This window comes from Novosphingobium sp. B1 (genome assembly GCF_900176395.1).
Lineage (GTDB): Bacteria > Pseudomonadota > Alphaproteobacteria > Sphingomonadales > Sphingomonadaceae > Novosphingobium.
The window spans coordinates 225,608-281,034 of record NZ_FWXL01000006.1 but is presented as its reverse complement, the minus strand read 5'-3'; the positions used below and the strand labels follow the sequence as shown (position 1 = coordinate 281,034).

Annotated in this window: 56 protein-coding genes (2 of these 56 running past the window's edge); 29 read left to right on the top strand and 27 right to left on the bottom strand. The window is 64.0% G+C overall.

The window, feature by feature from the left end; translation table 11 throughout:
* On the bottom strand, positions 1–424 hold the start of the coding sequence (gene sucC, locus B9A23_RS13065) for an ADP-forming succinate--CoA ligase subunit beta (RefSeq protein WP_084279489.1). Its footprint begins 776 nt before the window's first position; the window shows 424 of its 1,200 coding nt (coding positions 1–424); its start codon is at positions 422–424; its stop codon lies beyond the left edge, outside the window.
* A 223-nt stretch (positions 425–647) separates the two neighbouring features.
* Here sucC and B9A23_RS13060 point away from each other — a divergent pair, with 223 nt between their 5' ends.
* Positions 648–1,424, top strand: a complete 777-nt coding sequence (locus B9A23_RS13060) for a 3'(2'),5'-bisphosphate nucleotidase CysQ (protein WP_084279488.1) — start codon at positions 648–650, stop codon at positions 1,422–1,424.
* Here B9A23_RS13060 and B9A23_RS13055 read toward each other — a convergent pair.
* A complete protein-coding gene (locus B9A23_RS13055) occupies positions 1,421–2,416 on the bottom strand; it encodes an aldo/keto reductase (RefSeq protein ID WP_084279487.1) in 996 nt (331 codons plus the stop codon). The genes B9A23_RS13060 and B9A23_RS13055 overlap by 4 nt on opposite strands.
* A 130-nt stretch (positions 2,417–2,546) precedes the next feature.
* The gene (locus B9A23_RS13050) at positions 2,547–3,239 is read right to left on the bottom strand and encodes a YiaD family glycine zipper/OmpA-like lipoprotein (RefSeq protein ID WP_084279486.1); all 693 of its coding nucleotides are present in this window, start codon (positions 3,237–3,239) and stop codon (positions 2,547–2,549) included.
* Between the two features lie 155 nt (positions 3,240–3,394).
* On the opposite strand from B9A23_RS13050, the gene B9A23_RS13045 reads away from it, so the two are divergent.
* A complete protein-coding gene (locus B9A23_RS13045) occupies positions 3,395–4,723 on the top strand; it encodes a hemolysin family protein (protein ID WP_084279485.1) in 1,329 nt (442 codons plus the stop codon).
* A gap of 61 nt (positions 4,724–4,784) precedes the next feature.
* On the opposite strand, the gene B9A23_RS13040 is transcribed toward B9A23_RS13045, so the two are convergent.
* Positions 4,785–6,218 (bottom strand): glutamate synthase subunit beta, encoded by a 1,434-nt coding sequence (locus B9A23_RS13040; protein ID WP_084279484.1) that lies wholly within the window; start codon positions 6,216–6,218, stop codon positions 4,785–4,787.
* A 14-nt stretch (positions 6,219–6,232) separates the two neighbouring features.
* Complete coding sequence (gene gltB, locus B9A23_RS13035) at positions 6,233–10,813, bottom strand: glutamate synthase large subunit (RefSeq protein ID WP_254895111.1); 4,581 nt, start codon at positions 10,811–10,813, stop codon at positions 6,233–6,235.
* Here gltB and B9A23_RS23300 point away from each other — a divergent pair.
* The gene (locus tag B9A23_RS23300; protein ID WP_254895114.1) at positions 10,775–10,963 is read left to right on the top strand and encodes a hypothetical protein; all 189 of its coding nucleotides are present in this window, start codon (positions 10,775–10,777) and stop codon (positions 10,961–10,963) included. The two genes, gltB and B9A23_RS23300, sit on opposite strands and share 39 nt — an antisense overlap.
* A 148-nt stretch (positions 10,964–11,111) precedes the next feature.
* On the opposite strand, the gene B9A23_RS22810 is transcribed toward B9A23_RS23300, so the two are convergent.
* Together B9A23_RS22810 and B9A23_RS13025 are read right to left on the bottom strand one after the other, a co-directional pair.
* Entirely contained in the window at positions 11,112–13,187 is a 2,076-nt protein-coding gene (locus B9A23_RS22810; RefSeq protein ID WP_084279482.1) for a hypothetical protein, read from the bottom strand.
* Between the two features lie 57 nt (positions 13,188–13,244).
* Positions 13,245–14,468, bottom strand: a complete 1,224-nt coding sequence (locus B9A23_RS13025; RefSeq protein ID WP_084279481.1) for a TIGR04063 family PEP-CTERM/XrtA system glycosyltransferase — start codon at positions 14,466–14,468, stop codon at positions 13,245–13,247.
* Positions 14,469–14,535: 67 nt separating this feature from the next.
* Between B9A23_RS13025 and B9A23_RS22805 the strand changes: the two genes are divergently transcribed.
* The 3 genes from B9A23_RS22805 to B9A23_RS13015 all read left to right on the top strand — a co-directional run bounded on the left by B9A23_RS22805 (position 14,536) and on the right by B9A23_RS13015 (position 16,603).
* A complete protein-coding gene (locus tag B9A23_RS22805; protein WP_176217982.1) occupies positions 14,536–14,706 on the top strand; it encodes a hypothetical protein in 171 nt (56 codons plus the stop codon).
* Positions 14,684–16,063, top strand: a complete 1,380-nt coding sequence (locus tag B9A23_RS13020; RefSeq protein ID WP_254895102.1) for a putative O-glycosylation ligase, exosortase A system-associated — start codon at positions 14,684–14,686, stop codon at positions 16,061–16,063. Before B9A23_RS22805 ends, B9A23_RS13020 begins: the two co-directional genes overlap by 23 nt.
* Before the next feature lie 114 nt (positions 16,064–16,177).
* On the top strand, positions 16,178–16,603 hold the full coding sequence (locus tag B9A23_RS13015; RefSeq protein WP_084279583.1) for a MaoC family dehydratase: 426 nt from the start codon (positions 16,178–16,180) through the stop codon (positions 16,601–16,603).
* 57 nt (positions 16,604–16,660) lie between these two features.
* On the opposite strand, the gene B9A23_RS13010 is transcribed toward B9A23_RS13015, so the two are convergent.
* Positions 16,661–17,917 (bottom strand): polyhydroxyalkanoate depolymerase, encoded by a 1,257-nt coding sequence (locus B9A23_RS13010; protein WP_084279582.1) that lies wholly within the window; start codon positions 17,915–17,917, stop codon positions 16,661–16,663.
* 177 nt (positions 17,918–18,094) lie between these two features.
* Here B9A23_RS13010 and B9A23_RS13005 point away from each other — a divergent pair, with 177 nt between their 5' ends.
* The 5 genes from B9A23_RS13005 (at position 18,095) to B9A23_RS12985 (ending at position 23,771) form a co-directional block, all read left to right on the top strand.
* Positions 18,095–19,906: an ABC transporter transmembrane domain-containing protein gene (locus B9A23_RS13005; protein ID WP_084279480.1), complete on the top strand. Its 1,812-nt coding sequence runs from the start codon at positions 18,095–18,097 to the stop codon at positions 19,904–19,906.
* Positions 19,907–20,010: 104 nt separating this feature from the next.
* Complete coding sequence (locus tag B9A23_RS13000; protein WP_084279479.1) at positions 20,011–22,149, top strand: M13 family metallopeptidase; 2,139 nt, start codon at positions 20,011–20,013, stop codon at positions 22,147–22,149.
* Between the two features lie 77 nt (positions 22,150–22,226).
* Entirely contained in the window at positions 22,227–23,039 is an 813-nt protein-coding gene (locus tag B9A23_RS12995; RefSeq protein WP_084279478.1) for an undecaprenyl-diphosphate phosphatase, read from the top strand.
* A 107-nt stretch (positions 23,040–23,146) separates the two neighbouring features.
* Positions 23,147–23,413 carry a GlsB/YeaQ/YmgE family stress response membrane protein gene (locus tag B9A23_RS12990; protein ID WP_084279477.1) on the top strand — a complete coding sequence of 89 codons (267 nt, stop codon included), beginning with the start codon at positions 23,147–23,149 and terminating at the stop codon, positions 23,411–23,413.
* A gap of 73 nt (positions 23,414–23,486) precedes the next feature.
* Entirely contained in the window at positions 23,487–23,771 is a 285-nt protein-coding gene (locus B9A23_RS12985) for a hypothetical protein (RefSeq protein WP_084279476.1), read from the top strand.
* 187 nt (positions 23,772–23,958) lie between these two features.
* Here B9A23_RS12985 and phhA read toward each other — a convergent pair whose 3' ends face one another.
* On the bottom strand, positions 23,959–24,897 hold the full coding sequence (phhA, locus tag B9A23_RS12980; protein ID WP_254895101.1) for a phenylalanine 4-monooxygenase: 939 nt from the start codon (positions 24,895–24,897) through the stop codon (positions 23,959–23,961).
* Between the two features lie 188 nt (positions 24,898–25,085).
* Here phhA and rpmG point away from each other — a divergent pair, with 188 nt between their 5' ends.
* Positions 25,086–25,253: a 50S ribosomal protein L33 gene (rpmG, locus tag B9A23_RS12975; RefSeq protein WP_011446825.1), complete on the top strand. Its 168-nt coding sequence runs from the start codon at positions 25,086–25,088 to the stop codon at positions 25,251–25,253.
* 112 nt (positions 25,254–25,365) lie between these two features.
* Complete coding sequence (locus tag B9A23_RS12970; protein ID WP_084279475.1) at positions 25,366–26,025, top strand: LolA family protein; 660 nt, start codon at positions 25,366–25,368, stop codon at positions 26,023–26,025.
* 367 nt (positions 26,026–26,392) lie between these two features.
* Here the strand turns inward: B9A23_RS12970 and B9A23_RS22275 are convergent, their stop codons facing one another.
* A complete protein-coding gene (locus B9A23_RS22275) occupies positions 26,393–26,710 on the bottom strand; it encodes a hypothetical protein (protein ID WP_139797452.1) in 318 nt (105 codons plus the stop codon).
* 383 nt (positions 26,711–27,093) lie between these two features.
* Between B9A23_RS22275 and B9A23_RS12965 the strand changes: the two genes are divergently transcribed.
* From B9A23_RS12965 to B9A23_RS12955, 3 genes are all read left to right on the top strand, one after another.
* Positions 27,094–27,885: an exodeoxyribonuclease III gene (locus B9A23_RS12965; RefSeq protein WP_084279474.1), complete on the top strand. Its 792-nt coding sequence runs from the start codon at positions 27,094–27,096 to the stop codon at positions 27,883–27,885.
* Complete coding sequence (ribA, locus tag B9A23_RS12960; RefSeq protein ID WP_084279473.1) at positions 27,882–28,946, top strand: GTP cyclohydrolase II; 1,065 nt, start codon at positions 27,882–27,884, stop codon at positions 28,944–28,946. Before B9A23_RS12965 ends, ribA begins: the two co-directional genes overlap by 4 nt.
* A gap of 87 nt (positions 28,947–29,033) precedes the next feature.
* Entirely contained in the window at positions 29,034–29,876 is an 843-nt protein-coding gene (locus B9A23_RS12955; RefSeq protein WP_254895110.1) for an AraC family transcriptional regulator, read from the top strand.
* Positions 29,877–29,880: 4 nt separating this feature from the next.
* On the opposite strand, the gene B9A23_RS12950 is transcribed toward B9A23_RS12955, so the two are convergent.
* The 6 genes from B9A23_RS12950 to B9A23_RS12925 form a co-directional block, all read right to left on the bottom strand.
* Positions 29,881–30,183 (bottom strand): hypothetical protein, encoded by a 303-nt coding sequence (locus B9A23_RS12950; RefSeq protein WP_084279471.1) that lies wholly within the window; start codon positions 30,181–30,183, stop codon positions 29,881–29,883.
* A gap of 52 nt (positions 30,184–30,235) precedes the next feature.
* Positions 30,236–30,565, bottom strand: coding sequence for a hypothetical protein (locus B9A23_RS12945; protein ID WP_139797451.1), 330 nt, complete (start codon positions 30,563–30,565; stop codon positions 30,236–30,238).
* Positions 30,566–30,615: 50 nt separating this feature from the next.
* Positions 30,616–31,611, bottom strand: coding sequence for a right-handed parallel beta-helix repeat-containing protein (locus tag B9A23_RS12940; RefSeq protein WP_084279469.1), 996 nt, complete (start codon positions 31,609–31,611; stop codon positions 30,616–30,618).
* Positions 31,612–31,710: 99 nt separating this feature from the next.
* The gene (locus B9A23_RS12935; RefSeq protein WP_084279468.1) at positions 31,711–32,013 is read right to left on the bottom strand and encodes a hypothetical protein; all 303 of its coding nucleotides are present in this window, start codon (positions 32,011–32,013) and stop codon (positions 31,711–31,713) included.
* Positions 32,006–32,218 carry a type II toxin-antitoxin system antitoxin gene (locus B9A23_RS12930; RefSeq protein ID WP_084279467.1) on the bottom strand — a complete coding sequence of 71 codons (213 nt, stop codon included), beginning with the start codon at positions 32,216–32,218 and terminating at the stop codon, positions 32,006–32,008. The genes B9A23_RS12935 and B9A23_RS12930 overlap by 8 nt, the downstream gene beginning before the upstream one ends.
* An 11-nt stretch (positions 32,219–32,229) precedes the next feature.
* Positions 32,230–33,138 carry an SPFH domain-containing protein gene (locus B9A23_RS12925; protein ID WP_084279466.1) on the bottom strand — a complete coding sequence of 303 codons (909 nt, stop codon included), beginning with the start codon at positions 33,136–33,138 and terminating at the stop codon, positions 32,230–32,232.
* Positions 33,139–33,427: 289 nt separating this feature from the next.
* Here B9A23_RS12925 and B9A23_RS12920 point away from each other — a divergent pair, with 289 nt between their 5' ends.
* On the top strand, positions 33,428–33,601 hold the full coding sequence (locus B9A23_RS12920; protein WP_084279465.1) for a DUF465 domain-containing protein: 174 nt from the start codon (positions 33,428–33,430) through the stop codon (positions 33,599–33,601).
* Between the two features lie 74 nt (positions 33,602–33,675).
* A complete protein-coding gene (locus tag B9A23_RS12915) occupies positions 33,676–34,689 on the top strand; it encodes a TerC family protein (protein ID WP_084279464.1) in 1,014 nt (337 codons plus the stop codon).
* A gap of 42 nt (positions 34,690–34,731) precedes the next feature.
* On the opposite strand, the gene recQ is transcribed toward B9A23_RS12915, so the two are convergent.
* From recQ to B9A23_RS12900, 3 genes are read right to left on the bottom strand one after another with little or no spacing between them, the layout of a single operon-like run.
* On the bottom strand, positions 34,732–36,531 hold the full coding sequence (recQ, locus tag B9A23_RS12910) for a DNA helicase RecQ (RefSeq protein WP_176217981.1): 1,800 nt from the start codon (positions 36,529–36,531) through the stop codon (positions 34,732–34,734).
* A 53-nt stretch (positions 36,532–36,584) separates the two neighbouring features.
* A complete protein-coding gene (locus B9A23_RS12905; RefSeq protein ID WP_084279463.1) occupies positions 36,585–37,106 on the bottom strand; it encodes a DUF3592 domain-containing protein in 522 nt (173 codons plus the stop codon).
* A gap of 25 nt (positions 37,107–37,131) precedes the next feature.
* Complete coding sequence (locus tag B9A23_RS12900) at positions 37,132–38,325, bottom strand: cation:proton antiporter (protein WP_084279579.1); 1,194 nt, start codon at positions 38,323–38,325, stop codon at positions 37,132–37,134.
* A gap of 116 nt (positions 38,326–38,441) precedes the next feature.
* Between B9A23_RS12900 and B9A23_RS12895 the strand changes: the two genes are divergently transcribed.
* Complete coding sequence (locus B9A23_RS12895; protein WP_084279462.1) at positions 38,442–38,738, top strand: hypothetical protein; 297 nt, start codon at positions 38,442–38,444, stop codon at positions 38,736–38,738.
* 129 nt (positions 38,739–38,867) lie between these two features.
* The gene (locus tag B9A23_RS12890) at positions 38,868–39,140 is read left to right on the top strand and encodes a hypothetical protein (RefSeq protein WP_084279461.1); all 273 of its coding nucleotides are present in this window, start codon (positions 38,868–38,870) and stop codon (positions 39,138–39,140) included.
* A 62-nt stretch (positions 39,141–39,202) separates the two neighbouring features.
* Here B9A23_RS12890 and metH read toward each other — a convergent pair whose 3' ends face one another.
* Genes metH through B9A23_RS12870 form a run of 4 tightly spaced genes read right to left on the bottom strand, consistent with a single transcriptional unit; the run spans position 39,203 to position 44,890 of the window.
* Positions 39,203–41,854, bottom strand: coding sequence for a methionine synthase (metH, locus tag B9A23_RS12885; RefSeq protein ID WP_084279460.1), 2,652 nt, complete (start codon positions 41,852–41,854; stop codon positions 39,203–39,205).
* A gap of 5 nt (positions 41,855–41,859) precedes the next feature.
* Positions 41,860–42,921 (bottom strand): homocysteine S-methyltransferase family protein, encoded by a 1,062-nt coding sequence (locus B9A23_RS12880; RefSeq protein ID WP_084279459.1) that lies wholly within the window; start codon positions 42,919–42,921, stop codon positions 41,860–41,862.
* The gene (gene metF, locus B9A23_RS12875) at positions 42,918–43,859 is read right to left on the bottom strand and encodes a methylenetetrahydrofolate reductase [NAD(P)H] (RefSeq protein ID WP_084279458.1); all 942 of its coding nucleotides are present in this window, start codon (positions 43,857–43,859) and stop codon (positions 42,918–42,920) included. Before metF ends, B9A23_RS12880 begins: the two co-directional genes overlap by 4 nt.
* Entirely contained in the window at positions 43,856–44,890 is a 1,035-nt protein-coding gene (locus B9A23_RS12870; RefSeq protein WP_084279457.1) for an ArsR/SmtB family transcription factor, read from the bottom strand. The genes metF and B9A23_RS12870 overlap by 4 nt, the downstream gene beginning before the upstream one ends.
* Before the next feature lie 186 nt (positions 44,891–45,076).
* On the opposite strand from B9A23_RS12870, the gene B9A23_RS12865 reads away from it, so the two are divergent.
* Positions 45,077–45,373: a hypothetical protein gene (locus B9A23_RS12865; RefSeq protein WP_084279456.1), complete on the top strand. Its 297-nt coding sequence runs from the start codon at positions 45,077–45,079 to the stop codon at positions 45,371–45,373.
* 20 nt (positions 45,374–45,393) lie between these two features.
* Entirely contained in the window at positions 45,394–45,612 is a 219-nt protein-coding gene (locus tag B9A23_RS12860; RefSeq protein ID WP_084279455.1) for a hypothetical protein, read from the top strand.
* Here the strand turns inward: B9A23_RS12860 and B9A23_RS12855 are convergent.
* The 3 genes from B9A23_RS12855 to B9A23_RS12845 all read right to left on the bottom strand — a co-directional run bounded on the left by B9A23_RS12855 (position 45,582) and on the right by B9A23_RS12845 (position 47,616).
* Positions 45,582–45,839, bottom strand: a complete 258-nt coding sequence (locus B9A23_RS12855) for a ribbon-helix-helix domain-containing protein (protein WP_084279454.1) — start codon at positions 45,837–45,839, stop codon at positions 45,582–45,584. The genes B9A23_RS12860 and B9A23_RS12855 overlap by 31 nt on opposite strands.
* A 121-nt stretch (positions 45,840–45,960) precedes the next feature.
* Positions 45,961–46,683, bottom strand: a complete 723-nt coding sequence (gene phbB / locus B9A23_RS12850) for an acetoacetyl-CoA reductase (RefSeq protein ID WP_084279453.1) — start codon at positions 46,681–46,683, stop codon at positions 45,961–45,963.
* A gap of 150 nt (positions 46,684–46,833) precedes the next feature.
* Positions 46,834–47,616 (bottom strand): hypothetical protein, encoded by a 783-nt coding sequence (locus B9A23_RS12845; RefSeq protein WP_254895100.1) that lies wholly within the window; start codon positions 47,614–47,616, stop codon positions 46,834–46,836.
* A gap of 476 nt (positions 47,617–48,092) precedes the next feature.
* Between B9A23_RS12845 and B9A23_RS12840 the strand changes: the two genes are divergently transcribed.
* The 4 genes from B9A23_RS12840 to holA are packed head-to-tail and all read left to right on the top strand — an operon-like array spanning position 48,093 to position 52,583.
* Positions 48,093–48,488: a DUF3576 domain-containing protein gene (locus B9A23_RS12840; RefSeq protein ID WP_084279577.1), complete on the top strand. Its 396-nt coding sequence runs from the start codon at positions 48,093–48,095 to the stop codon at positions 48,486–48,488.
* Between the two features lie 54 nt (positions 48,489–48,542).
* Positions 48,543–51,077 (top strand): leucine--tRNA ligase, encoded by a 2,535-nt coding sequence (leuS, locus tag B9A23_RS12835; RefSeq protein ID WP_084279452.1) that lies wholly within the window; start codon positions 48,543–48,545, stop codon positions 51,075–51,077.
* Between the two features lie 55 nt (positions 51,078–51,132).
* Positions 51,133–51,564: an LPS assembly lipoprotein LptE gene (gene lptE / locus B9A23_RS12830; RefSeq protein ID WP_084279451.1), complete on the top strand. Its 432-nt coding sequence runs from the start codon at positions 51,133–51,135 to the stop codon at positions 51,562–51,564.
* Positions 51,561–52,583 carry a DNA polymerase III subunit delta gene (gene holA / locus B9A23_RS12825; protein ID WP_084279450.1) on the top strand — a complete coding sequence of 341 codons (1,023 nt, stop codon included), beginning with the start codon at positions 51,561–51,563 and terminating at the stop codon, positions 52,581–52,583. Before lptE ends, holA begins: the two co-directional genes overlap by 4 nt.
* A 3-nt stretch (positions 52,584–52,586) precedes the next feature.
* On the opposite strand, the gene B9A23_RS12820 is transcribed toward holA, so the two are convergent.
* Positions 52,587–53,456: a LysR family transcriptional regulator gene (locus B9A23_RS12820; RefSeq protein ID WP_084279449.1), complete on the bottom strand. Its 870-nt coding sequence runs from the start codon at positions 53,454–53,456 to the stop codon at positions 52,587–52,589.
* A gap of 95 nt (positions 53,457–53,551) precedes the next feature.
* Between B9A23_RS12820 and B9A23_RS12815 the strand changes: the two genes are divergently transcribed.
* The 3 genes in view from B9A23_RS12815 to B9A23_RS12805 are tightly spaced (at most 43 nt apart) and all read left to right on the top strand, a layout consistent with a single transcriptional unit that may run on beyond the window.
* A complete protein-coding gene (locus B9A23_RS12815; protein ID WP_084279448.1) occupies positions 53,552–54,262 on the top strand; it encodes a CoA transferase subunit A in 711 nt (236 codons plus the stop codon).
* Positions 54,259–55,119, top strand: a complete 861-nt coding sequence (locus tag B9A23_RS12810) for a hypothetical protein (protein WP_084279447.1) — start codon at positions 54,259–54,261, stop codon at positions 55,117–55,119. The genes B9A23_RS12815 and B9A23_RS12810 overlap by 4 nt, the downstream gene beginning before the upstream one ends.
* Before the next feature lie 43 nt (positions 55,120–55,162).
* Positions 55,163–55,427: the 5' portion of a CoA transferase subunit B gene (locus tag B9A23_RS12805; RefSeq protein WP_084279446.1), read on the top strand. Its footprint extends 395 nt past the window's final position; the window shows 265 of its 660 coding nt (coding positions 1–265); the start codon lies at positions 55,163–55,165; the stop codon falls past the right edge of the window.

The following is a 55,427-nucleotide window of genomic DNA, read 5'->3' as shown; positions in this document are numbered from 1 at the left end:
CCATGCCGCCTTCGGTCGAGACGATCATGGCGACGCGGCTGGTGGCGCGATCGACGACCATCGACAGGTAGTATTCCTTGGCGATGTCGACACCATCGGTCACGTAAAGGCGGTTCACCTGCTTGCCGGCTTCACCGGTCTGCACGGTAACCAGCGTGTTGCCGAGCATTTCCTTGGCGAAAGCTTCGACTTCCTCGATGCTCTTGGCGAGGCGCACGCCGCCCTTGGCATCGGGGCCGAGTTCCTTGAACTTGCCCTTCCCGCGGCCACCGGCGTGGATCTGTGCCTTCACGACATAGAGCGGCCCGGGCAGTTGCTTGGCAGCGGCGACAGCTTCTTCCACGGTGAGCGCGGCAATGCCGGCCGGAATGCCGACGCCAAACTTCGCGAGCAGTTCCTTGGCCTGATATTCATGGACGTTCATGCGTGATCCCCGACTTGAATGGCCGCCCGGAAGGCACCGGTTGACCGACAGGCGCGCCACAAGGGCGCAAAGGTATGCGCCGCCGTTGGCGCTTTGAGTCGGAATGCCTTAAGCACAGCCGGGTAGGCTTGAAAAGGGGCGTAAATGCGAGGTCTCAAGCAATCTTTGATAACAACTCGCAATTGCACTCTATGACGATACTTCTTACCTTCAGGGCTGCATAATGATCGACCACGACCGCCTCGACCAGATTGTACGCGCTGCAGGAGACATGGCGCTCGGGCTATGGCCCGGCCACGGCCACGCCCCCCAGGTGTGGGAGAAGACGCCGGGCAGCCCGGTGTGCGATGCCGACCTTGCCGTCGACTCGTTCCTCAAGCGCGAACTTGGCGCCCTGCTGCCCTCGGCTGGCTGGCTGTCCGAGGAGACGGTCGATCATCCAGAACGGCTCGAGCGCGGCCTTTGCTGGCTGGTCGACCCGGTCGACGGCACGCGCGATTTCGTGCGCGGCAGACCGGGCTGGGCCGTATCGGTGGCGCTGGTAAGCGAAGGGCGCCCACTGATCGGGCTACTCAGCGCCCCTGCCCGCAATGAATACTGGTCTGCCATCGCCGGGAAAGGCGCAACCCGGAACGGCATCGCGCTCACAGCCAGCACCCGCACGCAACTTGCCGGATCACGGGTTCCGGCAGACAGCCTGCCGAAGGCTGACGCGGACCTCGTGACCGTGGACAAGCCCAATTCCATTGCCCTGCGTATCGCCATGGTCGGCGCCAACGAAGCCGACCTGCTCGCAACGCTTCGCTGGGGGTACGAATGGGATATCGCTGCCGCCACCCTGATCGCCCGCGAAGCTGGGGCGTCGGTCTCGGACGCCTTTGGCAAGCCGCTCGATTACAACAAGCGCGATCCGCGCGCGTTCGGCCTGCTGGTCACCGCGCCAGCCATCCACGCAGCAGCCGTTGAAAGGCTGGCGGATCGCGCGGTGAAGCTCGCCTAGTCGAAATCCTCGGTATCGATGGTCGGGAGCATGGCTCCTGCATAGCGGTGCCCGGCCACGGTCTGCTGGTTGATCAGGCCATCGACCTCGGCCGCGACGGACGCGGGAATCTGCCAGTCCCAGCGTGCGATGTTTTCCTCGAGATGCGCGATCTTGCCGGTACCGGGAATGGCAACGACATGCTCCCCGCGTGAAAGCACCCAGGCGAGCGAGAGTTGGGCAGGCGTCACTCCTTCGCGCGCTGCAATGGCGTTGAAGGCATCTACCAGCGCGAGGTTCTTCTGCCAGTTCTGATCCGAGAAGCGCGGCATGGCCTTGCGGATATCGCCATCGGGCAGCGCTTGCGGATCGCGCAACCCATCTGCCAGCGCCCCGCGCGCGACCGGCGAGAACGCGACAAACGTCGTCCCGAGCTCATGGCATGCATCGAGCACGGCGATTTCCGCCTGGCGGGTCCAGGGCGAGTATTCGGTCTGCATCGCGGCGATGGGGTGGACTGCAGCGGCCTTGCGCAAGGTTTCGGCCGACATTTCAGACAGGCCGATGCCGCCGATCTTCCCTTCCTTCACGAGGTCGGCCATCGCACCCACCGAATCCTCGATCGGCACGGTGAAGTCGCGCCGGTGCATGTAATAAAGGTCGATGTGATCGGTCTGCAGCAACCGTAGCGATACTTCGAGTTCGCTGCGAATGGTATCGGGATGGCAATCGATCCCGCGCTTGTCGCCACTGGCGAAGATGCCCATTTTAGAAGCCAGGAAGACCTTGTCGCGTCGGCCCTTCAAAGCGGTGCCGACCTGCGTCTCATTGTGGCCCAGGCCATAAAGCCGCGCCGTGTCGAAGTGATCATAACCGATGTCGACCGCGTGCTGCAGCAGACGGATGCCGTCTTCCTCGCTTGGGCGACCCGAATAAGCCCAGCTCAACGACATGCAGCCAAGGCCGATCGGGTTGGTTTCGCATCCGTTGATCTTGCGGCGCTGAATCGACATGGGAAAAAGTCTCCTTTGCCAAGCGCCGATGCCAGCCGCGGCCCGCGCAGGTCAACGGCCAATCGTATGTGCCACATAGCAAAACGGCGCCGCCCCCAAGAGGCGACGCCGCTTTGACTGTTGCGTGAAATTACTGGCCGCGACGGGCTGCGTTCACGTCGTCCTGGCTGATCGGCACGATCTTGATCTCGACGCGACGGTTGGCCTGACGGCCCTGCTCGGTGTCGTTCGAGGCGATCGGCTGCGATTCACCGTAACCCTGGCTGCGGATACGGGCGTAGCCGACGCCGCGCGAGGTCAGATAATCTGCCACGGCACGCGCGCGCCGCTCGGACAGCGCCTGGTTGTAGGCGTCCGAACCGGTCGAATCGGTGTGACCGTAAACGTCGATCAGCGAGTTCGGGTACTGCACCAGCGACTGCGCGACGCGGTCGAGAGTAGCGGCGAAGGCGGGCTTCACGGTCGAGCTGTCGGTGTCGAACGTCACGCCGTTGGGCAGGTTGACGAGGATCGCGTTGCCGCCATCGGTCTCGGTAACGTCAATGCCGGTGCCTGCGGTCTGCTCGCGCAGTTCCTTGATCTGCTTGTCCTTCTGGTAGCCGATGACGCCGCCAGCGACGCCGCCGATGCCGGCGCCAACGATACGTCCGGTCTTGCCGCCGATCAGGCCGCCCAGGAGGGCGCCACCAAGCGCGCCGCCAAGGCCACCGATGGCAGTACGCGAAACCTTCTGCTCACCAGTGTTCGGATCGGTGACGCAGGCCGAAAGGCTGACGAGCGAAACTGCACACAGGCTCGACATGAGAACACGACGGATTTTCATAACCTATCCCCTTTGACCGGCTGGTCGACGCAATTCGTAGCGCCGCTTCGCCGCTTTGACAGGGTGGAATACGCCCACTTCGACTGAACGGTTCCCGAACGGGAACTTTGCCAGTGCTATTCGCCTTTCCCGGGAAATCTGTTAGGGGCCTGCGCGTGACACCTTTTCCTTGGTCTGACGTCTTCGTGATCCTGGGCCTCGTTGTGCTCAACGGCTTGTTTTCCATGTCGGAACTGGCGATTGTTTCGGCACGCCCGGCGCGCCTGAAGGTTGCCGCCGAAGAGGGAAGCAAGGGCGCCAGGGTGGCGCTCGCCCTCGCTGCCGACCCCGGAAAATTTTTATCGACCGTGCAGATCGGCATTACCCTGGTGGGAATCATTGCCGGTGCCTACTCGGGCTCGAGCCTGGGCGGTCCGACGGCTGAGCGGTTGGAAGCGTGGGGCGTTCCGGCGCAATATGCCGACGATGCCGGGTTCGTGCTGGTCATCGCCATCACCACCTATCTCAGCCTCGTTGTCGGCGAACTTGTGCCCAAGCAGCTGGCCCTGCGGGCCGCAGAACCGATTGCCAAGCTGGCAGCGCCGGCGATGGCGCTCATGTCCAGGATCACCGCCCCGTTCGTCTGGCTGCTCGATACCTCGTCCAGCACGATCATCCGCCTGCTTGGCCTCAAGCAGAGCAACGAACAGGAAGTGACGGCCGAAGAGCTCCACATGATCTTCGCCGAGGCGACCCGTTCAGGCGTGATCGAGGAAGACGAGCGGGCGATCATGACCGGGATCATGCGCCTGGCCGAACGCCCCGTGCGCGAAGTGATGACGCCGCGCACCGAACTGCACTGGATCGAACGCAAGGCAACCGAAGCCGAACTGCGCGCCGCGATCGACGAGAGCCCTCATTCGCTGCTGCTCGTGGCCGACGGCTCGGTCGACAAGATCGTTGGCGTGGTCAAGGTGCGTGACGTGTTCGCAACGCTGCTGCGCGGGCGCAAGGTCCAGCTTGCCCGGCTGATGAAGAAGCCGGCAATCGTGCCTGATCAGCTCGACACGATGGACGCGCTGGGGATGATCCAGCAGGCCGAAGTGGCGATCGCGCTGGTGCACGATGAATACGGCCACCTTGAAGGCATCGTCACCCCGGCTGACCTCCTCTCCGCCATTGCCGGCAACTTCGTCGGCCATGCCGATGCCGGCGATGAACCGATGGTTGTAGAGCGCGAGGACGGCTCGCTGCTGATCTCCGGCGCGCTCCCCGCCGACGCATTGGCGGATCGTCTGGGCATAGAGATGCCCGATGACCGCGAGTTTGCCACCACCGCTGGGTACTGCCTGTCCGTGCTCAAGAAGCTGCCGACCGAGGGCGAACACTTCGACGACCAGGGCTGGCGCTTCGAGGTGGTCGACATGGACGGTCGCAAGATCGACAAGCTGCTGGTGAGCCGGACCAAGGCCATGCCCACGGTCGCTCCCGAGGGCGACGGCTGAGGCCACGAAAAAGGGGCGCCCGATCGGACGCCCCTTTCCTTTTCCCGTATCTGCTTGACGGTCAGCGCGGCAGTTCGCTGACGCCCATCAGCGCTTCGTCGACGGCGCGCGCGCACTGGCGGCCCTCGCGGATCGCCCAGACGACAAGGCTCTGGCCACGGCGCATGTCGCCGCAGGCAAAGACATTGCCGACGCTGGTCTTGTAGTCGGCAACGTTGCCCTTGACGTTGCCGCGCGGATCGAGCTCGACGCCGGCCTGTTCCAGCAAGCCCTGCTTGCGCGGGCCGACGAAGCCCATGGCGAGCAGGATCAGGTCGGCCTTGAGCACGAATTCGCTGCCCGGCACTTCCTGCATCTTGCCATCGACCCATTCGACGCGGACGCATTCGAGACCGGAAACGTCGTTTTCGCCGACGACGCGCTTGGTCAGCACGGCGAACTCGCGCTCGCAGCCCTCTTCGTGGCTCGACGAAGTGCGCAGCTTGAGCGGCCAGTTTGGCCAGCTCAGGGCCTTGTCCTCCTTCTCGGGCGGCTTGGGCATGATCTCGAGCTGGGTGACCGAAGCGGCACCCTGACGGTTCGAGGTGCCGACGCAGTCAGAGCCGGTGTCACCGCCGCCGATCACGACGATGTGCTTGCCGGTAGCGGTCAGCGAGCCACGCGGCGCGGCACGCAGTTCATCGTCGCCCGCATTGCGCTTGTTCTGCTGGGTCAGGAATTCCATCGCCATGCGCACGCCGGGTAGTTCGGCGCCGGGAATGTTCAGGCCGCGCGGGTCTTCCGCCCCGCCTGCCAGCACCACGGCATCGAAATTTTCCTGCAGCGAAGCAAACGAGACGGTCACGCCCACCTCCACGCTCGTGCGGAACTGGACGCCTTCGGCCTCCATCTGCATTGCGCGACGGTTGATGTGGGTCTTTTCCATCTTGAAGTCGGGGATGCCGTAGCGCAGCAGCCCGCCAACGCGGTCGTTCTTCTCGAACACCGTCACCGAATGGCCTGCACGGGCAAGCTGCTGGGCAGCCGCCATGCCTGCCGGACCGGAGCCGACGATGGCGACCGACTTGCCGGTCTTCTTCGCGGGCACCTGCGGCTCGATCCAGCCTTCCTTCCATCCGCGATCGACGATGGCGCATTCGATCGACTTGATGGTGACCGGCTGGTCCACGATGTTCAGCGTGCACGCCGCCTCGCACGGGGCGGGGCAGATGCGGCCGGTGAACTCGGGGAAGTTGTTGGTCGAATGGAGATTGGTCAGCGCCTCGCGCCAGTCGTTCTCATAGACCAGGTGGTTCCAGTCGGGGATCTGGTTGTTCACCGGACAGCCGTTGTGGCAGTACGGAACGCCGCAGTTCATGCACCGCGCTGCCTGCCCCTTGAGGCCGGCATCGTCGTGCGGGATCACGAACTCGCGATAGTGCTTCAGGCGTTCGGCAGGCGCATCGTACTTGCGGTCCTGACGATCGATTTCGAGAAAGCCGGTTGCCTTACCCATTGTATTTCTGACCCTTACTCAGCCGCGACCGAGGCGGCTTCGAGGCGCTCGGCCTCCATCTGACGGAGCGCCCGCGCATAGTCGCGCGGCATGACCTTGACGAACTTCGCAAGCGATTCACCCCAGTTGTCGAGGATCTCGCGGGCGCGTTTGCTGCCGGTGTAGAGGTGGTGGCGTTCCACCAGCACCCGCAGGCGTTCGGCATCGTGACGCAGCATGTCGCCCATGCCGTAGTCATGGACATCGACCCCGCGCTGCTGCGGGCGACCCATGCCGTCTTCCTCGTCGCGCTCTGCCGAAACCGGCAGGACGTCGACCATCGCGCCATTGCATAGCTGGGCGAAGTTGCCGTCCACGTCATAGACGTAGGCGACGCCGCCCGACATGCCCGCCGCGAAATTGCGGCCGGTCTTGCCCAGCACCACGACGACACCGCCGGTCATGTACTCGCAGCCATGGTCGCCAGTGCCTTCGACCACCGCCACGGCGCCCGAATTGCGCACCGCAAAGCGTTCACCGCCCACACCGTTGAAATAGGCTTCACCGGCAATCGCACCGTAAAGCACGGTGTTGCCGACGATGATGTTCTCGGTCGGATCACGCTCGACATGGCCCGGCTGGCGCACGATCACGCGCCCGCCCGACAGGCCCTTGCCGACATAGTCGTTGGCATCGCCGACGAGGTCGAGCGTCACTCCGTGCGCAAGAAACGCACCGAACGACTGACCCGCCACACCCTTGAACGAGATGTGGATGGTGTTGTCCGGCAGTCCCTTGTGCCCATACTTTCTGGCCACTTCGCCCGAGAGCATCGCGCCGACCGTACGGTTGACGTTGATGACCTTGCGTTCGAGGCGGACCGGTTCGCCCTTGTCCAGAGCCGGGGCACTGGCAGCAATCAGGTCCTGGTCGAGTGCGGCTTCAAGGCCGTGATCCTGCGTCTCGCTCCAGTTCAGGGTCGTGCCTTCGACAGGTTCAACCTTGTGCAGCAGCTTCGACAAGTCGACGCCCTGCGCCTTCCAGTGCGACACCGCCTTCTTCACGTCGAGGCGATCGACGCGGCCTACCATTTCGGCAATCGTACGGAAGCCCATCTCGGCCATGATCGCCCGCAGTTCTTCGGCAACGAAGAAGAAGTAGTTGATCACATGCTCGGGCTGACCGGTGAAGCGGGCGCGCAGGACCGGGTCCTGGGTGGCGACGCCGACCGGGCAGGTGTTGAGGTGGCACTTGCGCATCATGATGCAGCCGGCGGCAATCAACGGCGCGGTGGCAAAGCCGAACTCGTCAGCGCCGAGCAGCGCAGCCACCGCAACATCGCGGCCGGTGCGCAGGCCACCATCGGCCTGCACGCAGATGCGGCTGCGCAAGTTGTTGAGCAGCAGCGTCTGCTGGGTCTCGGCGAGGCCGATTTCCCACGGAGATCCGGCGTGCGTCAGCGAAGTCAGCGGCGATGCACCGGTGCCGCCTTCATAGCCCGAGATCGTCACGTGGTCGGCACGCGCCTTGGAAACGCCCGCAGCCACGGTGCCAACGCCCACTTCGGACACCAGCTTGACCGAGATGCGCGCAGCCGTGTTCACATTCTTGAGATCGTGGATGAGCTGCGCGAGATCTTCGATCGAGTAGATGTCGTGGTGCGGCGGCGGCGAGATCAGCCCGACGCCCGGCGTCGAGTGACGGGTCTTGCCGATGGTCTTGTCGACCTTGTCGCCCGGCAACTGGCCACCCTCGCCGGGCTTTGCGCCCTGCGCCATCTTGATCTGCACGTCGTCGGCATTGACGAGGTATTCCGCGGTCACGCCGAAGCGTCCGGACGCCACCTGCTTGATCGCAGAGCGCATCGAGTCACCGTTGGCGAGCGGCTTGAAGCGCGCCGGGTCCTCGCCACCTTCGCCGGTGTTCGACTTGCCGCCGATGCGGTTCATTGCCACTGCGAGCGTGGTGTGCGCCTCCCACGAGATCGAGCCGTAGCTCATCGCGCCGGTGGCGAAGCGCTTCACGATCTCGCTGGCCGGTTCGACTTCGTCGATGGAGATGGCCTGATCGGCCTTCTTCAACTCCATCAGCCCGCGGATGGTGAGCATCCGTTCGGACTGGTCGTTGATCGACTGCGCGAACTCGCGGTACTTTTCGGGCGTGTTGCCACGGACCGCGTGCTGCAGGTTGGCGATGTTCGACGCCGTCCAGGCATGCTCCTCACCACGCAGGCGCAGCTGGTACATGCCGCCCACGTCGAGCATCTTCTTGTAGATCGGATTGTCGCCATAGGCGACGGCGTGGCGGCGCACGGTTTCCTCGGCCACTTCCTTGAGCCCGACGCCTTCGATGGTCGTCGCCGTGCCGGTGAAGTACTTCTCGATGAACTCGCTCGACAGGCCCACGGCGTCAAAGATCTGCGCGCCGCAATAGGACTGGTAGGTCGAGATGCCCATCTTGGACATGACCTTGAGGATGCCCTTGCCGATGGCCTTGATGTAGTTCTTCTTTACATCCTTGGCCTCGAGCGGGATCTCCTTGGCGACGCGGATCTGCTCGAGCGTCTCGAAGGCGAGGTACGGGTTGATGGCTTCGGCACCATAACCTGCGAGCACGCAGAAGTGATGCACCTCGCGCGCTTCGCCGGTCTCGACGACCAGCCCGGTCTGCATGCGCAGGCCCTGGCGGACGAGATGGTGGTGCACCGCAGCCGTTGCCAGCAGCGCCGGCATCGGGATCCGGCTTTCGCACTGCGCGCGGTCCGACAGGATCAGGATGTTCTTGTCGGCCAGCACCGCTTCGGTCGCGGCCCAGCACATTTCCTTGATCGCCATTTCAAGGCCATCGGCACCGCTGGCGGCATCCCAGGTCGTGTCGATCGTGGCGGTACGGAACGCGCCGTCAAGTGCCGCTTCGACCGAGCGGATCTTGGCGACGTCCTCGTTGGTCAGGATCGGCTGATCGACTTCGAGGCGCTTGTGGCTGCCGGCATCGTGGCCCAGCAGGTTCGGGCGCGGCCCGATCATCGATACCAGCGACATGACCAGTTCCTCGCGGATCGGGTCGATCGGCGGGTTGGTGACCTGCGCGAAGTTCTGCTTGAAGTAATCGTAGAGCAGGCGCGAACGCTTCGACAGCACCGCAATCGGCGTGTCGGTGCCCATCGAGCCGATCGGATCGTCGCCTGCCACGGCCATCGGCTCGAGGAACTTGGTGACGTCTTCCTGGGTGTACCCGAAGGCCTGCTGGCGATCGAGCAGCGAGGTGGTCTCCACCGGCAGCGCGGCTAGTTCGGGTTCGATCACGTCGAGACCCTTGAGCTTGTACTGCGCCTGGTCGAGCCATTCCTCGTACGGCTCTGCCCCGGCGAGCTCGGCCTTGATCTCCTCGTCCTCGATGATCTTGCCCTGCTCCATGTCGATCAGGAGCATGCGGCCGGGCTGAAGACGCCACTTGCGGACGATGTCTTCCTCACGGAACGGCAGGACACCGCTTTCCGAGGCCATGACGATGATGTCATCGCGGGTGATCGAGAAGCGCGCGGGACGCAGGCCGTTGCGGTCGAGCGTGGCGCCGATCTGGCGACCGTCGGTGAAGGCGACGGCAGCCGGGCCGTCCCACGGCTCCATCAGCGCGGCGTGATATTCGTAGAACGCGCGGCGCTTCGGGTCCATCAGCGGGTTTCCGGCCCATGCCTCGGGCACGAGCATCATCACCGCGTGGGCCAGGCTGTAGCCGCCGGCCAGCAACAGTTCGAGCGCATTGTCGAGGCTGGCCGTGTCCGACTGGCCATGCGGGATCAGCGGCCACATCTTGTCGAGATCCGGGCCGAGCAGCTCGGATTCCATGGTGCGACGGCGCGCGTTCATCCAGTTCACGTTGCCGCGAACGGTGTTGATTTCACCGTTGTGGGCAATGAAGCGGAACGGGTGCGCCAGCTTCCAGCTCGGGAAGGTGTTGGTGCTGAAGCGCTGGTGCACCAGGCCCAGCGCAGAGACGCAGTCCGGATCGCGCAGATCGTCGTAGAACGAGCCCACCTGGTTGGCGAGCAGCAGGCCCTTGTACACGATCGTGCGGGTCGAGAAGCTCGGCATGTAGAGCTGCGTCACGCCCGGAAGCCCATGCTTCTCGGCCATGGCGGCAAGCGGGTTCTGCGTCTGCTTGCGGATCGCGAGAAGCTTGCGCTCGAACGCGTTCTGGTCAGGCGTGCTGGCCCCGCGCTTGATGAAGCACTGGCGGATCACCGGCATCGATTCGACGACCGCCTTGCCCAGACCATCGAGCGTGGTCGGCACGTCGCGCCAGCCGATCAGTTCCTGGCCTTCCTTGGCGATGAACTTCTCGAAGAACTCGGTGACGAACAGGCGCGCAGCCTCGTCCTGCGGCATGAAGCACATGGCCACGGCATAGTCGCCCGGCTGCGGCAGCTCCTTGCCTTCCGAGGCTGCCCACTTGCGGAACAGCTGGTCGGGGATCTGGATCAGCAGGCCTGCGCCATCGCCCAGCAGCGGATCGGCGCCCACGGCGCCGCGGTGATCGAGATTGCGCAGAATCTCGAGCGCCTGGTCCACGATGGCATGACTTTTCTGGCCTTTGATATGGGCAATGAAGCCCACGCCGCATGCGTCATGTTCGTTACGTGGATCGTAGAGGCCCTGAACCGGCGGAAATCCCATCTCGATGATCGTCCTGCATCCAAAAAAGAGGTACCCGCGCGCGAATCATGCCGCTTTGAGCGACAAAAATTGCGCGGAATGCCCCCATGACTGCAGGAAAGTTATTTTGCAACCGCGCAACATGGCCAAGTGCGTGGTTCGTGCCGAAAATACGGTTGCGAGATGGCATAAAGTGCGGTTCCCGCCCCTCGAGAGGCGGGAATCCGCTACATGATCGGCTGTATCGCCAGCCTTGTGATCAGCCGTTCTGGGCGGTCATCCGCTGCAGGGTGGCAAGCGCAGCCCGCAGCGCCCTGTCGGCCTCATCTGCATCGACGAGTGGCTGCGGCGGTGTCGAAGGCGCAGGGGTTGGCAGCGGGACGCGCATTTGCGCCACGGCTTCATCATCGGCGTCATCGGCCGCGCCCACGGGTGCAAGTCCGAAGGGCTCGATCGGAGCCGAGGGAGCCGCGCGACCCGGTGCCGCCAGCGGAGAGCCTGCCATCGGCAGGATCTCGGGCCGGTCAAACGTGCGTGCCGCGCCATAGATCGGCGTAGCCGCCTGGGGATTGGAATGCAGGGCAGAAGCCTGTCCGGGGAAAACGACCACTGGCTCGGCAGCTTCATCATCGCCCAGCGGCGCGGCAAATCCGTCGGCAATCCGCAAGGGATCGTGCCGCGATGGCGCCGGCGGCATGTCGAGCAGCGAAGGATAGCGGTCTTCGGCAACTTCGTCCGAAAGGTCCGCCGTCACGGCAACGGCAGCTTCGTTCTCGGCCACAAGGGCCGCATCGTCTGTGATTTCCACATCGACAGCGAACGCCTGCGCTTGCAGTTCGTCGCCTTCCGGTTCGGATGGCGCGGCAACGGGCGGCTTGACCCGCAGAAAGCGGTCCAGACCGAGCACTTCTGCGTCATCCTCGTCGTCTTCCTGAGACTGATCGAACACGGGCATGACCGGACGCAATTGCACGACACGATCAAACGGCGACGATACCAGTCCCGCAGATGCCAGTCCCGATGAGACCGCAGCGCCTGCTCCGAACGGTGCGTCGGTCGCGCTTGCCGCAGGCGTTTGGGTCGTCTCGGGCGTCGTGACGTGCAGCCGAGGCATTGCTGGCGGAACTTCGCGGGGCGCCTCGGCCTCCGGGGCATTCACCGGTGAAGCCGCAGCCGGCGCGCTGGCAACAGGCGTCAGGGCGATCGCAGGCGCAGGCGCAGGCGCAGGCGCAGCCACCGCTGGCGAGCCAAGCGGCGAATGCGCAAGGGGTGCCGGCGCAACAGGCGGCAATTCCGTCGTGGCTGCACGACCGTGCGCCGGGCGCCGCCGCGACATGGCAAGCGCCAGCCGCTCGACCAGTTGCACCAGGCCGAGATCGTCGAGATCCGCGCGCTCGATTGGCGTCACCGGCTGGACCGGAGCCTGGAACAAGGGCGCGGCTTGCGGAGCGAAGGGCGAGAATGCCGTGACCGCCTCGTCCTGCGCTGCCACCTGCCCGGCTGCATCGTCTTCCGCTTCAGCCTCGGCATCAGACATGAATGCTACGCCGTTTGCGGCCTCTTCCTCGTCCGCATCAGATTCGGCAAAGACCAGCGGCGTGGCATCGAAGGTGGCCGCACTTGCCTGCTCGATAAGCTGGTCAAGTGCCAGCGGATCGTTCGAGGCATCGGCGAAGGCGTGGCCTGCGAACACGGACGGCTCATCGGCGTCGACGTCAGCACCGTCGTGAACCGGCGCGGAAAAGGGCGCCGTTTCGGCAGCCGGTCCGAATTCGTCAAATGCCACAGGTTCGGCGAAGGGCGCGGCTGCGGGATTGTCCCAAGGCAGCGCACCGGGCAACGGCGCGCTTTCGAACGGCATGGCGAGCGAATCTTCGTCGGCGACGGTCAGCGGGCGGCGGCGCTGCGACGCGTCAGCCGGTTCGGCCGCATCAAGCGGCTCGCCAAGATCTTCGAGCGGGTTGAGCGGACGACGCGGCTCGTACTCGCCACGCGGTGCAGGCTCTGCAGCGTCAACACGCGCCGCACGGGAGAAATCGCGGGTGCGGCGCGGCTCGGCCGCCTTGTCACGCGAAAGCGCACGGCCCGCGAGCAATCCGGCGACAGCGCCAATGATGAACAGGGGAAAGGACAACAGGATCCTGGCAGTAAACCCCAGCGGCGGTGTCGCCGCCGGCAGCACTGCCGGCAGGCCGAGCGCCACGACCGGACCTTCAAGCAGGGCCGGCGCGATTGCGAAGCTGCCAAGACCGGCGAAGGTCGCAAACCACAATGCCGTGACGTACGGGAACATCGGGTGCTTGGTGATGGGCTTCTGCTTGCGCTTCACGTTCACGTTGCCTCAAATCCTGTTATCGCGCCGTTTTTGCAGTCAACGCGCCTCGATGAAGGCTCATGCCGCAGCGGATCGCTTCAGACTCGGTATCAGGGCTTGGTAAACAGGATCATAACGACGCACGTTGAGAGCCCAGTCATGATGTTCGCGCACGAAGCGGCGGGCGGTATCACGCCGCTGGTTCCAGCCGCTGCGATCGGCCAGCAAGCCTGCCAATGCCCTTGCCAACGCTGCCGGATCATCGGCCGCAAACAGCGTGCCGGTAACGCCATCCTCGATCAGCTCGCGGTGCCCGCCAACCGCAGACGCCGAAACGAGCTTGCCCTGCGCCATGGCTTCGAGCGGCTTCAAGGGTGTTACCAGATCGGTCAGGCGCATCCCCTTGCGCGGGTAGCATACCACATCGACCAGCGAGTAAAATCGATCGACTTCGTGGTGCGGCACCCGGCCGACAAAGCGGATGGCCTGCGCCACCGGCGATGCCGCCGCCTGCGCGCGCAGGTCTGCCTCCGCCGGACCGCCGCCCACCATCAGCAGCCGCGCATCGGGCACGGCGGCAACTATGGCGGGCATGGCGGCAATGAGATCGTCGAGGCCTTCGTACGGGTAGAAGCTGCCAAGAAAGCCGATGACCGGGCCTTCGCCCAGCCCGAGGTCCTGCGCCAGAGCCGTATCGCGCGGCAGCGCCTCACCAAACATCTGCATGTCGACGCCATTGGGCATGATCGAGATCTTTTCTCGCGCAAAGCCCCGGGCGACGAGATCGGCCCGCAGCCCCTCGCAGATCGTCACCACCCCGTCTGCGGCTGCGACGACGTCGTTCTCGAGGACGCGGGTCAGCCAGTACTTGGCTGAACCTTCGCGCCCGGTGCCATTGCCAACGGCGGCATCCTCCCAGAAAGCGCGAATTTCATAGACCACCGGGATCCCCAGCCTGCGCCCGGCACGCACGGCCGCAAGGCCGCACAGCGCGGGCGAATGGGCATGAAGCACGTCAGGCCGCCACTCCTGCGCAACGGCGACGATGCGCTCTGCAAGGGCGGCAATCTCGCTCCATTCGCGGACCAGGGGCACGGCTCCGGGCTGTCCGAGGGTGCGGTAGAAGGTCAGCCCGTCCACCGTCTCGCTTCCGTCGTCACCGTCCCCGCCATGGCGCAAACCCGTAACCCCGCGCACCTCAAGGCCCATCGCCTGCTGCGCCTTCAGGATGGCGCGGGTGCGGAAGGTGTAACCGCTGTGCAGCGGCAGCGAATGGTCAAGGACGTGAAGCACGCGGGTCATGCCTCTCTCCTTGGCACGGCAAGGCTTAACGCCGCGTCAACCTCGATGGTCTAGCGGATGGGCGACCATGATCGACAAGTTCACGCTCTTCCTGCCGCACGTGCTGATGGCTATTGCCATCTGGCGGCTGCTGCGGCGTGACGACCTTGACGACGACCCTGCCCTGCCCAGCCGCAAGGCTCCTTTCCGGGTGAAACGGGATCCGGCCCGCAAGGATGGCGGCAACGGCCGTGCTTGACCTGTTCCTTCTGAGCTTCGTGCTGGCCTTCATCGGCGCGGGCTTCCGCCGCCCGTTCATCTTTGTGCTGGCCTATACCTATATTGACATCGTCTCGCCGCAGAAGGTGAGCTGGGGCATCCTCAGCCACATCCCGGTATCGCTGATCGCCTTCCTCTGCGCCTTCATCGCGTGGTTCGTTACCGAGGACAAGAACGGCACGCGCATCTCGCTGCGCCAGGTGCTGCTGCTTTCACTGCTCGTCTATTGCGGGCTGACCACGCAGACCGCCGACTTCCCGGTCGAAGCCGCCGAGAAGTGGGCCTGGGTGTGGAAGGCCCTGCTGTTCGCGATGTTCCTCCCGCTGACCTTGCGCACGCGGCTGAGAATCGAGGCCCTGACACTGATCATGGTGCTGTCGGTCGGCGTCATCGTCATTGGCGGCGGCATCAAGACGCTGGCCGGTGGTGGCGGTTATGGTGAATTGCGCCTGCTGGTGAACAACAACACCGGGCTCTATGAAAGCTCGATCATCTCCGCGGTGGCGATCGCCGTGATCCCTCTGGCATTGTGGCTGTCGCGCTTCGGCACGGTGTTTCCGCCCGAATGGCGCGTGAAGGCGTTTGCCTGGGCACTGTGCTTTTCCTGCGCGCTCATGCCGATCGGCACCGGTGCGCGCACGGGTCTGGTCTGCGTCGTCGTGCTGGCGGCGATGATCCTGCGCACCGCCAAGCGCCGCTTGCTGATCGTCTCGCTGATGGCGGCGGGCGCTATCGTCTCGATCCCGATGCTGCCGGCAGACTTCGTCGCGCGCATGAGCACGATCCGCAACCATCAGTCCGACGAATCCGCGTCGACCCGCGTGGCGGTATGGCAATGGACGATCGAGTTCGTGCAGAACCGGCCATTCGGCGGCGGCTTCGATGCCTATCGCCAGAACCGGCTGCAGTACGATACGGTCGAGGCCAGCTACGCCGGCGACAACAACGCCGCGCTCGAATACAAGCCGGTGGTCGACAAGGCCCGCGCCTATCACTCCAGCTACTTCGAGATGCTGGGCGAGCAGGGCTATCCGGGCCTTGCCATGTGGCTGGTGCTTCACTTGCTCGGCGTGTGGCAGATGGAAGTGCTCAGGCGGCGCTTCCGAAAGGATGCCTCCGAACAGTTCGGCTGGGTCTCGCCGCTGGCCGAGGCGCTGCAACAGGCGCAAGTGATCTATCTCGTCGGCTCGACATTCGTCGGCATCGCCTTCCAGCCGTTCTGCTACATGCTGGTCGGACTGCAATGTGGCCTGTGGGCCTATATCCAGCGCGTGAAGGCCGCAAAGCCCGAACCCTTCCGCAAGAGCGCACCCGCCCTCGCCCCGTCGGCAACTTAATCATCCGCTTAACAAGGCTTGCACGGCCCCCGCCTTCGCGCCATGGTCGCTGGCAGGTTGCAGCAGGAGAGGCACACGTTGACCAAGTTCATCCCCGCCGAGCAGATCAAGGACATGATCGGCCAGGTCGTCGGCACATCGCAATGGGTGGAAATCACGCAGGAGCGCGTCAACAAGTTCGCCGAGGCCACTGGCGATTTCCAGTTCATCCATGTCGATCCCGAGAAAGCCAGGCTGACCCCGTTCGGTGGCCCCATCGCGCACGGCTTCCTGACGCTTTCGCTGATCCCGTTGCTGACGATGGAAAGCGATTGCCCGCGGCCCGAGAACATCAAGATGGGCGTGAACTATGGCGGCAACCGCACCCGCTTCCTCGCCCCGGTGCGCGTCGGCAAGCGCGTGCGCGGTGTATTCAAGCTGCTGGAAATGGACGAAAAGCGTCCCGGCCAATGGCAGCAGACGATGGAAATCACCGTCGAGATCGAAGGCGAATCCAAGCCTGCCCTGCAGTGCGAATGGATAACGCAGTTCTTCGTCTGACCACCGCTGCGGATGAGGGGTCCTGCCCCCATCCGCAGCATCAGCTCGGCAAGGCGATCAGGCCACGACGCTAAGCTTGCGCCCCTTGGCCTTCTTCTCGAACTGGGCGATCCACTTCTCGACCACCGGCGCAATCGACGAGCGCCAGCGCGAGCCGTTGAAGATGCCATAGTGGCCGACTTCGGGCGCAAGGAGATACTGCTTCATCTCGTCGGGCAGGCCAGGCGTAACCTTGAGCGCCGCCTTGGTCTGGCCGATGCCCGAGATATCGTCGCGCTCGCCCTCGATGCACAGGATCGCGGTATCGGTGATCGCCGAAAGATCGACCGCTTGCCCGCGATGGACCATTTCGCCCTTGGGCAGGGCATGGCGCTGAAACACCACGTCCACGGTCTGCAGGTAGAACTCGGCGGGCAGATCGCAGACGGCGCGGTATTCGTCGTAGAACGCCTTGGTGGCGTCGGCGCTTTCATCCGCACCGGCATTCATGTGCTGGAACAGCTTGTAGTGGCTCATCATGTGGCTGCCCAGGTTCATCGACATGAAGCTCGCCAGCTGGACGAAGCCCGGATAGACGCGCCGCCCCTCGCCCGGATAGTTGGTCGGCACCGTGGTGATCACGTTGTGCTTGAACCATACGTAGGGCTTGGTGATGGCGTGGTCGTTGACTGCGGTGGGGCTTTCGCGCGTGTCGATCGGCCCGCCCATCATGGTCAGCGTCACCGGACGGCAGGGGTGCTTGTTGGCCCCCATGATTGCCGTCGCCGCAAAGGCCGGAACCGAAGGCTGGCACACCGCCATCATGTGCGCGCCTTCCCCGATGTGCTCGAGGAAGCCGGTCAGGTAGTCGATGTAGTCGTCGAGGTCGAAGGTCCCTTCGGCCAGCGGCACGTACTTCGCATCGGCCCAGTCGGTGATGTAGACGACGCAGCGCTCCAGCATGCGCTCTACCGTGCCGCGCAGCAGCGTGGCGTAGTGGCCGCTCATTGGCGCGACGATCAGCAGGCGCGGCGCATCCTTGGGCAGGCCGTCGTGACGGAACATCTTGAGATCGCCGAAGGGCCTGGTGATCACCGTCGTCTCGCGCAAGGCGTGGGCGGTGCCATCGACATGTATCACCTTGATCCCGAAGGCGGGCTTGCCGCGCGGCGCTGCTGCGTGCGCGAAGACGTCAAGCGCGTTGGCCATCGTTTGCGTCGGTCCGACACCGGCCCACGGGTTGCGCGGATCGTTCAGCGCATCGGCCATCATCGAGGCCCATGCGCTGCTTGCGTTCATCAGCGATCGCTGGATTTCATAAGCCTTGTACAGCACTGCGAACACCTTTTTTGCTTTGTCGCCGACACCGGGGCAAAAGCCCGGCGGCGGGGAGTCGTTGTCGGCAGAGTGCCGCGAATCGATTGCTTGTGCAATGCAACAATTGCACCGTCATATGGCTCCTGTCCGCATCGCCCTCTTTCGGTGAACCGTTCCATCGGCTAGGCGTCCCGCATGGACGAGGAAAACCAGAGCCCGACCGCGCAAAGCCCGGTGGCAGAACCTGCCCCCAAGGCGAAGACTCTTGGCCCCCTGGCCATGATCTGGCGTGAGGCGCTCAAGTATCCCGGCCGCGTCGCCGCCGCCGCGGGCGCCCTGCTGGTCACCTCTGCTGCGACCCTGGCCATCCCTTCGGGCTTCCGCCTCATCATCGACAAGGGCTTTGCCGCCGGGGCCGATACCGCCGAGCTGGGCCGCTGGTTCCAGTATCTCCTGCTGATCGTGCTGGTGCTGGCCATCGGCACCGCCTGCCGCTTCTACTTCGTTTCGTGGCTGGGCGAGCGTGTGGTGGCCGACATCCGCCTGCGCGTGCAGGCCAACCTGCTGCGCCTGCCGCCCTCGTTCTTCGAGACCAACAGCCCCAAGGAAATTTCCTCGCGGATGACCTCGGACACCGCGATCATCGAACAGGTCGTCGGCACCACGGTTTCGGTCGCCCTGCGCAATACCATCACCATGCTCGGCGGCCTTGGCTATCTGTTCTACCTCGCGCCCAAGCTTACCGCGATCCTGATGGTGGGCATTCCGCTGGTGGTGGGGCCGATCGTGTTCTTCGGGCGCCGCGTGCGCAATGTCTCGCGATCGAGCCAGGACCGTGTTGCAGGCATCGGCGTGATCGTGTCCGAAGTGCTCGGCGCAATGAAGATCGTGCAGGCTTTCGGTCAGGAAAGGCGCGAACTCGACCGTTTTGGCGAGCGCGTCGAGGCCACTTTCCAGACCGCGCTGCGCCGTATCAGCCTGCGCGCGGTAATGACCGCGATCGTCATCCTGCTGATCTTCGGCGGCATCACCATGCTGGTCTGGGAAGGCGCGCTCGGCGTCGCCCAGGGCACGATCAGCGGCGGCACGATCTTTGCCATCGTCATCACCGCCGGCCTTGTTGCCGGAGCAGCGGGCGCGCTGTCGGAAGTCTATGGCGATCTGCTGCGCGGTGCCGGTGCTGCGGGCCGTCTTGCCGAACTGCTTCGCGAGGAGCCGGAGATTGCGCCTCCTGCACGGCCGACTGCCCTGCCCACGCCCCCGCGCGGCCAGATCGCTTTCCAGAACGTCGCCTTCCGCTACCCCTCGCGGCCCGAAGTGCTGGCGCTCGACGATTTCTCGCTGACCGTCGAACCCGGCGAGACCGTGGCCATCGTCGGCCCGTCGGGTGCCGGCAAGTCCACCCTGTTCCTGCTGGCCCAGCGCTTCTACGATCCGCACGGCGGCACTGTCCGGATTGATGGCGTGCCTCTGACCAGCGCTGACCCTGCCGAGATCCGCGCCCGCACCGCGCTGGTGCCGCAGGACGCAACGCTCTTCGCCGCCTCGGCGCGCGACAATTTGCGCTACGGCAACTGGGAAGCCTCGGACGATCAGATCTGGGAAGCTGCCCGCGCTGCCAATGCCGAACAATTCCTGCGCGATCTGCCGCAGGGCCTCGACACTTTCCTCGGCGAGGATGGCGCCCGCCTTTCGGGCGGCCAGCGCCAGCGCATCGCCATCGCCCGCGCCGTGCTGCGCAATTCGCCGATCCTCCTGCTCGACGAGGCGACCTCGGCGCTCGATGCCGAAAGTGAGCGGCTGGTGCAGGAAGCGCTGGACCGGCTGATGCAGGACCGCACCACCCTGGTCATTGCCCACCGCCTTGCCACCATCCGTGCGGCTGACCGCATTGTCGTCATGGATGCCGGCCGCATCGTCGAACAGGGCACGCACGCCACCCTGACCGCGGCTGACGGCCTTTATGCGCGCCTTGCCCGCCTGCAGTTCGAGGGGCTTGCCGCCTGAGCGGCCCCTTCCCTCAAAGGCATCCTTCCGCATAGGCTCTGGACAAACGGTCCCGGCGCGGCAATTGACCCGGTAACATTAGTAACCGGTCAGGATCGCCAATAATGAATCGCCTGTTTGCCTGCCTTCTTGCAGGCGCGTGTTCGCTTGCCGTCGCCGCTGCCGTAAGTGCCGAGACAGCCACCGCCACCGCTACCCGGACGGCCGCCGACACCGCATTCCCCGGGGCCGGGTTGCAGACCGGATGGATGGACAAGTCCGTTCGTCCCGGCAACGACTTCATGGCCTACGTCAACGGCACCTGGCTGCGCGAGACCGAGATCCCCGCCGACAAGTCGACCTACGGGATGATGAATATCCTTAGCGACGTTTCGCGCGACCGTCTGCGCATGCTGATGGATGAGTCGCTCGCGGCGAAGGCTCCGGCCGGATCAGACACTGCGCGCATCGCCGCCGCCTATGGCGCTTTCATGGATGTCCAGGCAATCAACGCCGCAGGGCTGGCCCCGGCACAGCCCTGGCTTGGCCGCATCGCCGCGGCCCGCAACGCGCAAGACCTTGCCGCGCTGTTCGCAGACCCCGCCTTCGAATCGCCGATTTCCTTCTTTCTCAATCCCGACGCCAAGGACAGCGGTCGCTATGCGCTGCAGATGTCGACAGCTGGGCTCGGCCTGCCCGATCGCAATTACTATCTCGTCGACACCCCCCGCAACATCGAGATCCGCAAGCAGTACATGGCGTGGCTGACGTTCGCCCTGGCGCAGGCGGGAGACAAGGCCCCGGCAGCGAGCGCGCAGGCGGTCTACAATCTCGAACGCAAGATTGCCGAGGCGCATTGGGACCGCGCGCTGGGGCGCAACCGTGACCTCACCTACAACAAGCTGTCTCTCACCGAGGCACGCGCGGCGCTTGGCGGATTGCCGCTTGATACCCTGCTCGAAAAAGCCGGCGCAAAGAACGTCGATTCGCTGATCATCTCGCAGATGCCACCCTCGGCAGATGAACTGAAGGCTGCCGAATATACCCCTGAAATGGCGGCGAAGCTGGGTGGGGGCGTGCCCGCCATCGCCGCACTGGTCAGCAGCGAACCGATCGATGCCTGGAAGGCATGGGCCACGGTCCGCTTCCTCACCAACTATTCCGCCGTGCTGCCCACGGCGATCGATGACGCGCGCTTTGCCTTCTATGGCAAGGTCCTGCGCGGCCAGCCGGTGGACGAGCCGCGCTGGAAGCGCGGCATTGCCGCCACCGAAAGCCAGATCGGCGAACTGGTCGGCAAGGCCTATGCCGAAAAGTGGTTCCCCGCGCAGAACAAGACCGCGATGGAAGCTTTGGTCGGCAACTTGCGCAAGGCCATGGCGGCAAACCTTTCGGACCTTGCGTGGATGAGCCCGGCAACGCGCAAGGAAGCCGAAGCCAAGCTCGCCGCCTTCACCCCCAAAATCGGCTACCCCGACAAGTACAAGACCTACGACGGTCTGCAGCTTTCGCCTACCACGCCGCTGGCCAATGCCATCGCCGCCAAGACTTGGGCGCAGAACTACGACATGCCGCGCATCGGCATGGCCGTGGACAAGACCGAATGGGGCATGCTGCCGCAAACGGTGAACGCCTATTACTCGCCCACCCGCAATGAAATCGTCTTCCCCGCCGCGATCCTGCAGCCGCCCTACTTCAACCTCTCGGCCGATCCGGCCGTGAACTATGGTGCGATCGGCGCGGTGATCGGGCACGAGATGGGCCACGGCTTCGACGATCAGGGCTCGAAGTCCGATGGCGCAGGCAACCTGCGCAACTGGTGGACCGATGCCGATCGCGCCGCCTTCAACAAGCTCACGAGCCGCCTGGTCGCACAATACGATGCCTTCTGTCCGTTTGACGAACAGAGCAGCAGCGGCAAGGCCTGCATCAACGGCACGCTGACGCTGGGCGAGAACATCGGCGATCTGGGTGGCCTCAGCCTCGCCCTGCGCGCCTACAAGCTGTCGCTGAACGGCAAGCCCGCGCCGGTGATCGAAGGCATGACCGGCGAACAGCGCTTCTTCATGGCCTGGGCGCAGGCGTGGCGCTTCAAGGCGCGCGAAGCTGCTGCGCGTGATCGGCTCGAGACCGATCCGCATTCGCCAGCGGCCTATCGCGTCAATGGCATCGTTCGCAACTTCGACGAATGGTACAAGGCATTCGGCGTCAAGCCTACCGATGCGCTCTACCTTCCGCCAGAGCAGCGCATCCGCATCTGGTAACTCGTCCACGCCTAATCGCCGCAGCGCAGAGGTCTTTTGCTTGACTTGATGCTGCGCTGCGGCGAACCCCTGCGGCCATGGACACGATCGTTACCGCCATCCTGCTTGGCATCGTCGAGGGGCTTACCGAGTTCCTTCCGGTCTCCTCGACCGGGCACCTCATCCTTGCGACCGAACTGTTCGGCTATGACGCACACCAGTGGGCGATGTTCAACGTCGTGATCCAGCTGGGTGCGATCCTCGCGGTCGTGGTCCAGTACTGGCGCACGTTCTGGGCCGTGGGCATGGGCCTGCTCAAGCTCAACCCGATGTCGCTGCGCTTCCTGCGCAACCTGCTCACTGCCTTCATCCCCTCTGCCGTCCTCGGCCTTGCGCTCAAGAAGTACATCGACGTACTGCTGGGCAGCCCCGCCGTGGTGTGCTGGGCGCTGATCGTCGGTGGCATCGCCATCCTGTTTATCGAAAAGCGTGCGAAGACCGGCGAACTGACCGGTATCGGCGAATTGCCGGTGCGCCAGGCGCTCGGCGTCGGCCTGGCGCAGTGTCTCGCGATGGTTCCCGGCGTGAGCCGTTCAGGCGCCACGATCATGGGCGCGCTTGCCATGGGCATCGAACGGCGCACCGCGGCGGAATTCAGCTTCTTCCTCGCAATCCCCACCATGCTCGGTGCAACCACGCTCGAACTGCTCGACAATCGCGATGCCGTGATGGCCGGCACGATGGGCGTGGGCTGGACCGAAATCGCCATCGGCTTTGCCGTGTCGTTCGTCGTCGCACTGGCGGTGATCCGCATGTTCGTCGCGTATGTCAGCCGCTCGGGATTCAAGCCGTTTGCGTGGTATCGCATAGTCGCGGGATCGGTGGCGCTGATCTGGCTGGGACTGCGCTAAGTTAAACGACAATTACAAGGTCTTGAAAAACACCCTGCCGCAAACGCGGAACCAAGTGACTGGTCGGGCTTTCTACCGGCAACAGCACTTCAAAGGGGTACACAATCATGGGCCTTATCGTTCTTCTTATCGTCGGCGGCATTCTCGGCTGGCTGGCCAGCATCGTCATGCGCACTGACGCCCAGCAGGGCATCTTCCTGAACATCGTGGTCGGCATCGTCGGCGCGCTGCTCGGCGGCTTCCTGCTCGCTCCGCTGATCGGCGGCGGTTCGATCACCGACGGCATTTCGGCCGGTACGCTGATCGTTTCGTTCCTCGGCGCGCTGATCCTGCTGGCGATCGTGAACCTCGTTCGTCGCGGTTCGGTTCGTTAATCCTGATCAACTGATCACCAACCCGGAAGGCGGTTCGCAAGGGCCGCCTTCTCCATACCTGAAGGGGACTGACATGAAGGCAATTTTCAAGGGCGCCATGATGGCATCGGTTCTGGCCATGGGCTTCGGCCTCTCGGCTTGCGACAGCAAGCAGGAAAACGCCGCCGAAGACCAGGCTGACGCCGTGCGCCAGTCGTCGGAAGCTGCGGCTGACGCGATGGAAGACAAGGCTGACGCCATGGGCGGCGCCTCGGAAGACGCCATGGAAGCCAAGGCTGACGCCGTTCGCGAAACCGGCGAAAAGAAGGCCGACGCGATGGAAGATCAGGCTGACAAGATGGACAAGACCCCGGGCTGATCCGGAATCTTCTCCGCCTTTAGGCCGAAGGAGCCCGGCGCACCCTGGAAGGCGCCGGGCTTTTTCGTGCGCGACGAAAACATTGCCGAAACCTCGCGACGACCATCTGCTCCGCCGGGCCAACCTGCCGCCGACCCATGCCGCACCTATGCCCGACCTATGCCGGACCTGCCCTTCACCTTGACGTTCAGACCGGCGATGCGCCCGAGCCCCTGCCTCCGCGCAGATGATACTCCAGCGTACCCCGATGCAACACGTCGTCGACATCGATCACCGCGGTGTTGGCATAGGTGAACCCGGCGCCAAGCCCGCGATAGAGCCGGTCAAAATCGCGTTCGACCGTCTGGTGATAGAGATCGGCAAAGCTCTCGATCACGAAGTAGGTCGGCTGCAGGTCGTCTATCACGTAATCTGTGCGCATTACCCGGTCGACGTTGAGCATGATGCGATTGGGCGACTGCGCCTCGAGCGCGAAGACCGCCTCGGCCGGCCCGGACAGGATGCCTGCGCCATAGACGCGAGGTTCGCCCCCTTCCATCACCAGCCCGAACTCCACCGTATACCAGTAGAGCGCGCCCAATGATTTCAGGCGGTTATACCGCATCGCCTTCCAGCCGGCGCGGCCATACTCCTGCATATAGTCGGCATAAGTCGGGTCAGTCAGCATCGGCACGTGGCCGAACACGTCGTGAAAGACGTCAGGCTCCTGGATATAGTCGAAAGTCTCGCGCGTGCGGATGAAGTTCCCCGCCGGGAAGCGCCGGTTGGCGAGGTGCCAGAAGAACACGTGATCGGGAATCAGCATCGGCACGGGCACCACGCTCCACCCGGTCAACGCGCCCAGTTCATCGGACAGGCGGGCGAAATCCGGCACGCCGCCACGGCCAAGGTCGAGCCGTTCCAGCCCCTCGAGGAAAGCGGTGCAGGCCCGGCCCGGCAGCACTTCCATCTGCCGCGCGAAAAGCTCGTCCCAGATGTCATGCTCGTCCGCCGTGTACGCACGCTGCGCCGGCTCCAGCCAGTCTTCGCCCACGCGCCCGGGACGCTTGAGCGGCGCGGTATAGACACCGTCGGGCATCTCGGGCAGGCGCGTGAAATCGGTGGTCAGGTTGGCGGGAGCGGTCATCGTCTCTCAATCTGGTTTCTTATGCAACCAGTAGCACGATCTGCACCTACCGGCAAATTGCGCAATGAGTCTCTCCTCGCTTGACTTTGCCCCGATTCTCCCCCAACGGCCCGACCCTGTGACGGCGGCGTGGAAACGCGCCGCCACATTCGTTTTCAGTTTCGCGCGCGAAAGTTCAGGATAGAGCCATGGCAAAGCCCACCACCGTCAAGATCCGTCTGGTCTCGACCGCTGACACCGGCTTCTTCTACGTGACCAAGAAGAATCCCCGCAACACGACCGAGAAGATGACCTTCCGCAAGTATGACCCGGTCGTGCGCAAGCACGTCGAGTTCAAGGAAGCGAAGATCAAGTAATAGCGCTTTTCGCGCTTTACCCGTGAAGCCCGCCCCGCCATTTCTGGAAAGCCAGATATGGGAACCGGGGCGGTTCACGGCGAGTTCAACGCCGACACTTCAAGGAACGGCGATGAACAAGATCAAGACCTCGATTCGCAAGATGGGCCGTCCATTGGCGGCCCTTTCGCTTGGGCTCGCTGCGGCCACGCCCGCGATGCTCGCCGCGCCGACTGTTGCGCAGGCGCAGTCCTCCGACATCGAACGCGCTGTCTCCGCCCTGCGCGGCATCTCGACGCTGCGCGCCAACTTCGTGCAGACCGATCGCTCGGGCCAGAGCGTTTCAGGCGTGCTCACCCTCAAGCGCCCCGGCAAGATCCGCTTCCAGTACCAGAAGGGCGTGCCCCTGCTGATCGTGGGCGACGGCAAGGCGCTGACCATGATCGACTATGAAGTGCGCCAGGTGCAGCGCTGGCCGATCAGCAACAGCCCGCTGGGCGCACTGCTCGATCCGAACAAGGACGTCGCCCGCTTCGCCAAGCAGTTGCCGACCGGTGATCCGGGCGTGATCAGCCTGCAGGTGCGCGATCCCAAGCATCCCGAATACGGCACGATCACGATGATCTTCGTGCGCAATGCCGGCGCGCCGGGCGGCCTGCAGCTCGATTCGTGGGTTGCGCTGGATTCGCAGAACAAGCGCACCACCGTGCGCCTTTCGGGCCAGCAATATGGCGTCGCGGTTGACGACAAGACGTTCAAGTGGACCGACCCGCGTCGTCCGGTGACGCGCTAAGTCTTGACCCTTCCAACCGGTATTTCGTCACCCCGGCCTTGAGCCGAGACCCCGGATCAATTCCGGGGCGGCAGCCGCTTCATGAAAGGGTTTTCGCGCGCGATCACCGCCCGTCGCCTCAGACCTTCGCCTCATCCGCCAACCGTTCGCCCCTTGCGACAAGCTGCGACAAACTTGCAGACACCGTTCATCGGGGCGCAAGCGAAGCGGGCCTAGAACGGTGTTCGACGAGGCGGTCGAGGCGGGTTTCCCCCCTGTTGCCCGGTCTCCTGGAGACCTCCTCGCCAAGCGTGACGAACGCAAATGGAACCCTCGGACCAATGCCCCCGGTCCGAGGGTTTTCCGTTTCTCATTGGATTGACGACAGTCACGACCTTTTTCGTTGTTTCTTCTTTGATGACCCGATCAATCCTTGCTTCACCATTGAAGCAAAGATCTCGTCCGAGACCCATTTGAGTTCTGGTTCGCCAGTCCACGCAAAGACCCCTTTCGCACCCCGTGGAACCGGCAGTGGGCCACCAATCATTCCAGCGCACATAGGGGGATCGAATCCCCAACTCGGCTGAATTTTGACCTGACTGCCCGCGTGCAATCGTCCTTTAAAAGAGCGGAGAACACGAAACTTCCCGGGCTGACCATAATAGGCTTCACTCGAGAGTTCGCCGTAAACAATCGTTTCTGACATGCGGAAGACTGACGCCGCTGTTTGATCCACCGTCAGCGGTGGAGGCCCGACGTATCCTGGAGGAGGCGGAAGACAGGCAACGGCTGGAGCCGACGCTAAACCGAGTAAAAGTATGACAAGGCTACGGACCATGGTTTCGGCCTCCAGCAATCAAATTACACGAATCGATAAATCATCAAATGTTTAACTAGCGTTGTGGATGCCAGAGACTAAAGCACGTCACCCTGAACTAGTTTCAAGGTCCATCTCTCCCTATTCGACATCCGTTTTATGCCGCAAATGGATACTGAAACGAGTGCAGCATGACGTGCGAGGGGACAACCGGATAGCCCACCCCCACATCCCATCTAGCAATCGCCCCCCTGCAACCCTAAAGCAGCGCCATGATCTCGGTTGCCACATGGAACATCAATTCGGTCCGCTTGCGCGCCGATCAGGTTGAACGCTTTCTCACGCAGGAATCGCCTGATGTGCTGTGCCTGCAGGAGATCAAGACGCCGGAGAACCTGTTTCCACACGAGGTGTTCGAGAAGCTCGGCTACACCCACCGCGCGGTCCATGGGCAGAAGGGCTATCACGGCGTCGCCACCGTCAGCCGCATCCCGTTCCGCGATTTCAGCAAGCATGACTGGCAGGACAATGGCGAGGCGCGGCACATCGGCGTCGAACTGCTGGGGCCGGGCAACGGGCTGATCGTCGAGAACGTCTATATCCCCGCAGGCGGCGACGTGGCCGACCGCGAGGTGAACCCCAAGTTCGGCCAGAAGCTCGACTTCCTCGAGCGCATGACCCGCTGGGCCGAGAAGATCGAGCGCCCGACGCTGATCACCGGCGATTTCAACATCGCCCCGCTGGAATGCGACGTCTACGACCACAAGGCGCTGCTCAAGGTCGTCAGCCACACGCCCATCGAGGTCGAGACGCTGCAGCGCTTTGCCGATGCCCATGGCTGGGTCGATCTTGGCCGCAAGCATATCCCTGCGCCCGAGCGCAATTACTCGTGGTGGTCCTACCGCTCCTACTGGCGCGCCAAGGACCAGGGCCGCAGGCTCGACCATATGTGGGCCTCGCCTGAAGCCGCCGCGCAGACGCGCTCGCACCGCTTCGTGGAGGAAACGCGCAAGTGGGAGCAGCCTTCGGACCACATTCCGCTGATCACCGAGCTGGATTTGTGAGCGAATCCAGAAATGTAGCAAGAGCGCTCGACGCACTGCGCCACGGCTGGGCGATCCGCGTGACCGGCGTGGACGGCGCGCTCGATTTGCTGCCTGCAGAGACCGCCTTCGTGCAGCCGGGCATCTATGCTGCGCGCCTGCTCATCTCCGCCGCCCGCGCCGCGACGCTCAAGCTTGCCAACCAGCGCGATGCCGCCGTGCCGGAAGCGCCGGTTATGATCCATGGCGCGGAACCGTTCAGCCTGAACTCCGCACGCAATCTGGCAGACCCGGCGCAAGACCTTGGCAGTCCGTTGCGCGGACCGTTCAAGGCCGACCCGATCGAGGCGCATGACGCGGCTGTCGCCGCAATGGACATGGCGCGGCTGGCCGGCATCCTCCCCGCTTTTCTGGTCTCGACCGGGGTGGAGATTGCCGCAGAAGTTTCGACTGGAGACCTCGCGGCATTCAAGGACCCGCTGAACCTGACCATCCAGGCCCGCGCCCGCCTGCCGGTCCATGCGTGCGAACATGCCGAGATCGTGGCGTTTCGTGCACGCGACGACTTGCGCGAGCATGTGGCGCTGGTGATCGGCACGCAGACCAGCGAGCGCGAGCCGGTGGTACGGCTGCACAGCGAGTGCCTGACCGGAGATATCCTCGGCAGCCTGAAATGCGATTGCGGCCCGCAGCTTGATGCCGCCCTTGCCCGCATGGCCGAGGAAGCCAATGCGGGCGGCTGGGGCGTGTTGCTCTACCTGCGGCAGGAAGGCAGGGGCATCGGCCTGATCAACAAGCTGCGCGCCTATGAACTGCAGGACCAGGGCTTTGACACAGTCGACGCCAACGAGCGCCTCGGCTTGCCGAGCGAAGCGCGCGACTTTCCCGTGGCGGCACGGATGCTCGACCTGCTCGGCGTGCGCAGGGTCCGCTTGCTGACCAACAACCCGCAGAAGGTTGCGACCCTGCAGGCATTGGGAGTGGAGGTGACGGAGCGCGTAGCACATCAGCTCCCCGCCAACCCCCACAACCAGCGCTATCTCGACACGAAGCGGGACCGGACAGGTCATTTGCTGCGATAAGCGCATTTCCGGTCGGGCACGGGCGCAAAGCATGGGGCATGCCGGAGCACCATGGGCAACCAGCACCTTACACGTTATTTGGCCCGTATGCGCCGCGTGCTCGATCATATTGATGCCCAAGGGCACGAGCATCTGGGCGTTGATGAACTGGCGGCCGTTGCGGCGTTCTCACCATTCCATTTCCAGCGGCAGTTCTCGGCGCTGCTGGGCGTGGGCGTTGGAGAATACCAGCGGCAGACGCGGTTGCGGCGGGCAGCGATGCGACTTGCACATCGTCCCGGAGAAACCGTGACCGCCATTGCCCTCGATGCAGGCTATGGCAGCAACGAAGCATTTGCCCGCGCCTTTCGCAGCCTTCTTGGCCAGACGCCAAGCGCATTCAGGACCAGTCCGGACTGGCAGGCGCTGGACACGCTCGTGGACCGTCTAAACCGCCTCAGGAGCGAACACATGCAAGAACACTTCCAGTCTTCCGACGTCGAAATCGTGGACTTTCCGGAAACGCGGTTGCTTACGTTCGAGCACCGCGGTGCACCGGCACTGATCGGCGCGACGGTACAGCAATTTGTGGCTTTCCGACGCGCACATCGCCTGCCGCCGGAAGTTTGCGACACGTTCAACCTCTTCCCGGTCGATCCGATTACCACGCCCGCCGATGACTTCCACATGCTGCTTGGAGTTGCGACGCCGCGTCCCATCGAAGCTGACGGATTTTCGACCTGGACGATTCCGGCAATGCGCGCGGCGCGGATCGTCCAGATCGGTCAATCGGACAATCTCGCGCCGGGCTTCGATTTTCTCTACGGGCAATGGCTTCCGGCGACCGGCGAAGAAACGCACGACCATCCGCCCTTCGTACGGCGCGTCAGCTTCTACCCTGACGTACCGTTGCACGAGGCGGTGACCGAACTTTACCTGCCGCTCGCCTGATCTTTCACGCAGCGCGCCAGACGATCAGCATGACGGCGGCGGCAACTATGGCCGAGAACGCCAGTGCCCAGATCATGTCGCGGACCGAAAAGCGGTCGACGTGTTCTTCGCGAAAGCGGCGATAACCGCGTTCTGCAGCCGGGTTGCTGGCGACCAGCGCGACATCGAGCGCGCTGGCTTCGGAGCGGAACCAGTTGACCAGCATCTGCCGTTCTTCGGGCGTGACATCCGGGTAAGCGGCGAGGAGCGCCTCGACGTGGGCGCGGCGCGCGTCGACAGCCGACGCGATCGTGGAAGTGTTTGCCATCTTGGTATTCCTGAAATGCGTTTGATTGGCGCCAGAGGCGCAAGCGGCATTGTCAGGAAAGCGGCGGCGCTCTTGGTGCTGGACGATAGGCCAGCGGCAGTGGTGCGGGTGGAGCGGTCTGCGGTGGCCAGAAGCGAGCCGGGGCAACAACATTCAGCGGCTGGAAGGCTGCGAAAGCCAGCATTGGCGGTGGCGCCAGCGGCACCACGGCCCGCTGCACGGCAACGCGCTGCTGCGGCGCGACGGCAGTCTCGGCCGTGACCGCGCTGAACGCAGAGCCATGGCGCACCGTGGCCGGCGCCTCGAACGGCGCCACCGCGTGGGTAAGCACGGTCAGGGCCAGCAGGAAGGCCCAGAACCGCGTGCCCAATTTCAGGAGCAATGCGCTATGCACCTGCATCAGATAGGCATTTTGCCTCTCAAGGCCAACCCTCAGCGCTTTTCGAAGCGGGTCAGGCCAGTGCCGAGGGCATTAGCGCCGAGTGAAAGCGCATCGCCGGACCAGTCGGCAACGAAGGCCGACGAGCGCCTGACGCCGGGGGCGAAGCGCGCGTCGTTTCCGGTGATGGCAAGGCCGGACGAGGAATGCGTGCGCCCTTCGGCGGCGACGGCGATGAAGGCGCTGTAGTTTTCCTTGTCCTGCCCCTGCACGAACACGTTGTCGGCAATGCGCCCGGTAGCGCCGGCGGGCAGATCGATCATGTAGTTGGTGGTGCGGCCCGCGGAATCGTCGAAGCTCGATTGGGTGACCTCGACGCGGCCAGCGCGGCTCTTGACGTAGTGCCCGCCCCGCCCGGCCTCGAACCGGCTACGGCGGATGGTGACGCTGCCGTAATCACCGAAATAGACAGAGTGTGCACACGACAGGCCGCGATCGCAGCGGCCCAGGCGCGAGAAGGTCGACTTCTCGATCAGGACTGCGCCGGTGGGATCGTCAGCCGAAAGGATGCCCTGCTCGCTGTCACGGAACCAGGTCTGGCGCACGGTCAGATTGCCGCGCTCGAGACGGATGCCCGCGCCGTTGGCATCGGGCACGCGCACGTTCTGGAAGATAAGACCTTCGACCCGGGTCGAGCGGCCGCGCACGACCAGCGTCGCCTTGCTTTCGCAGGCTGCGCCATCGAAGATCGTCTTGCCCGGGACTTGCGCGATGAAGGCAACATCGCCGGCCTGCTGCACCGCGCAGTCGCGATAGGTACCCGGCTCTATGCTGATCGTGCCCGAGCCTTCGCCAATGGCATCGACGGCCTGCTGCAGGGCGGGAAAGGCACGACCGGTTTCCGTGACCGTATACGGTGCGCGCTGGCCCTGCGCCATGAGTGTCGTAGCCGGAATTGCAGCGACGACCGCAATCCCCAGCAGGAAGACGGCAAGGCGCTGGCCACGGTGGCGACGCTCTCTCGAGGCAAAAGGGTTGTACATGCGCATAGTCAGGTCCCCGGCGATTCTTGTAGCCGGGGTAGCGCGGAATGATTGACAGGCCCTTGCGTTCCCGTTCGGGCGCAGGGCCTGTCCGAAGGGACGGGATCAGTCAGAGGTGCCCCAACGCCACTTCCAACCGCCACGGGTGCGCCTGGCAGACACGACGGCAAGAACAGCGGTGGCGGCGACGAACAGGCCGAAAGACAGTCCTCGCGAGACACCGTCGTCCCGGTCCATCAGCAGCTTGAGCCCGCCCAGAAGCGCGATGTAGCTGGCCAGAAGCGCCCATCCCTGCCAGCGGATCGGCAAGCCCGAACCGTAGCCATAACGCTTGGGGGCAAACCACGCGTCGTCATCGGCAGGCTGGTGCACCACGGGTGGGCGGGTGGTGTAGCGTGGGTCAACCATCACTGTTCTCCGTTTTCGCCGGACGACCGCGCTTTACCGGCTCGGCCGCGGCGAGCTTGACGCCGCGCCTGGTCAAAGCCTCGCGCAGCAGCACTTCGATCTGGGCATTGGCCGAGCGCAAGTCGGCCGAGGCCGTGCGCTCGATCGCGGCGAAGAGCGCCGGATCGATGCGCAGCGGAAAGGCCTTCTTCGGGCTCGGCGCCATGCCTCTTCGCCTTACTGGTAGAGCGTGCCGGTGTTGACGACCGGCTGGGTATCGCGCTCACCACACAGCACGACCATGAGGTTCGAGACCATCGCGGCGCGGCGCTCGTCATCGAGTTCGACCACGTTCTTTTCCGAAAGCTGGGTCAGCGCCATCTCGACCATGGAGACTGCGCCTTCGACCAGCTTCTTGCGCGCCGAGATCACCGCCTCGGCCTGCTGACGGCGCAGCATGGCACCGGCAATCTCGGGCGCATAGGCAAGGTGCGTGAGGCCGCATTCGTCGACCGTGATGCCCGCCAGAACCAGCCGCGCGTTGAGTTCGGTACGCAATTCGGCGTTGATCTGGTCATGATGGCCACGCAGCGTGACTTCGTGATGCTCGATGTCGTCATAGGGATAGCGCGAACCGATCGAGCGCACCGCGCTTTCGATCTGAACGAAGACGAAGGCCTTGTAGTCATCCACGTCGAACAGGGCCTGCGCCGTATCGGACACGCGCCACACGACGTTGGCGGCGATCTCGATCGGGTTGCCGCGCAAGTCGTTCACCTTGAGCTTTTCGGACACGACGTTGTTGGCGCGTACCGATATCTTGGTCTTGGTCATCCAGGGCCAGACCCAGCGCAAGCCGTGGTTGCGATCCGTGCCACGATAGGAGCCGAACAGGTTGATCGCTGCCGCCTGGTTGGGCTGGATCATGTAGAAGCCCGAGGCGATGAATACGATGGCGACCGGCAGCGCGGCGATCGTGGCGATGAACCCCGGCACCTCGTCCTCCGCAGGGTTGCCGCTGGCAAAGCCCAGCACGCGCGCGCCCGTCAGCACGACGAGCACCACCATCAGGATCAACATGAGATAGCCGCTGATCGACCAGGCGCCGGTTTCGGTGCTGGCGCTATGTGTCTTCGACTCGGACATCGGAGATTCCCCTTAAATCTGATATCAAATTAATATCAAATCCTGTTCGGCTCGCAAGCACAATCGGATGGTCTTGCAATCTGGACCGAATCAGTCCACATTACTTCAGCGGACCGGGCCCCTCTGGCGCGGCGTTCTGGCCAAATGGCAGTTCGCTTCGTGATGTCGGACCGCATCGGGTAATGCCGATGCCAAGCGGGTCCGGGTCCTCTTCCCCCTCCTTCCCGATCTGGCTTTCGCGGGCTTCGGCATTCCCGATCGTAGCAACTGCTCGACTAGGGAGCTTGAAATGTCCGATCGTTATTTTCGCCTGATGGAGCGTCACCAGAAGCTCGACGAAGCGCTGCGCATCGCGCGCGACCCGCTCGACGTGCTGCGTCTGCGCAGCCTGAAGAGCGCGGTGAAGGCCCGTCTTGCGGCGCTGTTCCTGCGCCGTCCTGAAGCCGCTTTGGCAACAGTCTGAAATAGAGGAACGACCGCTGCGCCCTGGGCATTGCGTCAGGCAAATGGGGCGCGGTGGGGACTGGAGTCTGAACGATGGAATTCCTTTTTGCAGACTGGCTCGGCACGCCTGCGTGGTTCTGGCTGGCCTTCATCGGCCTCGTCGTCGCGCTGACCGCGTTTGACCTTGGCGTCCTCCACAAGGAGGACAAGGCGATGGGCATCGGTGAATCGCTGAAGCTGACCGCGTTCTACATCACCATCGCGCTGCTGTTTGGCGCGTGGGTCTGGGCCGAAAAGGGCGCGGACCTGGGCATGAAGTATTACACCGGCTTCTTCATCGAAAAGGCGCTGTCGATCGACAACGTCTTCGTGATCAGCCTGATCTTCACCTTCTTCGCGATCCCCGCCAAGTACCAGTACCGGGCGCTGCTGTGGGGCATCGTTGCCGTCATTTTCCTGCGCGGTGCGATGATTGCAGGCGGCGCGGCGCTGGTCGAACAGGCCTACTGGGTGCTCTATATCTTCGCGGCATTCCTGGTGTTCACCGGCATCAAGATGTTCTTTTCCAATGACCACGATCCCGACATCGGCAACAACCCTGCCGTGCGCTGGATCAGCCTGCACATGCGCGTGACCAAGGAACTGCACGACCAGAAGTTCTTCGTGAAGGTACCGGACGAGAAGACCGGCAAGCTGGTCAATGCGGCCACCCCGCTGTTCCTCGCGCTGGTGGTGATCAATCTGGCCGACCTGGTTTTTGCGGTTGATTCGGTGCCGGCGATCTTCGCCATCACCACCGATACCTTCATCGTCTACACCTCGAACATCATGGCGATCTTGGGTCTGCGCGCGCTGTACTTTGCACTGGCAGCGATGATCGACCGCTTCGCCTACCTCAAGTATGCGCTGGCCGCCGTGCTGGTATTCATCGGCAGCAAGATCTTCGTTTCGGATTTCCTGCTGGATGGCGAGAAGTTCCCGCCGGTTCTCAGTCTTGGCGTGACGCTCGCCCTGATCGCAGGGGGCGTGGTGTTCTCGCTGTACAAGACGCGGGGCCAGCCCCTGCACGATCCGGCAGAGACTATCGCTCCGGGCACTGTCAACTGAAGGGGCCCCTTCCCGGCAACGGGAGGGGGGTTTCCTTTCAGGCTACCACTGCCGGATGACCTCGAGGAAGCGGTCGCCATAGGCGTCGAGCTTGCGCGCGCCGACCCCGCCGATGTGGCCCAGTTCGGTCAGGCTTGCCGGCCTTGCTGCGGCCATTTCGCGCAGGACGGAATCGTGGAAGATGACGTAGGGCGGAACGCCGGCTTCCCGGGCCAGATCGCGGCGCAGGTTGCGCAACGCGTCGAACAGGGGATCGCCAACCGGATTGAGCGCACCGCCCGCACTGCCCCGGCGCCGGGCCGAGCGCCCTTCCTTCGGGGGCATGAGAACGAGCGGAACGTCTGCCTCCCCCTTGAGGATCGTGCGCGCATCGCCGCCCAGCGCCAGCCCGCCGTGCTCAGTCGCCACAAGCGCCCCCCTCGCCTGGAGAGCGCGGGTAAGCGGGCGCAGGAGCGGGGCTTCATCAGCGGTGACGATGCCGAAGACCGAGAGCTGATCGTGCCCGCGCTGCGTGACGCGATCATCGGCGACGCCGGTCAGCACTTTCTCGACATGGCCGAAGCCGAACGATTGGCCCGTGCGATAGACCGCCGAGAGCAGCTTGCGCGCGACCTCTGTCGCATCGGTGACGCGCGGGGCATCGAGGCAGTTGTCACAATTGCCGCAGGTCGGCGGCGGGTTCTCGCCGAAATGGCGGAGCAGCAGCGCGCGACGGCAGTGCGGGGTCTCGACCAGCGAGGCCAGCGCATCGATGCGGGTGCGCTCACCGGCGCGGCGATGCTCCTCGACTTCGGCAAGGCGGTGCCGCGCGCGCATGAAGTCTTCAGCGCCCCACAGCATTACCGCGACGGACGGATCGCCATCGCGGCCGGCGCGGCCGGTTTCCTGATAGTAGCTCTCGATCGACTTGGGGCAGGCGGCATGGGCAACGAAGCGCACGTCGGGCTTGTCGATGCCCATGCCGAAGGCGACCGTGGCGACCATGACCATGTCTTCGGAGGCGACGAAGCGCGCCTGATTGTCGGCGCGGACCTGCGGATCGAGCCCGGCGTGATAGGGCAGCACCGGCCTGCCGCTCGCCTGCAACTGCTGGCTGAGCTTCTCGACCTGTGCACGGGTGGGGGCATAGACGATGCCGGGGCCAGGGTTTTCAGCGATGACCGTCATCAGTTGGCGCAAGGGGTTGTCGCGCGGGGTGATGGCGTAACGGATGTTGGGCCGGTCAAACCCCGCGACGATCAGGCCCTCTTCGGGAATGCCGAGCTGGGCGAGGATGTCGGCACGGGTATGACGGTCGGCCGTGGCCGTGAGCGCGAGGCGCGGCACGTCCGGGAAGGCGTCCATCATCGGGCGCAGCAGACGGTAATCGGGGCGGAAATCGTGGCCCCATTCGGAAACGCAGTGCGCCTCGTCGATCGCGAACATGGCAACGCGGCCGCGCGTGAGCATCTCGAGGAAGTGCGGCTGGCTGGCGCGTTCCGGGGCGACGTAAAGCAGGTCGAGATCGCCGGAAAGGAATCGGTCGATCGTCTGGCCGCGATCCATGTCGACGCTGGTCAGCGTTGCGGCGCGGATGCCGTTGGCAGTCGCGCTGCGCAACTGGTCGTGCATCAGCGCAATCAGCGGCGAGACGACGACGCAAGTGCCGGGCAGCATGACCGCGGGGAGTTGATAGGTCAGCGACTTGCCGGCGCCCGTGGGCATGACCGCAAGCGTGGAACACCCCTCCAGCACGCGCTCCACCACGTCCGCCTGAACGCCGCGAAAGGCATTGAAGCCGAATACGGCGTGGAGACGATCGAGGATTTCGGATTGCGGGAATGCGGTCTGGGTGAAGGTCACCCGAGCGCTATGGCAGATCGTGCGCGCTCATTCCACGGCGGATAGTGCGACCATCATCGCGATGCAGCGCGACTTTCCGCTGCTGGCAGTTCGGCCAGCCAATGCGGCGGCTGGCCTGTGCTGGCCCAGTCTATCCCCCATGCGAAGACGAACGCCAGGGCGGCAACCGTGAGCAATGCCATCATGAACCAGTATCCGGGGCCATAGGCGGTGACGCGCTGCGGATCGGTGCGGTCATACCACACACGAAACACGCCCGACGGTCTCCACGAGCGTTGGACCTGCCTGCCGACCAGAGCGTGGATGCGCTGGCCCTCGGGCGTTTCGAACACCACCTCGTCCTCGATCCAGCGCTTGCCTTCGCCGTCGCGGATGTCAAACCCGCGCAGGGTACCGATCGATTGCTGCATATGCGCGAGATCGTCGAGGCGTTCGAGATCACTGTAGCCGCCCCTCCAGACGTGGGCGACCGCGACCTGCCAGCCGCGCAGCAGCGTGGCAGAGCGGTAAAGGCACCAGCACAGGCCGAGGACCAGAGCGGCGACGCCTGCCATCAGGAGATCGACGGGTTCCATCCCGCCGATCTCTAGCGTGAGCGCGTTAATGGACCGTTGGCTTGGCCAGTGCCTTCAGCTTCGGCGTGACCATCGGCACGGTCAGCATCGTGCTCATCACTGCCATCAGCAGGAGCGCGGTGAAGGTCTCGTTGGTGACGATGCCCTTGTCGAGCAGGACGTTGACGAAGATGATCATGATCAGTGCCTTGGTCTGGAGCATCCAGCCGATGATCGAAGCCTCGCCCTTGGCCCATCCCAGCACGCGACCGGCGATGCGCACGCCCGCAAGCTTGCCTGCGACCGAGGCGACAAGGAACAGTAACGCCGCGCCAAAAACGGCAAGACCGCCGACGTCCCATTTGGTGCGCAGGCCGGTCGAGAGGAAGAACACGGGCATGACGGCGAGCAGGAGGAACTGGCGGAAGCCATCAAGCCGGTCGCGGGTGAACCAGTGCGCATCGAGCACGGCGCCTGCCAGGAATGCGCCGACCATGAAATGCAGGCCGCACCAGTCGGCAGCGAAGCCGACCATGGCGAGCCAGATAAGCGAGACGTACCAGCGGTCGTTTTCGGACAGGCGGCGAAACAAGGCGCGGACGGCCCATGAAGCAAGGGCAAAGCCGAGGAGGAAGATACCCTGCCGCTCGACCCGGTGCCAATCCACCAGGATCAGCGCGAGGACGCCCCAGATCGCAATGTCGTCGAGGCTGGCATAGCGAAGCAGGCGCTGGCCAAGGGGTTCGCGGAAGATTCCGAGCTTTTCCATAAGGAGGACAAGGATCGGCAGCGCCGTGACCGCGCAGGCCATGCCGATGCCTAGCACTGCCTGCGTGTAGCTGCCATTCGGGCCGATCCAGCCGGGCGTCCGCAATAACAGGGCGGCCGCAAGCGCTCCGGTGACAAGCGGAGTAAGCAGGGCACCGGCTGCCGTGATCGCCGTCTCGCGGCGGTTGGCCCAGGCATCGGTGATATCGAGTTCGAGTCCGGCCACGAAGACGAACATCATCACCGCCCACCAGGCAATACCGTTCAGCGAGCCGATCACCTGCGCATTGAAGACGAAGGCATAGTAATCGGGAACGGCCGCGCCGAGCACGCCCGGGCCAAGCAGGATGCCGCCGATGATCTGCACCACCACCAAGGGCGCCCAGTAATCGGTGCGAAGCAACCGCCAGACAAGATATGGCAGAGCAAGAATGATCGTCAGCGCGATCAGGAACACTTCCGTTGTGCCCATGGCGGGCGCGGCTGGCGGCACTGGCTTTATCCCCCGAAGTGCCGTCGTCTATGCAAGGGTGCGACGGCTTGTCCAATCGATCCGAAAGGCCATATCCTCCATCAAGGAGACAGCCAATGACCTTTGACCTTGGCAAGGCCCTGTTGCGCAAGGAAGAATACGAATCCGCGCGCCTGACCGAGTTCGAGTTTGCAGAGATGGTGCGCGCGCTGAAAGCCTTGGCCGCCGAACTTGCCACGCCCGTGGAGCCAATGCTGGGCATTCTGGCAGAACGCGGGCTGTCAGCGGCGCTTGGGCATCTGCGCGAACTGGCCGAGCGAGACGTTGAAGCAGATTACTTGCGCTGCCGGGCCAACGCGCGGGCGAGGCTGATCGAGGAGCGTGGCGATCCCTCTCCGGTAAGACTCGGCTGAAAGTTCTATTACCGCTTAACCATGTTGCGGGTCCGGCAAGGTGCGTTGCCGGAGGTTAAGCGCCGGTTTGCCCGGTCCTGACAGCTTGTCTGCCATGGCGGATCGGTCCGCCGCGACGGGAGATATTCGATGGGCATTGAAGGGCGCGACAGCTTCGTCCGGCGAGAGGAATGCAAGGCGGCGTGGGAAAGCGAAGTGGAATTTGCCGAGATGGCGCGGGTGCTTAAGGCGCTGGCGGTGGAGCTTGGGCAGGACACCGACGCGGCGCTGGGTGAACTGGCGGCGCATGGGCTTGGCGCGGCGCTGGGCGTGCTGGCGGGGCAGGGCGAGGTTTCGGGCGTGGAGGCCGATTACCTCAGGCGGCGAGCCATGTCGCGGGTGGATGCGAGCCGGTTGCAGTAGCCCCCCGGCCCTCGTCATTCCCGCGCAGGCGGCAATGACGAGGGTTTTGAGGAGGTTTGGCCTTAGTCGAGATTCGGCCGCAGCCAGCGTTCCATGACCGGCACTTCCCAGCCGCGCCGTCCCGCGTAGTCTTCGAGCTGGTCGCGACCGATGGTGGCGACGCCGAAGTACTGGCTTTCGGGATGGGAGAAGTAGAAGCCCGAGACCGCCGAGGTCGGCAGCATGGCCTGCGATTCGGTCAGCGTAATGCCCGCGGTGTTGGTGGCATCGAGCAGGTCGAACAGGATCGGCTTGAGCGTGTGGTCCGGGCAGGCCGGATATCCCGGCGCCGGACGGATGCCGCGGTATTGTTCGCGGATCAGAGCCTCGTTGGTGAGTTGCTCGCCCGGCGCATAGGCCCAGAGCGTGGTGCGCACATACTGGTGCAGGCGCTCGGCGAAAGCTTCGGCAAAGCGATCGGCCAAGGCCTTCAGCAGGATGTCCGAATAGTCGTCGTTATCCGCCTTGAAGCGGGCGAGGTGCTCATCGATGCCGTGGATGCCAACGGCAAAGCCGCCGATCCAGTCGCCCGCCGGGTCGATGAAGTCCGCAAGGCAGAAGTTGGCGCGGCCGCGGCTCTTGATGAACTGCTGGCGCAGGAACGGCAGGCGCACCGAGAGCTCGTCGTCGTTGGGATGCAGGATCACGTCATCGCCGTGCCCTTCTCTCATATCCCGGGCGCAGGGCCAGAACTGGGCGACGCCCTTGGCGGTGAGCCACTTCTCGGCGATGATCTTTTCCAGCATCGCGCGGGCATCGGCGTAGAGGCTGCGCGCGGATTCGCCGATGATCTCGTCCTCAAGGATCGCGGGGTACGTGCCCGCGAGTTCCCATGAGCGGAAGAACGGCGTCCAGTCGAAGCATTCGACCAAATCGGTGAGGTCCCAGTCCTCGAACACATGGCGGCCGGGCTGTTCGGGCGGCGGGGCCTTTTCCGAAAAGTCCGGCGCGAAGGCATTGAGGCGCGCATCTTCGAGGCTGAGCAGCTTCGAGGCGCCCTTCCCTGCCCGGGCATCGCGAACATGCTGGTAGTCGGCAGCGGTAGCCTTGATGAAGCCTTGCGCCTGCGTGTCCGACAGCAGCTGCGAGGCAACCCCGACAGCGCGGCTGGCATCAAGCACGTGAACGACCGGGCCATCATAGGCAGGATCGATGCGCAGCGCGGTGTGGACCTTGCTGGTGGTGGCACCACCGATCAACAGCGGGATGGTCATGCCCGCACGCTGCATTTCCTCGGCAACGGTGACCATTTCGTCGAGCGAGGGGGTGATCAGGCCGGACAGGCCGATCATGTCGACCTGTTCCTTCTTTGCGACGTCGAGGATTGTTGCCCATGGCACCATCACGCCAAGGTCGATCACCTCGTAGCCGTTGCACTGCAGGACAACGCCGACGATGTTCTTGCCGATATCGTGAACGTCGCCCTTGACGGTGGCCATGATGATCCGGCCCTTCGCCTTCGCACCTGCTTCCTTCTCGGCTTCGATGAACGGGATGAGGTGGGCGACGGCCTTCTTCATCACGCGAGCGGACTTCACCACCTGCGGCAGGAACATCTTCCCCGAGCCGAACAGATCGCCGACCGTGTTCATGCCTTCCATCAGCGGGCCTTCGATCACTTCGATCGGACGACCGCCCCGCGCAGCGATGGCGGCGCGGGCCTCTTCGGTATCATCGACGACAAACGCGTCGATGCCCTTGACCAGCGCGTGTTCAAGGCGGCGGACGACGTCCCAGCCGCGCCATTCCTCGGCTTCCTTTTCGGCAACCTTGTCCTTGCCCTTGAAGCTTTCGGCGAGTTCGATCAGGCGCTCGGTCGCGGTCTTGCCGTCATCGGAGGCAGGCTTGCGATTGAGCACTACATCCTCGCAGGCTTCGCGCAGCACCGGGTCGATCTGGTCGTAGATATCGAGCTGGCCGGCGTTGACGATGGCCATGTCCATGCCCGCCGGAATGGCGTGGTAGAGGAACACCGAGTGCATCGCGCGGCGCACGATCTCGTTGCCGCGGAAGCTGAACGAGAGGTTCGAGAGGCCGCCCGAGATATGGACGTGCGGGCAGCGCGCCTTGATCTCGCGAGTCGCCTCGATGAAGTCGAGCCCGTAGTTGTCATGCTCCTCGATGCCAGTGGCAACGGCGAAGACGTTGGGGTCGAAAATGATGTCCTCGGGCGGGAAGCCGATGCCCACGAGCAGCTTGTAGGCACGCTCGCAGATCTCGACCTTGCGCTCCTTGGTGTCGGCCTGACCCTTCTCGTCAAAGGCCATGACGACGACGGCGGCGCCGTAGTCCATGCACAGGCGGGCGTGATGGAGGAAGGCGTCCTCGCCCTCTTTCATGCTGATCGAGTTGACGATCGGTTTGCCCGAAACGCACTTGAGACCCGCCTCGATGACGTCCCACTTGGAGCTGTCGATCATCACCGGCACCCGGGCGATGTCCGGCTCTGCAGCGATGAGCTTGAGGAACGTGGTCATCGCCTCAAGCGCGTCGAGCAGGCCCTCGTCCATGTTGACGTCAATCACCTGCGCGCCGTTCTCGACCTGCTGGCGCGCGACCTCGACGGCCTTGGGGTAATCTCCTGCGAGGATCAGCTTCTTGAACGCGGCAGAGCCGGTGACGTTGGTGCGTTCGCCGACGTTGACGAAGCGCGAGCCGGTAAATGTATTGGTCATGGAAATCAGGCAGCCATTACAAAAGGTTCAAGCCCGGCGAGGCGGGTGACGGTGGCGGGCACGGCCACCTTGCGCGGAGGCAGCGCCTTCACCGCCTTTGCCATCGCGGCAATGTGGGCTGGCGTGGAGCCGCAACAGCCGCCGAGCACGTTGACCTGACCGTGGTCGGCCCATTCCTTGACAAGACCGGCGGTGGTCTGCGGCATCTCGTCATATTCACCGAGTTCGTTGGGCAGGCCTGCATTGGGATAGACCATGATCAGCGTGTCCGAGATCTCGGAGAGCGTCTTGACGTGCGGGCGCAGCTGGGTGGCGCCGAACGAGCAGTTCAGGCCGATGGTGAGCGGCTTGGCATGGCGGATCGCATACCAGAACGCTTCGACCGTGTGGCCCGAGAGGTTGCGGCCCGACAGGTCGGTCAGGGTCATGGACATCATGATCGGGATCTCGCGGCCCAGCTCCTTCTCGACCTTGCGGACGGACATGACACCGGCCTTCGCGTTGAGCGTATCGAACACCGTCTCGATCAGGATGAAGTCCGCGCCGCCTTCGACAAGGGCGTGCACCTGTTCGGCGTAAACGTCGACGAGGTGGTCCCAGTCGATCTCGCGGAAGCCGGGATCGTTGACGTCCGGGCTGAGCGAGAGCGTCTTGTTCGTCGGGCCGATCGCCCCTGCGACAAAGCGGGGGCGGCCATCTTTTGCCGTGAATTCATCGGCCACGCGGCGCGCGAGCCTGGCGCTTTCGACGTTGATTTCGCGGACCAGATGTTCGGCAGCGTAATCGGCCTGGCTGATGCGGTTGGCGCTGAAAGTGTTGGTTTCGGCAATGTCGGCCCCGGCCTTGAAATAGGCGCGGTGGATCGATTCCGGCACTTCGGGCTTCGTCAGCGCGAGGATGTCGTTGTTGCCCTTCTGGTCCTTCGCCAAGCCGAGCGTGCCGGCATAGTCCGCTTCGGACAACTTGAAGTTCTGGATCTCGGTGCCGAACGCGCCATCGGTAATGAGAATGCGCTGCGCGGCCTGTTCAAGGAAGGCGGTGCGGGCGGTTGAGGGAATCAGGGTCACGCGGCTTTCTCCAGCGCCGGAGCCTTGGGGCGAAGGCCAAGCAAGTGGCAGATCGCGTAGGACAGTTCGGCGCGGTTGAGGGTGTAGAAATGGAAATCGCGCACGCCGCCGGCATAGAGACGGCGGCAGAACTCGGCGGCGATGGTCGCGGCGACGAGCTGGCGCGAGGCTGGGTGGGTGTCGAGCCCTTCGAACAGGCCGTCCATCCAAGCCGGAATAGCGGCACCACAGGCCGCGGCAAACTTGCGAGTCTGGGCAACGTTCGAGACGGGAAGGATGCCGGGAAGCACCGGTGCATCGATGCCGGCAGCGGCCAGCTTGTCGCGGAAGCGAAAGAAGGTTTCGGGTTCGAAGAAGAACTGGCTGATCGCGCGGGTGGCGCCAGCATCGAGCTTGCGCTTGAGGTTGTCGATGTCGGCTTGGCTGCTTGGCGAATCCGGATGGGATTCAGGATAAGCCGCGACCGAGATTTCGAACGGTGCGATCTGCTTCAGGCCAGCGACGAGTTCAGCGGCGTTGGCGTAGCCTTCGGGGTGCGGGGTGAAAGGCACGCCAGGAGCGCCCATGTCACCACGCAGGGCGACGATGTGGCGCACACCTGCTTCCCAGTAGCTTTCGGCAACTTCGCGGATTTCGGCCTTGGTGGCATTGACGCAGGTCAGGTGCGCGGCGGCGGGAAGCTTGGCTTCCTTGATAATGCGCGCGACGGTCCCGTGGGTGCGGTCACGCGTGGAGCCGCCCGCGCCGTAGGTGACCGAGACGAACTTCGGCTGCAGCGGCCCCAGCGTTTCGACCACGTCCCAAAGCTGCGCCATCAGCGCGTCGGTCTTCGGCGGGAAGAATTCGAACGAAACATCGATGTCGCCCGGGAGCCCGGCAAACAGCGGGGTATCGAGCGCGGTGCGGGCTTCGCGTAACTGGTCGTAACTGGCGTTCATGGGACTTTCCGGCTTTGCCGCGGTTCTAGGTGCGCCACGCTGTCTTCCCGGCGGGTACCGGTCCACAGCTTGACGACGAGTTCGTGGCCTGGGAGCGCACGGGTTTCGTGGGGGACGAACCCGGCATCGAGCAGCATCGCCTTGATCTGGCTGTCCGAGAAGCCGAGGCGGGCGTGGGCGTGGGTCTGGCGCAGATCCTCGCGATCATGCGCGGCGAAGTCGACGATGGCGATGCGGCCGCCCGGCGCGGTTACGCGGGCGGCGCCGGCCAGCACGGCTTCGGGCGCCTGGGCATAGTGCAGGACCTGATGGAACAGCACGGTGTCGAAGCTGCGCGCGGCAAACGGGATCTGCGCGAAATCGCCCTGCACCAGCTCGACGCTGTCGGCGCGCAAGTGCTGCAGCCTGGCGCGGGCGATGCGCAGCATGTCGGGGCTCTTGTCGAACGCGACAACGTGGGCGGCATGGGGCGCCAGCAGTTCGGCAATCCGGCCGGTGCCGGTGCCGACATCGAGCATTCGGCCCAATTTCGTTTGGGATGCCCCTGCGCCGCCTGCAAGATCGAGCAGCATCTCGGTCAGGGCGGCTTCGACCGGGCCATCCTCGATGTGGAGGGAACGCAGTTCGTCCCACTCCTCGGCATGACGCGAGAACCAGTCGAGAGCGTGGGATTCGCGCGAGGACCTGATCGCATCGAGGTGCTGGCGGTCTTCGGCGCAGCGACGACCGAAGGCCGTGTCTTCCTGCTCAGCGATTGTGAGCAAGCGGGCGATCGCAGCGGCAAGCGGGCTGGCGGAACTTTCCGAGATGGAACTACGCAGGAAAACCCAGGCGCCCTCCTTGCGACGCTCTGCCAAACCCGAATCGCACAGGATCTTTATGTGGCGCGAAACACGCGGCTGGCTTTGACCAAGAACTTGCGCGACTTCACCCACGGCCAGCTCCATGCTGGCGAGGAGGCGCAGAATGCGCAGGCGCGTAGGGTCGTCAAGCGCACGGATAGCGTCGTGAATTGCCATGCGGGAAGCCATATAAAGAAACCTTTATACGTGTCAATTGATATAACAGGAGCCTTATATCAATTGTTAGAGTTGGAGGCGAGCAGACGCAACGAAGGTTTGCGTTGCCATCGGGCGCCCGATAGAACCACCCGACGAGACGCCCGCGCCTGCCACCATCGGGCGCTTCAGATGAACCGGGTTAAAGAGAGATATCCGATGAAGAAGTACGCAAGCCTCGCAATCGTCGCCGCAGCAGCCTTGGGCCTGTCGGCCTGCGGCCGTTCCGATGATGCATCGGAAGCTGCAAGCGAAGACACGGTCGAAATGCCGGCAGACGAACTTCCGATGGCTGAGCCTTCGGCCGAGGCTGCGCCGCTGCCGGCAACCGAAGCTTCGGCTGCTGCCGACGCCCAGGTCGACCCCGTGCGCGATGCAGCCAACAATGCCGCCGCCGTGGCTGCTGCTGCACAGGCAGCAAACGCCGAGGAAGGCGAAGAGCAGCCCGCGCAATAAGCGCCGCTGGCTCCTGCCCCATGCCAGCTTCGCTGCTGCGCAAGACCATGTTCGGAATCGTCGCTTCGGCGGCGATTTCGGCATGTGGTCCGAAAGAAGAAGAAAAGCCCGGCGGCGTATCGAAGGATGAAGCCGCCGCGCTCGATGCTGCGGCTGAGATACTCGACAAGCGGCCATTGCCGGACCTGCCCGAAGCAGCGGCGCCAGCTCAGCCCGCGCCTGCCCCTTCCGCATCCTGAGCGCCGCGCGCAACCAGCCACAAGCGTAATGCACCTGCCAGCCCCGGCGGATTGCTGCTGCCCATGCGCTCGACATCGATCCGCGCGACTAGGGCGTTGAGCGGAACACCCTCACGCAAGGCCGCTTCGCGCAGCATGTCCCAGAACAACGGCTCCAGGCTGATCGAGGTCTTGTGCCCGGCGATCTCGACCGAGCGCTTGACCGGCGGATGATAGATGGACGCCATTTATTCGCGATACGATTCATTGTCGGCGGTCGGCAATATCCGGAACGCTCCAGATGCGTGGCAGATGCCGATGACCGACGCTGCACCGCGCCTGCCAGGGCCAAGCGCGGTGCAGCCGTTGTCAGTACATGTGCTGACCGCCATTCAGCGACATCGTCGAACCGGTGACGAATCCACCTTCGTCGGCGGTCAGGAAAGCAACGCCGCGAGCGATTTCCTCGGCGTGGCCAAGGCGGCCGACCGGGATCTTGGCGACGATCTTTTCCAGCACCGGTGCCGGAACAGCGGCGACCATGTCGGTATCGATGTAGCCCGGCGCAATGGCGTTGACCGTCACACCATACTTGGCGCCTTCCTGCGCGAGAGCCTTCGTGAAGCCATGGATGCCCGACTTGGCGGCGGCATAGTTGACCTGGCCGTATTGCCCTGCCTGGCCGTTGATCGAGCCGATGTTGACGATACGGCCCCAGCCGCGTTCGCGCATGCCAGGGAAGGTTGCCTTGGCCATGTTGAAGCAACCGCCAAGGTTGATGCGCATGACTTCGTTCCAGTCATCGAAGCTCATCTTGTGGAGCACGCCATCGCGGGTGACGCCGGCGTTGTTCACGACGATATCGATTTCACCCACTTCCGCCGCGATCGTCGTGCACCCCTTCAACACGGCATCATGGTCACCAACGTCGAAGCGATAGGCGGGAATGCCGGTTTCGGCCGTGAAAGCGCGGGCCTTTTCTTCATTGCCCGCGTAGTTCGCCACGACAGTACGGCCCTGTGCCTTGAGCGCGAGACAGATCGCCTGGCCGATTCCGCGTGTTCCACCAGTGACGACAGCAACTCTAGACATGCATTACCTCCCGCAGTTCCCTCTCGCGGCTACGGTAGGTTCATGACGAAGATGCGACAAGTTGCCGAATACGTAAATGCGGCGAAAGAACAACATATTGCGGCGCAGCAATAACGCCGAAATGGTGATCAAGTTGCCTGAGCAGAAAGGTCAGAAGCGGAACTGGGTTCCGACGTAGACGGCCTGGTTGTCCTGCTTGCCATCGGTAAGCGGACGGAGACGATCACGCTCTGGCGAATAGCGGACGCCGGCGGTGACATCGAGATTCCGGGTCAGGCGATAGCTACCGCCCAGTTCAAGCTGGTAATCGCCTTGGCCTTCCAGAGTACGCGGAGCACGGCCAGCAGCCTGATCACGACCCTCAGCTTCGATCCGCGGAGCAAACCGACTGGGTGCCGAAGCAGGCGCGCTGGACTTGATCTTGGCAAGATCGGGCATTTCGATCCGCTGGATATCCTGCAGCACCGGCTTGGCTGCGGCGAAGCTTTCATAGCCGCGCGCCATACCAAGGTTGAAGGCCATCGGCGCGATCCGGACGGCCGAGGCGCCCGGGGCATTGGAGGCATCGGCAAAGGTGCTGCGGACCGAGAAGGCGCGCGCGCTTTGCGAATCGACCCGGACGGCGACCGTGATCGCGCGATCGGGACGGGTATCTGTTCCGGCGGGCGTGAAGCGGAACAGCTTCCCGCTCTTCAGCGCGCGGACGGTGATCATCGATGCGAGGCGTTCATCAACCGAAGCCGGTGTAAACGAACCAATGCCGCCACGCGCAGCAAGGCTGACGGGCGCCGAATCAAAGCCGCTGGAGAAAGCCGAACCGACCGTAGGCGCAAGAACGAGGCCCAGAGCCATCGCACCGGCGAAGAACAAGGGCGTGCGGAAACCGCGGCGGATCTTGCCGAGTCCCTCTGCCCTGTTGCCATTGCCAGCCATCTTGAACCTGCTTCTACCCCAACCCGGACAGTTTGCTGCCCCGTTCCAGTCCCTGAAATGCAGCGGAGCCATCTCAGCGACTCCAGACCCGCAACAGTTATCGCTCTCAATACGGCGGACTGCCAAAAGTTTCCAGCCCCGTGCCTCATGCGGAGCGATCACGATGACTCTTCCTTGGCAGGTGTGGCGCAATGTCCACAACTCTCCCGCCCTGCCCGTCCAGTTCAGCGCCGGTTCACCGCCAACGCGGCCTTTGCGGGGGCGTGGGACGGCGTTGCGTTCATCCCGCTTGCCGCAAGGCTTGCGGGGGTGATAGAGGCCTGTTCGAACATGCGCCGTACACGGCCGGGAAAACCTGCGGCAACAAGGCTGCAAACAAGGATTGCTTCGTAGTGACCAAGACCGCCAAGACCGCGCGCAACACCACCCAGTTCATCGCCCCCCGGATCCTGGTGCGTGGCGCAATCATCGGCGCAATGGCGATCCTCGCCACCGGCTGCGGCAAGAAGGAGCGCCCGCGCGCGGACCTCGCCGCCAGCCAGGTCACCACGATTGGCGTCAATTCCTACCTCTGGCGCGCCACGCTCGATGCTCTCTCGTTCATGCCCTTGCTGCAGACCGACAGCAACGGCGGCGTGATCGTGACCGACTGGTACGCCAACCCCAAGAACCCGGGCGAGCGCGTGAAGGTGACGGTGTCTATCGTCGACCAGGACCTGCGCGCTGATGCGCTGCGTGTTGCCGCCAGCCGCCAGATCTCGCAGAACGGCCAGTGGGTCGATGCCCCGGTTCAGGCCGCCACTGTGCAGAAGCTGGAAGACATAATCCTGACCAAGGCCCGCGACCTTCGCCGCGCAGCCATCGCGGGCTAAGTCTCCGCAAGGCGAATCTTGCACGAGTCGGCTGCGCTCCCTAGAGGAGCGCGCATGACCGAAAATACTGCGCCAGAACGCTTCGATCCCTCCATCGCCGACACCCGCTGGCAGCGTGTGTGGGACGAACAGCAGTCGTTCCGGGCAGACGACAACAGCCCCAAGCCGCGCAGCTACGTGCTGGAGATGTTCCCCTATCCATCAGGGCGCATCCACATCGGCCATGTGCGCAACTACACGATGGGTGACGTGCTGGCGCGCTACAAGCGCATGCGCGGGTTCGAGGTGCTGCACCCGATGGGCTGGGACGCCTTCGGCATGCCGGCGGAAAACGCTGCGATGGAAAAGGGCGTCCACCCCGGCGGCTGGACCCGCGACAACATCGCCAACATGAAGGCGCAGCTGAAGCGCCTTGGCTTCGCGCTCGACTGGAGCCGCGAGATCGCGACCTGCGAGCCCGAATACTACGGCCACGAGCAGTCGCTGTTTCTCGATCTCTATGCAGCAGGCCTCGTCTATCGAAAGGAATCGACGGTCAACTGGGACCCGGTCGATCATACCGTGCTGGCCAACGAGCAGGTGATCGATGGTCGCGGCTGGCGCTCGGGCGCGCTGGTCGAGAAGCGCAAGCTGAACCAGTGGTTCCTCAAGATTACCGACTTTGCCGACGAACTGCTCGACGGCCTCTCGACGCTCGACAAGTGGCCAGAAAAGGTCCGCACGATGCAGGAGAACTGGATCGGCAAGAGCCAGGGCCTGCAGTTCTCGTTCGCGCTTTCGAGCGGGGAAAGCCTCGCGGTATATACCACCCGCCCGGACACGATCTTCGGCGCGAGCTTCGTTGCCGTGGCCGCCGACCATCCTGTCGCGCAAGCGGTTGCCGCGAACTCGGCCGAGGCGCAGGACTTCATCGCGCTGTGCAAGAAGGGCGGCACCACTGCAGCCGAACTGGAAACGGCGGAGAAGCTGGGCTTCGACACGGGCATCACAGCACGGCACCCGTTCACCGGCGCGGACCTGCCGGTCTACATCGCCAACTTCGTGCTGATGGAATATGGCACGGGCGCGATCATGGCCGTGCCCGGGCATGACCAGCGCGACTTCGACTTTGCGACCAAGTACGCCCTGCCGATCCTGCGCGTTGTCGCCGCTGATCCGGCAGATGCGGACAAGCCCTTTGCGGGCGAGGCCGAAGCCGGTGACGGCGTGCTGGTGAACAGCGATTTCCTCAACGGCATGAGCGTGGCCGACGCCAAGGCCGCGGTGATCGGCCGCGCGCAGAGCGAAGGCTGGGGTGAAGGCAAGACCGTGTGGCGCCTGCGCGACTGGGGCGTTTCGCGCCAGCGCTATTGGGGCACGCCGATCCCGTTCGTGCACTGCGAGGTCTGCGGCGTGGTGCCGGTGCCCAAGAAGCAGTTGCCGGTGAAGCTGCCCGAGGATGTGACATTCGATGTGCCCGGCAATCCGCTGGACCGGCACCCGACGTGGAAGCACGTCGACTGCCCGCAATGCGGCCATGCGGCCCGGCGCGAGACCGACACGCTCGATACCTTTGTCGACAGCTCGTGGTATTTCCTGCGCTTTGCCAGCCAGCCGGAGGACCGCCCGTTCGATCCCGAAGAGATCAAGCGCTGGCTGCCCGTGGAGCAGTACATCGGCGGGATCGAGCATGCGATCCTGCACCTGCTCTATGCCCGCTTCTGGACCCGCGCCCTGGCCCGCATCGGCAAGATCGAGGTGACCGAGCCCTTCGCCAGCCTGTTCACGCAGGGCATGGTTACGCACGAGACTTACGAGCGCAAGAACCCCGAGAACGGCCAGCCGGTGTTCTTCTCGCCGTCCGAGGTGGAGCGCACGGGCGATGGCGCCACGCTGAAGGCCGATGGCGCAGCCGTGGAAGTCGGCCGCGTGATCAAGATGTCGAAGTCGAAGAAGAACGTGGTGGACCCGGACGAGATCGTCGCGAAGTACGGCGCTGACGCGATCCGCTGGTTCATGCTTTCGGACTCCCCGCCCGAGCGTGACCTGCCGTGGTCCGAAGCCGGGATCGAGGGCTGTGCCCGCTTCGTCCAGCGCCTGTGGCGTCTGTTCGGGCAGTACGATGCTGCTGCGACTGGCGAGGACAAAGCGCTTGATCGCAAGGCGCACCAGACCGTCGATCTGGTTGCTTCGGACATTGAGACGCTGGGCTTCAACAAGGCCGTGGCGCGCATCTACGAGCTGACTGGCGCGATCGAGAAAGCGGCACCTTCGGCAAGCCGTTCGGCAGCGATCCGCAAGGTTCTGCTGCTGGTTGCGCCGATGATGCCGCATCTTGCCGAAGAAGCGCACACACGCTTCGGCACCGAACTTGTCGCCGATGCGGCATGGCCCGAAGTCGATCCGGCCCTGCTCGTCGATGACGAGGTTACCGTGGCCGTGCAGGTCAAGGGCAAGCTCCGCGATACGCTGACCGTTGCCAAGGGCACGCCCAAGGAAGAGCTCGAGCGCCTTGCCCTCGCCTCCGAGAAAGTGCAGCGTGCGCTCGAAGGGGCGGAAGTAAAGAAGGTGATCGTCGTGCCTGACCGTCTGGTGAACCTTGTCGCCTAAGGCCCTGCTCCTTGCTGCATTGCCGCTCGCACTGGCGGGCTGCGGGCTTCAGCCGATGTATGCCGGCGGCGGCAGCGGCACTGTCGCGCGGGCGCTGTCCGATGTCAGCATCTCGCCGATCGAGGGCCAGTCGGGCTGGCTGGTGCGCAATGCCATCGCCGATCGCCTGGGCAAGGACCCCGGCGCTACCGGCACGCGCTATCGGCTCGACATCCGCCTTGAAGACCGGGTGGAGGGCCTGGGACAGCTGGCCAACGATGCCATCACGCGCGAACGCCGTACGCTGCGCGCGCGCTATCAGTTGATCGACCAGCAGAACGGATCGGTCGTGCTTGATGCGACGGCTGGATCCGACGCCGGATTCGACGTGGTGAACAGCGAGTATGCCGTAATCGCGGCAGAGCAGACGGCGCTCGAGAACCTCTCGCAGGAAGTTGCCGACCAGATCGTGACGCGCATCTCGATCAAGCTGCGCAAGGCGAAGTGAAGCTAACCCAGAAGACCTTTGCTGGCAGCGCTGCGCGGGTCGCGCGCGAATGCCGCATATTCTATTTCTGCGGGCCCGACGAATCCGGTGCCAGCGATGCAGCGGCAAGGATTGCCGGGTTGCTGGGCGAGGCCGAACGAATCGAGCTTTCCGGTGCGGAGCTGCGCCGCGATCCGGTGCGGCTTGCCGACGAGGCGCGCTCGGTTTCGCTGTTCGGTGATCGCCGCATCATCCATGTCCGCGCAACCGGCGACGATGCCCACGATGCCGTGGAAACACTTCTGCAAAGCCCGGTCGATGGCTGGCCGGTGCTGATCGTCGCGACCTCTGCCACGGACAAGTCGCGCATTGCCAAGCTGCTCGAATACCGCAGCGAGGCAATCGTGGCAATGTTTCACCCGCCCGATCTCAAGTCGGTAGCCAGCACCATCCGCAGTTCGGCCGACAGCATCGGCGTGAGATTGACCGACGAACTTTCCGAGCGAATTGCCCGCGCCACTGCGCTCGACATCCGCATGGCCCGCAGCGAGCTCGAAAAGATCGCGCTTTACCTCGACGCGAGCCCCCAGGCACCGCGCTCTGCCAGCGCCGCAGATCTCGAAGAAGTCTGTGCGGTAAGCGAGGACGACAGCATGATGCCGCTGGTAAACGCGGTGCTGGGCGGCGATGCACGCCGGATCCCTGCCGAACTGTCCCGGATGCGCGAACAGGGAATGAACCCGGTCGGCTTGCTGCTCGCCTTCGAGCGCCGGGTCGCGCAGTTGGCCCAACTGGCCGGCAGGCTTGGCGAACGGGGCGACATCAATGCCTTCATGGAGCAGGAAACGCAGGCCCGGCGCGTGTTCTTTCGTGACCGCCCAGATCTGACACAGCAACTCAAGCGCTGGCGCGGCGCGCGGCTCAATCGGCTGATCGAACGCCTCACTGCCCTGCACCGCACCCTGATGGCCGACAATCGCAATGGCGAACTGGCGCTGTCGCAAGGCTTGGCCGAAATCGCCAGAGCGGCTGCGCGCTAGGGTTCAACCAACTCTCAGATCACCGGCGCGCCGGAACAGTTCGAGCACCACCGGGTCACTTTCCGAGGTGCGGATCGCCGCTTCGAACTGTATCGTGCGATCGGGGCTCGGCAGCACCTCGACCATATTCCCGGACGACAGCTCTGCCCCGACCATCGAGCGTGGCAGGACAGCCGCCCCGCCACCGTCGCTGACGATGTCGATCAAGGTGCGGACATTGTTGCAGGTACACAAGGCACGCGGGGTGATGCCGTTGCTTGCCAGCGATTCGACCGTGACAGCGTGCAGCGGCGAATGATCGGGGATCGACCAGACCGGCAGCGGATTGGCAAAGCCGCCGCTTTCGGCCGTTGCCCGGCTTGCCACCCAGACCAGTTCCACCGCGCCCAGAGGGACCGAACGCATGCCCGGAACCACGACCGGTCCAGCCAGCAGCGCAAGGTCGATCCGGCCAGCAAGCAATTGCTGCAGCATGCGGGCGGTAAGATCGAGCTCTACCTCCAGCGCGACGCCGGGCAGGTCGCGCTCGATTGCGGTGACGAAGCCGGGCAGGCAGGATGCCGCTGCAATCTCGCCACTGCCGATGCGCACTACGCCCGAGGCTCCGGCAAACCCGGAAGCGGTCAGCATCGCTTGTTCGAAACCTGCGAGCAAGGGTTCGCATTCCTTGACGAGCCTCCGCCCCCGCGCGGTAAGCACCATGCGGCGGCCTTCCTTGCGGAACACGGCAATGCCCAACTGCTCCTCGATCTCGCGGACGCGGGCCGAAATGGCCGGTTGCGACGTGTTCAGCCGTTCGGCTGCGGCATGAAATGTCCCCAGCCGCGCGATCCATAACAGGGTTTCGAGGTGATAGATGGCGATGCGCTTCATTTGATCGAAGTTACATATCAATCCTGATAAAAAACAATCGCTCTTTTTAATGCCTTCGCCGTGCTAGCAGAGCGCGCGAAAAGGGAGATTCAACGATGTCCAGGAAGCTCTACGCCAATGCCGAAGCCGCTCTTGAAGGCCTGCTGAGCGATGGCCTGCTGATCGCCTGCGGTGGATTCGGGCTTTGCGGGGTCCCCGAGCGCTTGCTGGACGCAGTGCGCGATTCCGGCGTGAAGGACCTCACCTTCGCTTCGAACAATGCGGGAATCGATAACGAAGGCATCGGCAAGTTGCTGCGCACGCGGCAGGTCAGGAAGATGATCTCGAGCTACGTGGGCGAGAACAAGGAATTCGAACGCCAGTATCTTTCAGGCGAGCTCGAGGTGGAATTCTGCCCGCAGGGAACTCTGGCAGAACGCATGCGCGCAGGCGGCGCAGGCATCCCTGGCTTCTACACCAAGACGGGTGTCGGTACATTGGTAGCCGAAGGCAAGGAAACCAAGATCTTCGACGGTCAGGAATATGTCCTGGAGCGCGGCATCTTTGCCGACCTTGCGTTGGTGAAGGCGTGGAAGGCGGACGAAACCGGCAATGTCGTTTTCCGCAAGACCGCGCGCAACTTCAACGTACCTGCCGCCACTTGCGGCAAGGTCTGCGTGGTCGAGGTCGAGGAAATCGTGCCCGCAGGTTCGCTTGATCCTGACAGCATTCACCTGCCTGGCGTCTATGTGCAGCGCATGATCGTGGGCGCGCCATATGACAAGAAGATCGAATTCCGCACAGTGCGCGAGCGGGAGCCGGCATGATGCATCGCGCGCTGCCGACGGCGGTGGCGCTGGCGATTGCTGCCGCCCAGCTGGGCGGCTGCGTAGCCGCTGCGATCATTCCGATTGCCGCTGGCAGCACGGTCGCTGGCAAGACGGCGCTGGATGGCCCTGGTGCCAGATCGCGCAGCAAGACATCGCAGCGGCCCGTGGTGACTGTCGGAACCGGGCCAAGCCTGCCTGTCGCGGCGCAACCGGCGAATGAAGAACTGCGTCAGGAGCCTGTGCCGGCCGAGCAAACGGCCATCGCGCCTGCCATGGCCGACGCCGTACCTCCCGGTGATGCATACGGCGCGATGGCGGCCTATGTGCTGTCACGCAGTGCCGATCCGAAGCAGGCCGGCGCAAGACGCTCCGCATTGCTAGATCAGGCCAGCCTCTCGGGCGTGCCGGAAATGGCCAAGTGTACAGGCGGTCGTTCCGCGCTCGTCCTTGATCTCGATCCGGGGAACCGGCCTTTTGACCTGAATGATCCGCCCTCCCCGGTTGCAGGCCTGGCCGAGCGCCTGCGTGGCATTCGCGCCACCGGCACGGCTATCGTCTGGCTGGCAAGCGTGCCTGAAGGCTCACGCAAGGATCTGTCGACGATCCTCAAGGCTACCGGGCTCGACCCCTTGGGCATCGACGGTTACCTGCTGTTCAAGCGCAACGAGACGCGCAAGCAGCAGCTGCTCAACCGCGCAGGCCAGGAGTGGTGCGTGATCGCGATCGCGGGCGACCGCAAGAGCGATTTTGACGAGGTCTTCGATTACCTGCGCAACCCCGACGGGCCAGTTGCCATTGCCCTGGAACAGAACCTGGGCGCGGGCTTGTTCCTCGTCCCCCCACCCGTTCAATGACGCCACTCGCGTACCCTTTCATTTTCCACGAAAGACCAGAGCAATGACAACACATGACGGAGTGAAGGCTGGCTGGACCCGCGATCAGATGGCCGCCCGCGCCGCACAGGAACTGCAGGACGGGTTTTACGTGAACCTTGGCATCGGCATCCCGACTCTCGTCGCCAACCATGTTCCTGCAGGCATCACCGTTACCTTGCAGTCCGAAAACGGCATGCTCGGGATCGGCCCATTCCCTTATGCCGGCGAAGAGGACCCCGACCTGATCAATGCCGGCAAGCAGACCATCAGCGAACTGCCCCACACGG

Coding starts and splice junctions, on each gene's coding strand:
- B9A23_RS12855 (WP_084279454.1), bottom strand. CDS start 45,839: ATGGCGTCCATCTATCATCCGCCGGTCAAGCGCTCGGTCGAGATCGCC.
- B9A23_RS12810 (WP_084279447.1), top strand. CDS start 54,259: ATGATGCATCGCGCGCTGCCGACGGCGGTGGCGCTGGCGATTGCTGCC.
- B9A23_RS23300 (WP_254895114.1), top strand. CDS start 10,775: ATGACTTTTCTGGCCTTTGATATGGGCAATGAAGCCCACGCCGCATGC.
- B9A23_RS12985 (WP_084279476.1), top strand. CDS start 23,487: ATGAAGGCAATTTTCAAGGGCGCCATGATGGCATCGGTTCTGGCCATG.
- lptE (WP_084279451.1), top strand. CDS start 51,133: ATGTATGCCGGCGGCGGCAGCGGCACTGTCGCGCGGGCGCTGTCCGAT.
- B9A23_RS12860 (WP_084279455.1), top strand. CDS start 45,394: ATGCCAGCTTCGCTGCTGCGCAAGACCATGTTCGGAATCGTCGCTTCG.
- B9A23_RS12925 (WP_084279466.1), bottom strand. CDS start 33,138: ATGTCCGAGTCGAAGACACATAGCGCCAGCACCGAAACCGGCGCCTGG.
- B9A23_RS12905 (WP_084279463.1), bottom strand. CDS start 37,106: ATGGAACCCGTCGATCTCCTGATGGCAGGCGTCGCCGCTCTGGTCCTC.
- B9A23_RS12990 (WP_084279477.1), top strand. CDS start 23,147: ATGGGCCTTATCGTTCTTCTTATCGTCGGCGGCATTCTCGGCTGGCTG.
- B9A23_RS12820 (WP_084279449.1), bottom strand. CDS start 53,456: ATGAAGCGCATCGCCATCTATCACCTCGAAACCCTGTTATGGATCGCG.
- B9A23_RS12895 (WP_084279462.1), top strand. CDS start 38,442: ATGACCTTTGACCTTGGCAAGGCCCTGTTGCGCAAGGAAGAATACGAA.
- B9A23_RS13060 (WP_084279488.1), top strand. CDS start 648: ATGATCGACCACGACCGCCTCGACCAGATTGTACGCGCTGCAGGAGAC.
- leuS (WP_084279452.1), top strand. CDS start 48,543: ATGACCGAAAATACTGCGCCAGAACGCTTCGATCCCTCCATCGCCGAC.
- B9A23_RS13015 (WP_084279583.1), top strand. CDS start 16,178: ATGATCGGCCAGGTCGTCGGCACATCGCAATGGGTGGAAATCACGCAG.
- B9A23_RS22275 (WP_139797452.1), bottom strand. CDS start 26,710: ATGTCAGAAACGATTGTTTACGGCGAACTCTCGAGTGAAGCCTATTAT.
- phhA (WP_254895101.1), bottom strand. CDS start 24,897: ATGACCGCTCCCGCCAACCTGACCACCGATTTCACGCGCCTGCCCGAG.
- B9A23_RS12900 (WP_084279579.1), bottom strand. CDS start 38,325: ATGGGCACAACGGAAGTGTTCCTGATCGCGCTGACGATCATTCTTGCT.
- B9A23_RS12970 (WP_084279475.1), top strand. CDS start 25,366: ATGAACAAGATCAAGACCTCGATTCGCAAGATGGGCCGTCCATTGGCG.
- metF (WP_084279458.1), bottom strand. CDS start 43,859: ATGAACGCCAGTTACGACCAGTTACGCGAAGCCCGCACCGCGCTCGAT.
- B9A23_RS12995 (WP_084279478.1), top strand. CDS start 22,227: ATGGACACGATCGTTACCGCCATCCTGCTTGGCATCGTCGAGGGGCTT.
- B9A23_RS13040 (WP_084279484.1), bottom strand. CDS start 6,218: ATGGGTAAGGCAACCGGCTTTCTCGAAATCGATCGTCAGGACCGCAAG.
- B9A23_RS13025 (WP_084279481.1), bottom strand. CDS start 14,468: ATGACCCGCGTGCTTCACGTCCTTGACCATTCGCTGCCGCTGCACAGC.
- B9A23_RS22805 (WP_176217982.1), top strand. CDS start 14,536: ATGATCGACAAGTTCACGCTCTTCCTGCCGCACGTGCTGATGGCTATT.
- B9A23_RS12940 (WP_084279469.1), bottom strand. CDS start 31,611: ATGCGCATGTACAACCCTTTTGCCTCGAGAGAGCGTCGCCACCGTGGC.
- B9A23_RS13000 (WP_084279479.1), top strand. CDS start 20,011: ATGAATCGCCTGTTTGCCTGCCTTCTTGCAGGCGCGTGTTCGCTTGCC.
- B9A23_RS13020 (WP_254895102.1), top strand. CDS start 14,684: ATGGCGGCAACGGCCGTGCTTGACCTGTTCCTTCTGAGCTTCGTGCTG.
- B9A23_RS12950 (WP_084279471.1), bottom strand. CDS start 30,183: ATGGCAAACACTTCCACGATCGCGTCGGCTGTCGACGCGCGCCGCGCC.
- metH (WP_084279460.1), bottom strand. CDS start 41,854: ATGACCAATACATTTACCGGCTCGCGCTTCGTCAACGTCGGCGAACGC.
- B9A23_RS12920 (WP_084279465.1), top strand. CDS start 33,428: ATGTCCGATCGTTATTTTCGCCTGATGGAGCGTCACCAGAAGCTCGAC.
- B9A23_RS12840 (WP_084279577.1), top strand. CDS start 48,093: ATGGCGATCCTCGCCACCGGCTGCGGCAAGAAGGAGCGCCCGCGCGCG.
- B9A23_RS12815 (WP_084279448.1), top strand. CDS start 53,552: ATGTCCAGGAAGCTCTACGCCAATGCCGAAGCCGCTCTTGAAGGCCTG.
- rpmG (WP_011446825.1), top strand. CDS start 25,086: ATGGCAAAGCCCACCACCGTCAAGATCCGTCTGGTCTCGACCGCTGAC.
- B9A23_RS12845 (WP_254895100.1), bottom strand. CDS start 47,616: ATGGCTGGCAATGGCAACAGGGCAGAGGGACTCGGCAAGATCCGCCGC.
- B9A23_RS12865 (WP_084279456.1), top strand. CDS start 45,077: ATGAAGAAGTACGCAAGCCTCGCAATCGTCGCCGCAGCAGCCTTGGGC.
- B9A23_RS12915 (WP_084279464.1), top strand. CDS start 33,676: ATGGAATTCCTTTTTGCAGACTGGCTCGGCACGCCTGCGTGGTTCTGG.
- B9A23_RS12930 (WP_084279467.1), bottom strand. CDS start 32,218: ATGGCGCCGAGCCCGAAGAAGGCCTTTCCGCTGCGCATCGATCCGGCG.
- B9A23_RS13050 (WP_084279486.1), bottom strand. CDS start 3,239: ATGAAAATCCGTCGTGTTCTCATGTCGAGCCTGTGTGCAGTTTCGCTC.
- B9A23_RS12870 (WP_084279457.1), bottom strand. CDS start 44,890: ATGGCTTCCCGCATGGCAATTCACGACGCTATCCGTGCGCTTGACGAC.
- phbB (WP_084279453.1), bottom strand. CDS start 46,683: ATGTCTAGAGTTGCTGTCGTCACTGGTGGAACACGCGGAATCGGCCAG.
- B9A23_RS12890 (WP_084279461.1), top strand. CDS start 38,868: ATGGGCATTGAAGGGCGCGACAGCTTCGTCCGGCGAGAGGAATGCAAG.
- B9A23_RS13005 (WP_084279480.1), top strand. CDS start 18,095: ATGGACGAGGAAAACCAGAGCCCGACCGCGCAAAGCCCGGTGGCAGAA.
- B9A23_RS12935 (WP_084279468.1), bottom strand. CDS start 32,013: ATGGTTGACCCACGCTACACCACCCGCCCACCCGTGGTGCACCAGCCT.
- B9A23_RS13055 (WP_084279487.1), bottom strand. CDS start 2,416: ATGTCGATTCAGCGCCGCAAGATCAACGGATGCGAAACCAACCCGATC.
- B9A23_RS12955 (WP_254895110.1), top strand. CDS start 29,034: ATGCGCCGCGTGCTCGATCATATTGATGCCCAAGGGCACGAGCATCTG.
- B9A23_RS12965 (WP_084279474.1), top strand. CDS start 27,094: ATGATCTCGGTTGCCACATGGAACATCAATTCGGTCCGCTTGCGCGCC.